40 protein-coding genes, 1 tRNA gene and 3 pseudogenes (1 of these 44 running past the window's edge) are annotated in these 57,671 nt (G+C 50.2%); 25 read left to right on the forward strand and 19 right to left on the reverse strand.

The features are described 5' to 3' along the window. Positions 1-126 precede the first annotated feature (126 nt). Positions 127-414: a transposase gene (locus J7438_RS17185; protein WP_209277518.1), complete on the forward strand. Its 288-nt coding sequence runs from the start codon at positions 127-129 to the stop codon at positions 412-414. A 315-nt stretch (positions 415-729) separates the two neighbouring features. On the opposite strand, the gene J7438_RS17190 is transcribed toward J7438_RS17185, so the two are convergent. The 3 genes from J7438_RS17190 to J7438_RS17200 all read right to left on the reverse strand — a co-directional run bounded on the left by J7438_RS17190 (position 730) and on the right by J7438_RS17200 (position 4,958). Then, entirely contained in the window at positions 730-2,931 is a 2,202-nt protein-coding gene (locus J7438_RS17190; RefSeq protein ID WP_209203133.1) for a GumC family protein, read from the reverse strand. A 61-nt stretch (positions 2,932-2,992) separates the two neighbouring features. Further along, positions 2,993-3,559 (reverse strand): polysaccharide biosynthesis/export family protein, encoded by a 567-nt coding sequence (locus J7438_RS17195; RefSeq protein ID WP_209203132.1) that lies wholly within the window; start codon positions 3,557-3,559, stop codon positions 2,993-2,995. Positions 3,560-3,725: 166 nt separating this feature from the next. Then, positions 3,726-4,958, reverse strand: a complete 1,233-nt coding sequence (locus J7438_RS17200; RefSeq protein ID WP_209277519.1) for an outer membrane beta-barrel protein — start codon at positions 4,956-4,958, stop codon at positions 3,726-3,728. Positions 4,959-5,274: 316 nt separating this feature from the next. On the opposite strand from J7438_RS17200, the gene J7438_RS17205 reads away from it, so the two are divergent. Next, positions 5,275-5,835 (forward strand): hypothetical protein, encoded by a 561-nt coding sequence (locus tag J7438_RS17205; RefSeq protein WP_209277520.1) that lies wholly within the window; start codon positions 5,275-5,277, stop codon positions 5,833-5,835. 132 nt (positions 5,836-5,967) lie between these two features. Further along, positions 5,968-6,684: a polyprenyl diphosphate synthase gene (gene uppS / locus J7438_RS17210; RefSeq protein ID WP_209277521.1), complete on the forward strand. Its 717-nt coding sequence runs from the start codon at positions 5,968-5,970 to the stop codon at positions 6,682-6,684. A 66-nt stretch (positions 6,685-6,750) separates the two neighbouring features. On the opposite strand, the pseudogene J7438_RS27840 reads toward uppS, so the two are convergent. Beyond that, a pseudogene (locus tag J7438_RS27840) lies at positions 6,751-7,085 on the reverse strand (hypothetical protein). Between the two features lie 40 nt (positions 7,086-7,125). Further along, entirely contained in the window at positions 7,126-7,263 is a 138-nt protein-coding gene (locus tag J7438_RS27850) for a hypothetical protein (protein ID WP_286196664.1), read from the reverse strand. 65 nt (positions 7,264-7,328) lie between these two features. Between J7438_RS27850 and J7438_RS17220 the strand changes: the two genes are divergently transcribed. The 3 genes from J7438_RS17220 (at position 7,329) to J7438_RS17230 (ending at position 8,925) form a co-directional block, all read left to right on the forward strand. Next, positions 7,329-7,613 (forward strand): BrnT family toxin, encoded by a 285-nt coding sequence (locus tag J7438_RS17220; RefSeq protein ID WP_286196665.1) that lies wholly within the window; start codon positions 7,329-7,331, stop codon positions 7,611-7,613. After that, positions 7,594-7,827 (forward strand): type II toxin-antitoxin system BrnA family antitoxin, encoded by a 234-nt coding sequence (brnA, locus tag J7438_RS17225; RefSeq protein ID WP_209202811.1) that lies wholly within the window; start codon positions 7,594-7,596, stop codon positions 7,825-7,827. Before J7438_RS17220 ends, brnA begins: the two co-directional genes overlap by 20 nt. Positions 7,828-8,676: 849 nt before the next feature. Next, a complete protein-coding gene (locus J7438_RS17230) occupies positions 8,677-8,925 on the forward strand; it encodes a hypothetical protein (RefSeq protein WP_209277522.1) in 249 nt (82 codons plus the stop codon). A 19-nt stretch (positions 8,926-8,944) separates the two neighbouring features. On the opposite strand, the gene J7438_RS17235 is transcribed toward J7438_RS17230, so the two are convergent. Beyond that, positions 8,945-9,223: a hypothetical protein gene (locus J7438_RS17235; RefSeq protein WP_209277523.1), complete on the reverse strand. Its 279-nt coding sequence runs from the start codon at positions 9,221-9,223 to the stop codon at positions 8,945-8,947. Positions 9,224-9,424: 201 nt separating this feature from the next. Here J7438_RS17235 and J7438_RS27855 point away from each other — a divergent pair. After that, positions 9,425-10,183 (forward strand): annotated as a pseudogene (locus tag J7438_RS27855) (DUF1186 domain-containing protein); the annotation flags it as partial. A gap of 219 nt (positions 10,184-10,402) precedes the next feature. Continuing rightward, positions 10,403-10,480, forward strand: a pseudogene (locus J7438_RS28670) (SEC-C metal-binding domain-containing protein); the annotation flags it as partial. A gap of 117 nt (positions 10,481-10,597) precedes the next feature. On the opposite strand, the gene J7438_RS17245 reads toward J7438_RS28670, so the two are convergent. From J7438_RS17245 to J7438_RS17255, 3 genes are all read right to left on the reverse strand, one after another. Further along, a complete protein-coding gene (locus tag J7438_RS17245) occupies positions 10,598-11,845 on the reverse strand; it encodes a glycosyltransferase (RefSeq protein WP_209277524.1) in 1,248 nt (415 codons plus the stop codon). 52 nt (positions 11,846-11,897) lie between these two features. Further along, on the reverse strand, positions 11,898-13,151 hold the full coding sequence (locus J7438_RS17250; RefSeq protein WP_209277525.1) for a glycosyltransferase: 1,254 nt from the start codon (positions 13,149-13,151) through the stop codon (positions 11,898-11,900). Positions 13,152-13,341: 190 nt separating this feature from the next. Beyond that, a complete protein-coding gene (locus tag J7438_RS17255; RefSeq protein ID WP_209277526.1) occupies positions 13,342-16,257 on the reverse strand; it encodes a UvrD-helicase domain-containing protein in 2,916 nt (971 codons plus the stop codon). A 106-nt stretch (positions 16,258-16,363) separates the two neighbouring features. Between J7438_RS17255 and J7438_RS17260 the strand changes: the two genes are divergently transcribed. The 11 genes from J7438_RS17260 to J7438_RS17310 all read left to right on the forward strand — a co-directional run bounded on the left by J7438_RS17260 (position 16,364) and on the right by J7438_RS17310 (position 31,760). Beyond that, positions 16,364-17,440: a hypothetical protein gene (locus J7438_RS17260; RefSeq protein WP_209277527.1), complete on the forward strand. Its 1,077-nt coding sequence runs from the start codon at positions 16,364-16,366 to the stop codon at positions 17,438-17,440. Positions 17,441-17,645: 205 nt separating this feature from the next. Beyond that, on the forward strand, positions 17,646-18,602 hold the full coding sequence (locus J7438_RS17265; protein ID WP_209277528.1) for a CARD domain-containing protein: 957 nt from the start codon (positions 17,646-17,648) through the stop codon (positions 18,600-18,602). A 259-nt stretch (positions 18,603-18,861) separates the two neighbouring features. Next, positions 18,862-18,938, forward strand: a tRNA-Met gene (locus J7438_RS17270). A gap of 133 nt (positions 18,939-19,071) precedes the next feature. Continuing rightward, on the forward strand, positions 19,072-19,530 hold the full coding sequence (gene rimP / locus J7438_RS17275; RefSeq protein WP_209202820.1) for a ribosome maturation factor RimP: 459 nt from the start codon (positions 19,072-19,074) through the stop codon (positions 19,528-19,530). 253 nt (positions 19,531-19,783) lie between these two features. Then, complete coding sequence (gene nusA, locus J7438_RS17280) at positions 19,784-21,277, forward strand: transcription termination factor NusA (RefSeq protein WP_209277529.1); 1,494 nt, start codon at positions 19,784-19,786, stop codon at positions 21,275-21,277. A gap of 26 nt (positions 21,278-21,303) precedes the next feature. Then, positions 21,304-23,886 carry a translation initiation factor IF-2 gene (gene infB / locus J7438_RS17285; protein ID WP_209202822.1) on the forward strand — a complete coding sequence of 861 codons (2,583 nt, stop codon included), beginning with the start codon at positions 21,304-21,306 and terminating at the stop codon, positions 23,884-23,886. 153 nt (positions 23,887-24,039) lie between these two features. Further along, positions 24,040-24,438, forward strand: coding sequence for a 30S ribosome-binding factor RbfA (gene rbfA, locus J7438_RS17290; protein WP_101746600.1), 399 nt, complete (start codon positions 24,040-24,042; stop codon positions 24,436-24,438). A 3-nt stretch (positions 24,439-24,441) separates the two neighbouring features. Continuing rightward, a complete protein-coding gene (gene truB / locus J7438_RS17295) occupies positions 24,442-25,518 on the forward strand; it encodes a tRNA pseudouridine(55) synthase TruB (protein WP_209277530.1) in 1,077 nt (358 codons plus the stop codon). 150 nt (positions 25,519-25,668) lie between these two features. Continuing rightward, on the forward strand, positions 25,669-25,938 hold the full coding sequence (gene rpsO, locus J7438_RS17300; RefSeq protein WP_209202824.1) for a 30S ribosomal protein S15: 270 nt from the start codon (positions 25,669-25,671) through the stop codon (positions 25,936-25,938). Between the two features lie 331 nt (positions 25,939-26,269). Beyond that, the gene (gene pnp / locus J7438_RS17305; protein WP_209277557.1) at positions 26,270-28,393 is read left to right on the forward strand and encodes a polyribonucleotide nucleotidyltransferase; all 2,124 of its coding nucleotides are present in this window, start codon (positions 26,270-26,272) and stop codon (positions 28,391-28,393) included. 658 nt (positions 28,394-29,051) lie between these two features. Continuing rightward, positions 29,052-31,760, forward strand: coding sequence for a hypothetical protein (locus J7438_RS17310; RefSeq protein ID WP_209277531.1), 2,709 nt, complete (start codon positions 29,052-29,054; stop codon positions 31,758-31,760). 91 nt (positions 31,761-31,851) lie between these two features. Here the strand turns inward: J7438_RS17310 and rpoD are convergent, their stop codons facing one another. From rpoD to rpsU, 4 genes are all read right to left on the reverse strand, one after another. After that, complete coding sequence (rpoD, locus tag J7438_RS17315; RefSeq protein ID WP_209277532.1) at positions 31,852-33,681, reverse strand: RNA polymerase sigma factor RpoD; 1,830 nt, start codon at positions 33,679-33,681, stop codon at positions 31,852-31,854. Between the two features lie 316 nt (positions 33,682-33,997). Then, positions 33,998-35,998, reverse strand: coding sequence for a DNA primase (gene dnaG, locus J7438_RS17320; RefSeq protein ID WP_209277533.1), 2,001 nt, complete (start codon positions 35,996-35,998; stop codon positions 33,998-34,000). 231 nt (positions 35,999-36,229) lie between these two features. Then, on the reverse strand, positions 36,230-36,679 hold the full coding sequence (locus J7438_RS17325) for a GatB/YqeY domain-containing protein (RefSeq protein ID WP_163370461.1): 450 nt from the start codon (positions 36,677-36,679) through the stop codon (positions 36,230-36,232). A gap of 104 nt (positions 36,680-36,783) precedes the next feature. Beyond that, positions 36,784-36,999 (reverse strand): 30S ribosomal protein S21, encoded by a 216-nt coding sequence (gene rpsU / locus J7438_RS17330; RefSeq protein ID WP_020582360.1) that lies wholly within the window; start codon positions 36,997-36,999, stop codon positions 36,784-36,786. 570 nt (positions 37,000-37,569) lie between these two features. Here rpsU and tsaD point away from each other — a divergent pair. From tsaD to J7438_RS17345, 3 genes are all read left to right on the forward strand, one after another. Next, on the forward strand, positions 37,570-38,607 hold the full coding sequence (gene tsaD / locus J7438_RS17335; RefSeq protein ID WP_209277534.1) for a tRNA (adenosine(37)-N6)-threonylcarbamoyltransferase complex transferase subunit TsaD: 1,038 nt from the start codon (positions 37,570-37,572) through the stop codon (positions 38,605-38,607). A gap of 217 nt (positions 38,608-38,824) precedes the next feature. Then, positions 38,825-39,193 (forward strand): dihydroneopterin aldolase, encoded by a 369-nt coding sequence (folB, locus tag J7438_RS17340; protein WP_209277535.1) that lies wholly within the window; start codon positions 38,825-38,827, stop codon positions 39,191-39,193. Positions 39,194-39,199: 6 nt separating this feature from the next. Further along, positions 39,200-39,598 (forward strand): 2-amino-4-hydroxy-6-hydroxymethyldihydropteridine diphosphokinase, encoded by a 399-nt coding sequence (locus J7438_RS17345; RefSeq protein WP_209277536.1) that lies wholly within the window; start codon positions 39,200-39,202, stop codon positions 39,596-39,598. Positions 39,599-39,681: 83 nt separating this feature from the next. Here J7438_RS17345 and J7438_RS17350 read toward each other — a convergent pair whose 3' ends face one another. Together J7438_RS17350 and J7438_RS17355 are read right to left on the reverse strand one after the other, a co-directional pair. Then, positions 39,682-42,756, reverse strand: a complete 3,075-nt coding sequence (locus tag J7438_RS17350) for a hypothetical protein (protein ID WP_209277537.1) — start codon at positions 42,754-42,756, stop codon at positions 39,682-39,684. A gap of 213 nt (positions 42,757-42,969) precedes the next feature. Further along, positions 42,970-44,109 carry a multifunctional CCA addition/repair protein gene (locus J7438_RS17355; protein ID WP_209277538.1) on the reverse strand — a complete coding sequence of 380 codons (1,140 nt, stop codon included), beginning with the start codon at positions 44,107-44,109 and terminating at the stop codon, positions 42,970-42,972. Between the two features lie 288 nt (positions 44,110-44,397). Here J7438_RS17355 and J7438_RS17360 point away from each other — a divergent pair, with 288 nt between their 5' ends. After that, positions 44,398-45,450 carry a PLP-dependent cysteine synthase family protein gene (locus J7438_RS17360; protein ID WP_286196668.1) on the forward strand — a complete coding sequence of 351 codons (1,053 nt, stop codon included), beginning with the start codon at positions 44,398-44,400 and terminating at the stop codon, positions 45,448-45,450. A gap of 73 nt (positions 45,451-45,523) precedes the next feature. On the opposite strand, the gene J7438_RS17365 is transcribed toward J7438_RS17360, so the two are convergent. Then, complete coding sequence (locus J7438_RS17365; RefSeq protein ID WP_209277540.1) at positions 45,524-46,888, reverse strand: hypothetical protein; 1,365 nt, start codon at positions 46,886-46,888, stop codon at positions 45,524-45,526. A gap of 576 nt (positions 46,889-47,464) precedes the next feature. On the opposite strand from J7438_RS17365, the gene putA reads away from it, so the two are divergent. Continuing rightward, a complete protein-coding gene (putA, locus tag J7438_RS17370; protein ID WP_286196669.1) occupies positions 47,465-50,644 on the forward strand; it encodes a bifunctional proline dehydrogenase/L-glutamate gamma-semialdehyde dehydrogenase PutA in 3,180 nt (1,059 codons plus the stop codon). 225 nt (positions 50,645-50,869) lie between these two features. Here putA and pilB read toward each other — a convergent pair whose 3' ends face one another. From pilB to J7438_RS17385, 3 genes are all read right to left on the reverse strand, one after another. Then, positions 50,870-52,582 (reverse strand): type IV-A pilus assembly ATPase PilB, encoded by a 1,713-nt coding sequence (gene pilB, locus J7438_RS17375; protein WP_209277542.1) that lies wholly within the window; start codon positions 52,580-52,582, stop codon positions 50,870-50,872. 271 nt (positions 52,583-52,853) lie between these two features. After that, the gene (locus tag J7438_RS17380) at positions 52,854-54,803 is read right to left on the reverse strand and encodes a DUF1302 domain-containing protein (RefSeq protein WP_209277543.1); all 1,950 of its coding nucleotides are present in this window, start codon (positions 54,801-54,803) and stop codon (positions 52,854-52,856) included. Positions 54,804-55,278: 475 nt separating this feature from the next. After that, entirely contained in the window at positions 55,279-56,634 is a 1,356-nt protein-coding gene (locus tag J7438_RS17385; RefSeq protein ID WP_209277544.1) for an ankyrin repeat domain-containing protein, read from the reverse strand. A 185-nt stretch (positions 56,635-56,819) separates the two neighbouring features. Between J7438_RS17385 and J7438_RS17390 the strand changes: the two genes are divergently transcribed. Beyond that, positions 56,820-57,671, forward strand: partial view of a hypothetical protein gene (locus J7438_RS17390; protein WP_209277545.1) — the 5' portion only. Its footprint extends 477 nt past the window's final position; the window shows 852 of its 1,329 coding nt (coding positions 1-852); its start codon is at positions 56,820-56,822; its stop codon lies beyond the right edge, outside the window.

Genomic DNA, 57,671 nt, shown 5'->3' on the forward strand with positions numbered 1-57,671 from the left:
AAATTGGGCTTGTTTCATTGAAAGACTTATGGATCAGGTTTCACCATCATTGTTGAACCGCCCGGTGCGGACCCGCATGCCGGGTGCTGTGGGGAGGGTTGGAGAAAGACCAGCCCTTACCCGATTTTGACGCCAGCGAATACCGATGATCGTAAGCCAGTACCCGATCTCGTTGGAGAGCTGGCAGGCTGGCTTTATGGCGATAAAGGCTATATCTCAGAGAAGTTAGTTGCCTGGCTAAAAGAAAAAGGGCTGAACCTGGTAACGAAGGTCCGGAAGAATATGAAGCCAAAGGCGCTAAAAGCCTTTGATAAAGCGATGCTGCGAAAACGAGCAGTGATTGAAAGTGTGAATGATCAATTGAAAAATATTTCTCAGATAGAGCACACTCGGCACCATTCAACTTTGCGGTAAATCTGATAGCAGGGCTGATTGCTTATACCCGTCAACCCAAGAAGCCCCATATTGATATAACAGTGCTGACTGAAGGGGTTTCTATGGCTTTATGAGCGACGAACTCACGTTATCTATTGTCATGCCCGTTTGCCCTGAATCTTATTGATATCAACTGCATTTATTCTATCAGCATATATCAACTGACGGCTCGGCTCTCTCTGAAGATCGCCGCCCGCTTACCTGAAAAGGTCGCGACCCGCTTCCCGCCGCCCGCTACCCGTAAAAGCACAAGCAAATCTTTTTCGGGGAGCGGGCAGCGCCTTAAGGTAGGCCTTAAGAAGCTCCTGAATAATAACCGGTGGAGTCGTAATACCCCTGGTTGTATCCGTAAGTATCTTTGGCTTTCGGGTTGATCTTGTTCAACACCGCGCCAGTAACAGGTGCCCGGGCCTGCAGCAGTCGGCCAACGGCAGTGCTGACGGCGCTGGATTGCATACGACCGGCTTCCACCACATAGACCAGTCCGTCGCAGTGGCGGGAGACCATCAGCACATCGCTGACGTTCTGTACCGGTGGGCAGTCCAGCACCACATAGTCATAATGCTCCCGCAGTTTTTTCAGCAGGGCAGAGAACCGTTCGGACGACAGCAGCTCCTGTGGGTTGGGTGGCACCAGGCCACAGGGGATTACATCAATGCCTTCCAGCTTATGCACGGCATCATTGACGTTTGCAGTACCGGCCAGCAGGTTGGCCAGCCCAACAGAGCCTCCTTTAATGTGGAAGTTCTTACCCACCACCGGGCGGCGCAGGTCACAGTCCACCAGCAGGGTTTTGCCCAGCTGCCCCAGTGCCAGCGCCAGGTTCGATGCAGTCGAAGATTTGCCCTCGCCGGGTACCGTGGAGGTAACCGCAAACAGCCGGTGCTGCTGATCCATGGCGGTCAGGTTAATGCTGGTCCGGATGGTGCGTACCGCTTCTCCAAAGGCGTGCTGGCTTTTGTCGTTAAACAGGCTAAAGACATGGTCATGCAGGCTTTTATCCGTGAGCTTCGGCAGTACACCAAGTACCGGCAGGTTGAGCTTCTCTTCCACATCTTTGGTGGTGCGGATGGTGTTGTTGAGCATTTCCAGCAGGAAGGCGATACCGCAGGAGATCATCAACCCAAGCAGCGCTGCGATGGCAATAATCAGCTTCTTCTTGGGCTTGACCGGAATCTCTGGAACAAACGCTTTATCCACAATACGGGCATTGGCGGTTTGCAGGTCACTGGTGGCCGAGGTTTCCTGGATACGTTTAAAGAAAGCATCGTACAGGTCTTTGTTGGTCTGTACTTCACGCTCTAAAGCCCGCAGACGGAATTGCTTGCGGTTGATCTCCTGCACTTTGGCTTTCACCACGTTCACGGCAGCCTGCAGGCTCTTTTCGTTGGCCTTGTCGATTTCGTACTCCCGCTCAACCCCTTCCACAATATTGCGGATTTGCATATTGAGGTTTTCACCAATACTTTCCAGCTCGGAGCGGGCAGAGATCATCTTTGGGTGTTTCGGTCCGTAGCGGCGGGACAGTTCCAATACCTGTCGTTCGAGTTTGGACTCATCGCTTTTCAGATCCTGAATCAGCGGGTGCTGTAACACGGCCTGCAAGGTCTGGTTGTCGCCTTTTCGCAGATGACCGGAGCGGATTTGCTTATAGATGTTTTCAGAGACAGTGAGCTTGTTGCGCACCTGCACCAGGGACTCGGTCAGGGCTTTCAGTTCGTTGCTGGAGACGGTAAGCACCCCTTCAATATCGATCAGCTGCTCTTCTTCCCGATAGTCCTGAAGTTCTTGCTCGGCTACTTTCAGTTTTTCAGACAGTTCGCCCAGTCGACCCTGCATCCAGTCGGTGGCGTTCAGCGTCAACGACAGTTTCGACTCCATATAGGATTCGATATAAGCATTGGCAATGGCGTTGGCGATTTTTGCAGCCAGTTGCGGGTTTTCTGATTCCGCGTGAATTTTCACGATCTGGGTTTTACGCACCGGCTCAATGCTGACGTGGCTGCTCAACACATTGATGGTGTCCCGCATAATAATCGCCGCATCATCCCCTTCCTGCGGTGTTTCCAGACCAAACCAGCCCCGCCAGTTCAATAGCCCGGCGTACCATGGCGCTTCTCGCAGCGTGGTGTTGAATTCCGGGTTGTTCAGCAGGTTCAGTTTGTTGACCACTTTTTCCAGCACACCACGGGATTTCAGCACCTCAAACTGGGTGTTCAGATAGCTGTCGTTACCCCCTTCGATGCCATAGATCTCTTCAATGGAGACCACCTTGGCCTGTTCCTGCTCAATCTGCAGGGTGGCCGTAGCCTGGTAGATGGGCGTCATGGAGAACACCACCAGTATGGCCACCAGAGTGACAGCAGCGGTAAAACCGGCAATGGCCCAGCGATGGCTGTTCAGTACATGAAAGATCTGTCGCAGATCGATGATGTCGTCACCCGGCAAGGCAGGAGCCCGAGTGGGTGGCGATATGGGTTTGGTTTCTGTATTCATGGGGTTGTATAACCATTTAAAGCGGCTGTTCAGGAGCAGCACTAAAAACCAGGGTGATAAATCAGAAGAAGCTCTCGCTGATCACGATAATATCGCCGGGGAAGACGGAGTCGTTCAGAGACAGTTCCCGCTCCTTTGGCTGGCCATTTTCTTCACGGGTGACCGTAATGCCGCGCTTAGAGGCACGCTGGGTAAAGCCTCCCGCCAGCGCCACCGCCTTTTCCAGGGTAAGGCCAGGCTCAAACTGGAAACCGCCGGGAGATTTAACCTCTCCGCTGACGAAAAATTTTCGATACTCGACGATGCCAACACTGACTCTCGGGTCAATAAAATAGCCTTGCTTCAGCCGTTTGGTGATCATCTGCTCCAGCTGGCCTACTGTTAAGCCTTTGGCTTTAAACTCACCCAGAAACGGATAGGAGACGGTACCGGCATCGCTGAGGATCAGTTGCTTGTCCATATCCTCCTCGCCGTAGACCGAGATATTGATTTTATCACCGGACCCCAGCTCGTAGCGGGAGAGGCTCATGGGTTCGGCGGCGGACAAATAGCCACTGAAGATAAGCAGCGCAAGCAGCAGGCCTTTCTTCAGGCTTGAAAATGGGTTGAGCAAAACGGATTTCATCATTAAGACCTGGTTGATGTTGCGTCTCGGAGTAATCTTCAATGGCCCTGAACGTCTTCTACTCGCAGGGGTTTCCGGAAATGGATAAAAAAACAGGCCGGATTTTACACCAGCCTGTGGAAGATAAAAAACCTTTGACGTCTTTTATGCCTGTGGGTTTGCAGCCCTGTTAGAGTGCAATAGTGCCTGTCAGCATGTACGCACCGCGCTTATAGCTGTCGGCACCACCGTTAACCACTTTGTTGCTTTCGTCACGATCCGTGTGGTCGTAAGCCAGAGAAACAGTGGCGTTTCGCATCACGTTCCAGTCAACAGACAGGCCAAACCGGTTGATGGTACGGTCTTTCTGTACCACACCGGAAGCGTTTTCAATGTCTTCTTTAGTGAAGCTGTAGTTGGCATTCGTGGCAATTTTAGCGGTCCACTTGTGATTCCAGTTCAGGGAATAAGTCGAGCCGTCGGTAAACAGTGGATTGGTTGCACTTGGGTCTTCAGAGTCAAAACCGTAGTCGCGGCTGGTGCTCAGCTGGACTACTGAGTGCTCTAATGGCATATAGCTCACACCCACTTCCCAGCCGGTTGAGCTGTCTTTATCGACATTGGCGGCTTTGCTGTCGCGCTCACGTCTACCCAGTTTGGCATATCCGGTGGTTTTGCCGGTGGCTTCCCAGTTCAGACCGACCAGGTAGCTGATGACATCATAGCCATCCTGACCGGTTGCCGTGTAATCCAGTTCACGATTTTTGATTTCAATCAGGGCGTCGGTCTTTGGCATGAAACGGTAGTAAGCCGTGGCACCGTATTCAGTGGTTTTACGGTTGTTGCCTTCGGCGGAGCCATTGGTTTCCTGGTACTTCTGCTTGTTGTAATTACCAAACAGATCCACACGGAACATCGCTTCCATACTGCCGAAACCGTATTTCAGGCCACCTTTAGTGCGGGTGTATTCTGGTGCTTCTTTATCAATTGCCCCATTGATGGTGGAGCCAGCATCGTGATAACGACCAAAATCGAAGTCTGCATCTAAACGGTTGCGGCTGTTGATGTCTTCGTGAATCTTTCCAGTCAGGCCGTAGTCGATGTAGTTGGCATCAGACTCGCTGGAGAACGAGGTGTTTTTGGCGGCCAGCGTGGCCTCATAGGTGCTCATGCCTTTTTGCGCTTTGAAAGCAGCAGAGGCATCCAGCTTATAGACCGCAGAGCCTTTGTTGGCCAGTTCACCGTTGCCTTCACGGTATACGTTGTCATCGTAGCCCAGACCAAGGGTTGCCATCGGGGTCATTTCGACGGGGCCGAGGTTAATGTGACCAGCGTCTTCTACCCCGGTTCCTGCTGTGGCACTTACCGCATAACCAGCCAATGCTACCGCTAATGCCAGTCGATTAAAATTCAAGCCCTTCATTAATTCTATTACCCTGTAGTCCAGTGATGACTGCCGATAGTGGCATATATAATGTCTGGTAAGGTCACACAGTGTGGCACCAACGGCCAAACCGTACTTTTACTAAGGAACAGGTTATATAGCGAACCCTGCCCACTATGCGACACGGATTGTATTATAAAGATCATGTCAATATAATTTCCAGCTGGTATTGTACGACGTTACAAGTTTTTGAAAACTCGTCAAACCAGCATCATTTATAGAAAGGCAATACTGGCAATTAGGTAACCCCTTGGTATGGCCTGCTCCTGGCTCGATTGAAATCGGAAGGACCTTCATGAAAAAACAATTTATTGCAGCCGCCGTTCTGGCAATGTCTGCAATGACAGGGGTGGCCCAGGCGGACCTGGCCACCGATCTCACCCTTATGCCTGCCGGCGAGGCACTGGCCAAGGCGGTTCAGACTCAGGGTGTATCTGTCGAATCCCTGATTGCTGATGCAGCAGCACAGCTGGCCAATAACCCTCAACTGCTGAATGCCCTGGTGAGCGAAGCCGTTAGAGCCTACCCGGACCAGGCACCTCAGATCGTCTATGCTGCGGTACAGGCGGCACCGGCTCAGAAAGCTACCATTACCCGCGCTGCTACGGCACAGCTGGCTAATGATCCGGTTGCGCAGCAGGCCGTTCAGCAGGCAGCAGACGTTGCCGAACAGCAGGTTGTCCAGGGTGGCGATACTGGCAGTAGTACAGAGACTGTCGCCGAACAGGGCGAGTTTGAAGCGGAAAATACCGAAGTTGAGGCTCCGGCTCCTGAGGCATCAACACCTCCACCGCCTCCCCCACCAGCATCTGGTGGTTCTAACGATAAACCGACCTCTCCAGTCAGCCCGAGCTGATCAGTGGCAGGCTTCCGGCCTTCATCGGAAGCCTTCTGCAACTCCCCCTCTTTTATTACTTCTCGTCAATTTTGATTCCTGTTCAGATAACGCCTTTACTCTTCAAACTGTCTTCCGTTGTCTTTTATTGTTATGACTGATACCGAACCGAAACTGCCTGAGCACGTTGCCATTATTATGGACGGCAATAACCGGTGGGCGCGGCGCAAGTTGTTGCCAAGCCTTTCCGGCCATCGGGCTGCACTGAAAACGGTCAGGGCGGTGATCAAACGTTGTCGTGAACGGGGCATTTCCCACCTGACACTGTTCGCCTTCTCCAGTGAAAACTGGCGACGGCCTGCCGATGAAGTAAGCGGCCTGATGCAGCTGTTTCTGCACGCCCTGGAAAGGGAAGCCAATAAGCTGGCGGAGCATGACATCCGGCTGAAGATCATTGGGGATGTTTCGGCATTGAGCCCGCCGATTCAGAACGCCATCAACCAGTGTGAAACGGCCACCGCTAATTGCCGGGCCATGACGCTGTTGGTGGCGGTCAACTATGGCGGCCAGTGGGACATTACCCAGGCATTCCGGCACCTTGCAACCATCGTCAAGTCACAGGGCCTTGACCCTTTGTCAATTCAGGCGGAACAGATAGAAGAGTGCCTCGCCACAGCATCGACCCCACCGGTGGACCTGCTGATCCGCACCAGCGGTGAACAGCGGATCAGTAACTTTCTGTTGTGGCAGTGCGCATATGCGGAGTTCTATTTCTGCGATACACTCTGGCCTGATTTTACCCCGGCTGATCTCGATCTTGCGATTGCGGATTATCAGCAACGTCATCGCCGGTTTGGCCGCAGTGAATAAACCCATTTTTTCGCTGCCCGCCGCCCGCTTCCCGCTACCCGTAAAAGATAGAACGCATTCTTTTGCTTAAAGCGGGAAGCGGGAGACAGCTTGCACTGATATGGCAGTTATACACCGTGCTAAATCCTTTAAAAGCTTTTTTGCCACGGAGGCACGGAGGAAAAGCTTTTTAAAAGAAAAACTCCGTGTCTCCGTGGCAAAAAAATCACCAGCCAAAGACTCAATCTCCCGCAACCCGGTATCGCCAGAAATCGGCTTGCTCGACTCCCGAACCAGCTTCATCCCGTTATAGTCTTTCGGATTATGGCTGGCGGTCACCATAATGCCCCATCCGCCTTCAAGTACGAAGTAGCAAAATAAACCTCTTCAGTGCCACAAAGGCCAATATCAATCACCTCCACACCACCGGCCCTCAACCCATCACTCAGAGCGGTTTTCAGTTCAGGAGTAGAAAGACATCATCTTGGGCTTAAGGTATTCAGCAGTCGCCCGGCCAATCCGCCAGGCAATATCTTCATTCAATTCATCGGGCATACGGCCACGGATATCATAGGCCTTAAAACAATTAAGAGTGCTCATCCAAGACACCTGGAGTGAAAAAAGGTATATATTGGCCTATATTTAAGGTGGCCTGTAGATATATATTGGATACCAGAACAATCATGTTTGAGTATGATCCGGCAAAAAGTTTTAGCAATCTGGAAAAACATGGCATCGATTTCGATCAGGCTCAGAGCCTCTGGCTGGATGAAAACCGAGTGGTCATCAAGACCTTGATTTCTGACGAGCCTCGTTTCCTGCTGATTGCCAAATACGCCGGAAAACACTGGACTGCCGTATTTACGCCACGTAATGATAAAGCCCGAATTATTTCGGTACGTCGCTCAAGACCCAAAGAGATAGCCGCCTATGAAAGCCAAAGAATTTGACCAGGCCTTTGATGAAGGCCACGACAGCATTGATGAACATATTGACTGGTCCAGCGCTCAACGCCCCGGCCTGGAAACCCGTCGAATCAATATCGACTTTCCTGAGTGGATGATCACCGCCCTTGATCGCGAGGCCGCCAGGCTTGGTATTGCCCGGCAAGCGGTGGTTAAAACCTGGCTGGCCGAAAGGCTGGATCAGGGAAGGCGGAGTTAGCAACACTGTCCTGAAATAACTGACACATTGCTGATGTTATCCAGTAAAGAAAATACTTGCCACGGAGGCACAGGTGTGACAAGAGCAGAGTCGGTCTGCTCGCAACTGCAATTGAGATGGAGGTAGGCCCTCCGGTGGCGGCTTCTGGATGCAGCCACCAAACCACCGTAAGCTGCGCTGGTAAAGAGCCGACGTGGTGAGCGCTACGGAAAAGGCGCAGCTTGACTGCGTCAGGTGTGAGATCAGGAGATGAACGCAAGTGAACCACTGATGACGTCTCGAAACGTGGTCTGATGACATCAAAAATGGAGAGCTGTGTTACACCATGATGAGCTCAGGGGATAGCCAGTTGCTGCCTGAGCAGTGTCCGGGATATAGGTGGCATGAACTGATTTCAGGCTCTTTTGTGGAACGTGGGAATCTGTCGTTCTGGTGTTAAGGGAGCCAGCCAGGCAGCTGAACTGCACAGGCTGTGAGTACCGATACAGAGCACAGAGGAGGACCAGTCCGGTTCTGTGAGCGCCTGAGGGGGAGGTTCCCTTGGGTGACTCGACAGGAAAAGCTTTTTTGTCTTTTCTCTGTGTCTCCGTGGCAAAGTGCTGTACTTGATCGGATCTCATCGGAAATGCGGGCCTGATTGCTGACGGTGCGCGATTATTAATCATAGGCACTTTGCAAATATTGATACGTGTCATTACTTATCATCATCCCAAACGCTTAGGCAAGGCCAATGCCAGTTTTCCCGCATTGGAGGATGGGATACGGATTCTTAACTTAGTACTATTGTCTTCTATTCAATCGTCTGCTGCGTTCCGGTTCAGCAGAAGCGATATCAAAGGAGACGTTGCTATGGATCGTATTCATCTGGCACAGGTACCCCGAAACAACCAGGGGAAGATCAGTTATTCCTCTATTCCTTCCATGGTGGTGCGGGTGATGGTGGCGGAGGAAGAGCTGTCGGTTCTGCAGCGGCGGGTGAAACGGAACTATGATGTTCGGGACCGGTTGCATATTTCTGAAGAGGAGCTGGTTGGGCTTGAGGAGCATATTGCGGATTTGGAAGAGAAGCTGGGGGAGTGGCGGACGTTGGTGGAGTAGTCATGAGCCCATATTTGCCTTACCTTTTTAGTTCCCAAAAAACAGGCTGAAATAACAAGAAGAAATCAATGCTTTCTTCCGTTTTACCCAAAAAATAACTTGCTAAACTGTTGGAAAACAAGAGTGCCAAGCGTTTTTGAGGGGGCAGCGCCTGTATGGGCGTACGAGTTCGAGTCTCGCCTTCGGCACCAATAATATTTTGGTTCATGACTATTGTTTGGCAATAGTCACATAAAAAAGGCCTGAGATGGCTTTTTTTTGTATCTTCGTTTTCTTCTTCTCGTTCCTTATGTTTCACTTTTTAAAAAAATCTACTATCAAAAAAATGTAAGGCAATGAATATCTCAACAGCAACTGTCACCGGCAATCCGCTCGGCAATATCCTGAGATAGGTATTAGAAACAGTGGAAATAAGTAAGTTCTTCCGGGACAAACCCTCTCAGCCTGTTTAAACGCTATCCTTATACAAAAATAGCGACAAGAGACAGGATAAGTGCCCGTGAATATTGACGATGTTATCAACCGGTTATCAAACCATGTGATGGGTGAGCTGCCCAGGGAAACCCTGCTGGCGGCCAGTGAGCAGCGGACGGAATTGATTCCGCGCCTGCTTGACTATCTGGAAGGCGTTGCCGGGCAGGGGGATGAGATACCCGAAAGCCAGCGTGTGGATCTGGTCTTTTTTGCCTTTTATCTGCTGGCTCAGTTTCGGGAATCGAAGGCATTGCCGGTGATGCTTCGGATAGTGTCTGCCAAACCCCGGACGGTCAATCGACTGCTTGGTTATGTGGTCAGTGAGAGCCTGGCGCGAATACTGGCATCGGTGATGGCCGGTGAAGAAAATGGCGAAAGTGACACCGTTAACGGATGTAACGTGGAGCCACTGAAGCAGTTGATTGAAAACACAGCGGTCCATCCTTGCGTTCGATCTTCCTGTTTGACCTGCCTGACGATTCTGGTTTCCCATGGGTTTCTGCCCCGTGAAGTGCTGGTCAGCTACTTCCAACAGCTGTTTAGTGGTGGGCTTGAGCAGGAGCGGAGTCCGGTCTGGGACGGGTTGGTCTCTAACTGCATCATTGCCGGAGCCGCCGAGCTGGAAACTTCTGTTCTGGACGTGTTTGACCGGGGACTGCTGACCGATTCATTTATGGGCAGGGAGCGGTTAAGTACGATGTTACAGGAGCATTCCGGCGAGGTAAGCTTTCCATCCTATGAAAGCTCTGCCCTGATTGATGATTGTGTGGCTGAGTTGCAAGGTTGGGCCAGCTTTAACAGTACGCGGCCGCAGGAGAAGCCCGCTGAAAGAGCACCTGTCGGAAGCAACGCGGAGCCAGAGGGCGCTCAGCGTGTGATGCGGCCCTGGCCAGCCAGAAAGCCCAAGCCACCGGTTCGCACGCGAGCCGGGGCTCAGCGGTTGCCGGGTCAGCAACGGCCCTTTCCATCTTCCTCTCCCGGGAAGCCTGCACAGCCGCTGGTCAGACAACACCCGAAGGTGGGAAGAAATGACCCCTGTCCCTGTGGTAGCGGGCGCAAGTATAAGAAGTGTTGCGGCTGATGGGTGAGAAAAGGTCGTTTCCCACGGGGTGAGAGGGTGTTGGTATAAAGCTTTTGCGACAGTAACGGTGAGCCGTGGGAATTGCAATAGTTATTGCTTTAGAACGGAGTTCAATATTTAGAGGTTGTTATCATCGACATAATGGGGGTTTGGTTTGCCATACCAGCTGCCAAGTCCCAGAAAGGTAGATGCATCACGTACTGGTTTAATATTTGCGTATGATGGCTGATTATTGGGTAGTGGAAAGCCTGAATATTCAATAAAGTCTTCTGGTCCTTTATATTGTCTTTGAAGCAATGAAGTTAGTGCGTTAGTACCACCGGCAAAAATTTTCGTGACAACACAATGCCTGGCAGTTAATAGGCCTTGCGGTTTAAGTTCTGCATAACCTTGTCTTTTTCTGATTTTCAAAGCTGGAATTATATGATCTTTTAAATTATCTATCGTGGAGTTTACAGATTCTTCAGATATAGTAGACCTTGCAGTTTTTACAGCAGCCCTGTCAATTTCATATATGGTTTTCAGATGTTCAAGATGTGCTTTGACAAAATATTCTTCCTTACATTGCCATAATCGCATGGCATCATGTAAGGTTAGGGTCTTTTTAAAATCATTTTCATCTGAGGCTTCTATTAATATTCCTTTCAGCTTATTTTCAGTCTTAAGCATATTTTTAATCATGGAAAGTATAATCTGGTTGTTTTTTAGAGAAGCGATGAGGCTATTAGTTGGAATAGAAACAGTGGGGCCATATCCATCAGAGTAATCAAGCGTTTGCATTAGTAGACCATTTTTTCCCTTAAGCGGTATCAGTGGGGGCTGTATTGCGCTTGCCGAAGAGTCCAGCTCCTTTAAAGGTATATTTATATCGCTATGAATCCCACCGTACGTATAGAGGAGTGCCAACCGATAATAATGGCTTCGTAACGCTTGATTTTCCAGTCCTGCGTTGTGTAGTCGCGTACTATTAACAAAGTCTTTATGGAGTTTATCGCAGTCGGGTATCTTTGAATTTTTCAATGCTTTATAAAAGTCTTCATTCAGTTGGTCGACAGTAATGACGTCCACCGCCCCTGATATTCCATCACAACTTGATTCTGCAGCAATAAATTTCATTGGTTTATCAGTCAGAACGTAAACATGAAAATCATTGAACTTTGCAAGGCTCTTGAAATGGTGAACTATTTGCACTTGTCGCTCAGGGAGCGTTTTATTACCAACCCATTCAAAAAAATGATTTCTTGGAATTAATTCTCCATATATCTGACTTTTAAATTCTTGATATGTACTCTTTATTTCAGAATCTTTTTGTATCAACTCCTGGAAAAGATTGTTTGCAGGGAGGGCTCGAGGGGAGATGTGCATAAATGCTCCAATTAATTATCGATATTCAGTGCTATTGAACTGAATCCACCATTCACATGTTACTATCATCGACATAATCAGGATTTGATTGACCATACCAGCTGCGTAGTCCCCGGTGGTTGCGCCCATCGTGTAATGGCTTAATACTTGCGTAAGATGGCTGGTCATCTGGCAATGGAAATCTTAAAGATTTTGTGAAGTCTTCTATTGCTTTATATTGTTCTCTACTTAATTGTTTTCTATTTAATTGTTCCCTGATTATAGGAGCTAGTGCGTCAGTACCACCTCCTAGCATTCTTGTGACAATAAAATGCCTGGCAGTTACAAGTCCCTGTTGTTTAGCTACTGCATATTCTGTGGATTTCAAAGCTGGAACTAAATTATCTTTTACTTGAGATGCTATAGAGTTTAAATATTCTTCAGATGAATCAGGATATGCATTTCTCATTGCATTTTTAGTAAATTCAATAAATGCTTTGATATAATATTCTTCCTTGCATCGCCATAATCGCATTGCATCGTGTAGGGTCAGGGTCTTTTTAATCTCACTATTATCTGAGTTTTCTATTAGTGTTTCTTTCAGCTTATTCTCTAGATTAAGCATATGTTTAATCATGGAAAGAACAATCTGATTGTTTTTTTGGGAAGCGATGAGGGAGTTATCCCAATGGGGAACTGTCCCGCCAGATCCAGGAACGGGAATATCAATAGTGCGTATTAGTAGACCATTCTTTCCCCTAAGTGGTATTAATGGGTGTTGTAATGCACTTGCCGATGAATCAAGTTCCTTTAAAGGTATATTTATATCACTATGAATGCCACCGTATGTATAGAGGAGCGCCAGCCGATAATAATCACTTCGTAATGCTTGGTTTTCCAGCCCTACGTTGTGTAGTTGCGTAATGTTAACAAAGTCTTTATAGAGCTTATCGCAGTCAGGCTCATTAGAATCTTTTAATGCTTTATAAAAGTCTTCATTCAGTTTGTCGACAGTAATGATTTCCATCGTCCCGGATATGCCATCACACTTGGATTCTGCGGCAATAACTTTCATTGGTTTATCAGTCAGAACGCAAACATGAAAATCATTGAACTTTCCAAGGTTCTTAAAATGGTGAACTATTTGTACCTGCCTCTCAGGGAGAGTTTTCTTACCAACCCATTCAAAAAAATGGTTTCTCGGTATTAATTCTCCATGTGTTTGACCTGTGAATTCTTGATATGCATTCTTTATTTCAGAATCTTTTCGTATTAACTCTTTAAAAAGATTGTTTGTATGTGAAACTTGAGTAGAAGAGATGTTCATAAAAACTTTGTTTAACTATTGATATCCTTTGATCGCAAAGAGTTAAATTTGTTAAATTTGATCTGGTCATAAGCTTAAGAGTGTGTAGTAAAGAAAAAGTTCCATAGATTCGAATGAGAAAAGAGCACCACCCGCAATAACTGTTCAGGTTGCACGGGTAGCGTACAGCAGATCACCGGCAATAAAACACCTATCCGATGGTAACTTCCTCGCTTTGGATGTCCAGTCGGGACTTCACCCGGCGTTCTTCCAGTTCTTTTTCTGCCTGTTCTTGCAGTTTTCCAATGTACTCACAATAGGCCGTCAGGTTTTTCCTGCGGTTCTGGTCGAATTGTTCAAAACGATCTTTAAAGATCAGCTGATCCTTTTTATCCAGGTTCATCCAGCCTGGTCTGAAACCCAGGTCTTCCGGGTTTAACAGGTCGTGCACAGCGACCCATTCCTCGCTTTGGCGAAGTTTCATGCCGGGGTTGATAATGTAATGGCCTCGACGGATGCGCTTGAATAACTTGCGGTTGTAAGGCGCATCCCGATCGACCTCATTGCCGGAGAGAATACTGCTGATGTAGCTCTGCTTTTTCCGGCGTTCCGGTAAGACCTCGTCTGGCAGGGGTTGCACCCATTCGGTAATGTCTTTGGCCGTGAAACCCTCGCCTCTGCCTGCCAGTTCGCCCAGTTTGCGATAAAACATGGCAAACATCAGGTTCAGTACAAACAGTCCCATCAGGCGCTTGTCCAGCTTGATCAACCGGCCCTGGGCCTGGATGGACAGGCTGTCCGGTTCCAGATTGTTGTAGACCGGTGCCAGTTTATGGCGGGCATAGCGCTCATCCATCAGTGCCTGTTCCAGTGCCATCTGCAGGGCGTTGAGACCATGGCTGCCAGACAGATCCGGATTGGCACCGCGTTCCATCAGTTCCCTGACCAGGGCAGCATTGCCAAGACGGGCGGCGACCATCAACGGGGTCAGGTTGAAGATGGTGCGGTGGTCGATGCCGTATTTCTCCGTGTCGCGCAGTACACTGCCGGGATTATTGAGGTCGTAGGTCATGTAGTGCTTTTGATGCAGTTGTTTGACCGCTTTTTCTTCCGTCTGTGTGGCGGGTTTAAAGCCACTGGTGAGCAACTGGTTGAGCATGGGGCGATGCCAGTGGATCAGGGCGTATTCCAAAGCCAGCAGCTGCTTTTTCTTGTTATTGCCGCTTGTGGCTTCTTTCTGCAGTTCCGTGAAGGCGGTGCGATCGAGTACCGGCCAGGGCACCGGCTTTTGCTGCAGTATCCGGCTGCGGATCTCATCAGCCTGTTCCTGTTTGCCCTGCAGTTCCAGCTTGCGGGCCTCTTTCTGCCACTCATCCAGGCTGGAGTCCTGCTTATCCATCTGCAGGTCACCGGTAAATCGTTCCAGGTCCAGTAGCCGCATTAACGGATGCTTCTGGTTGGCTTCGATAATGTAGAGGTTGCTCACCGCCCGGGTAATGGCAACGTAGAGGGCGTTGATATAGAACTTGTAGACCTCCAGGGATTTGTCCTGTTTGTTTTTCGCCCTGGCGTATTCCAGCGTCTCTTTTTCCAGCGCGGCCGGGTCTACACCTGCGGCAATATCCCGGAAGCTCTTTTCTTCATCGCTAATAAAGTTGTAAAGAATGATATTGTCGTATTCCAGCCCCTTGGCCTCCTGGATGGAGAAGACCAGCGGCGTATTAAACCACTGACGGGCGGCGGCTTTCTGGTCCGGGTGCATCACCAGCACGGCAAAGCGGGTGGAGCGGGCGGTTTTGCTGTCCAGGTCCTGTTTGACCTTTTGGCTGTTGGCCAGCAACTGCAACTGCCCCCGGTGTTCGCCAATGCTGTCGACCAGGTAGTTGCTCTCTTTGTCGATGGAGCCAAAGCGTGCGTGCTTCAGTTTCAGAATCCGGTTGGCAATATGGGTGATCACCGGTGCATTGCGGTAATTGGATTGGAGTATCCGGATTATCTCACCCTCGCCGGTCAGGCCCTGCTGCTCGAAAAACAGGGTCTTGACCTTGGACCAGGAGAAAAAGTTCGGGTGAACAATCTGGTTGGAGTCACCACAGAGAATAAAGTGGCCCGGATGTCTGAGGGTCTTCAGTATCAAGTAGAGCTGAATGTTGGTAATGTCCTGCACCTCATCCACCACGATAAAGTCGTACTGGGGTTCGGCACTGGCCAGGTAACTGTGGCTGATAATATTAGTGTCGTATAACTGTTCCTTTTCCAGGAACTGCCGGTATTTATCGAACAGATCGTAAACACCCGAACGCTCTTCTTCACTGAAGATGGATTGTTTCACCCCCAGCTTCAGGTACTCAGCACGGGAAAGCCAGGGTGATTCGGTGGAAGGGCCGGTTAGCACGCCCCGGAACTCCTCAAAGAGTTTATGGGGGTCTTTCTGTTTGCTGTTGCCCTTATGGCGCTGGAACCAGCCTTCAAAGTCTTTCAGCGTTACTTCCCGACCGGCGGGTACCCGAATGCTTTCCAGGAACTCCCGAAAGGAGAGAAATTCCACATTCTGTTCTTCATTATCGTAGTGGTGAGCGTAGTAAAGATTACGGGCGCTTTGTACCAGAAAGGGGGAGTGACTGACATAGAGTACGTCGCCCGTCGTTTTTTTCATTTTCTCCAGGGTCAGAGCGGTTTTGCCGCTACCAGCGCTGCCGATAATCACCAGGGGTGGCGGTAGCTGATAAACGGACTGCTGTTCACCGTCGAAGGAGATTATCTTGTCCAGCAGGTTAAAGCGGTCGTGGTCGGTATTGAGATAAGTCAGTTCTGGTGAGGACTCGGTTTCCGAAGCGTCAAACGCCGGAATTTTTTCCTCATCAATGGTCACCCCTCGTTCCAGGAAACGGGACTTTTCATAGGCATGATTGCGGATATACTCCAGAATCAGGCAATAGGACTCGCCATTGTAGCGGTGCAGGGAGAATAACAGCCGGTCGTTGCGGTTCAGCCGTGCGCGGTAAAGGTTATCCCCGATCTTGCGCACATCCGCTTGCTGGAAATTATTGTTCTCAAGAGCTTTGCGAACTTTGGCAAAGCCGGGTATCTGGTCTGCGTTGAGATCGTTGTATAAAAGTATATTCATGGGCTACAAAGTAGAAAACCTGATGTGTTTTTGCGAGCTCCGAATGCTCTCATGAGTAGATACCAGTATTATGAATGGGTGGCCGTTGGCCAGCAAATGTTCAGAGATGTCTAATTCGATTGGTGTTGGTGGTAAATCGGAAATCCTGTCAGGGCTTTATGCGGTTGACGGAATTGACCGTTCAGGGCAGGGGCATTCTTTCGGGTTTCCCGTTATTGGCAAACGGGGTGGCTTTACCGGGTTTACAATTGCGCGTTATAAAGGGCGTGGCCGGTCTCTGGCGTTTCCTGCCGGGCAGGGTGAGCAGAATCACAATAAAGATCTGCTCAGGCAGAATGAGATTGTTCACCGGTCATTAAGGTCTCGTCGTATATATCCTCTGCTGAGTTTTATTCGCCCTTTTTTATTTCATCCTTTTTTATTCCGTCCTCATAAGCTTCGGAGGCGCTACTGGCCCAACAGTTACCCTGCTCATCGACCACCATTCAGCAGCCACTATCCTCAAACGATGGGTGGTCTGGTTGTTTTTGGGCAGACTGGCGGGATCATGCAACGGTTCCTGCCGGTTGCCAGAAAAAGGCAGCCTTGGAAAGCCACAAAAAAAACAGTCAGGAAAGAGAGTGCCTGGCAAGTTGGTCACGGTAAGATTGTCGGTGGTAAAGCCATTTTTCCGGACAGTGATCTGGTCTTTTTTCAGTTGTGTCTTGACTATTATGCCAACTACACCAAAAACGCCAATCACCCAGCCCGGCATGGGGCACATTCCCAATATGATCCGCGACACCGACCATACTGTGATCTGTCCTGTGGTGATCCTGCATATGGTCAGGTAATGGACTGCCCTGAGGAATGCTCTGGTCGATGCTTGCCAGAGGGGCCGGGAAGGCAATGCGAGAGCCCGGGGAAGCATCCCTGCTTTTTCAATGGCACTTGCTTTTGTGGCAAAGGCAGTGATTCCGGTGTTGTTATGTTCAGAAAGTTCCGGATCGGACTTTGGAGCATCAAGCTGTTAACCGCTTTGTTTTTATTCTTTCTTCTTATTTCGGTACTGGAAGCCTTTACAGGTCTTCGTGGCTCGGTCTCTTTCGCCAGCCCTTCTGCTTCGGAACTTTTGTCCGGATTAATCGTTGCCCTGGGGATGATGGCAATGGCCCTATTGGTTTTGTGTGTACTGATAAAGTAATACCAACTCCGCCTTCTGAAGAGCGTTTTGAGCAAGCTGTTTTGGATTGTCGCTATTGGTTTCTGATCATTTGGTCATTTTATATGTTTACCGTCGGGAACTTTATGTAGCAATTGTTGACTAATGCTTTATTCGCTAATTCGAAGATGGCTCCTGTGGACAGGTTATTCGCAGGAATATCTTTGATCTGTCCAACCTCCTCCTTTTGCTGGCAATCACCCGGTTAAAGAAGTTGTTTATATGTGTAGTAGTTAAAACGATGGATTCAGTAAAAGTGTATGCCGGTTTCAATTTGAACGATTTGAATAACCCGGAAAGACCTCAGCGCCCCAATAGTTCTGATGAAAACAACGCCTCTGGCACATTCTCCCGGATGTGCAGGCAGGTGGCTTCTCTCCAGCCAGAAGCGGTTGGCCCTGCTGTGCAACCCCGGGAGACTGATAGTGAGTCATTTATCCCCAATATACCTGGCCCTGCTGCTCATCCTTCAGACTCCGGCACTTTTGATTGTGTTTCTCAAACCAGCCTTGCTTCGGCAGGTAAAGTTACCTCGGAGCGGGATAAACCGTCAATTGAAGATCACTGGTATCAAAATGGTAAATTTGAGTATCTCATAGATAATCTTTTGCCAGACAAATACCGGAACTATTTATTGCAGGAGGATGTTATTACGGACGATGAAATGAATGAATTAAGAGCAAAAATTTCGTACAAGCGTAAAGCCGAGAAATTAGTTCTGATGATACAAAAAAAATACCAAAACCCTGGCAGTTTTGGTTTGACTAAGGAAAAAATTCTGGGAACAATGTTTACAGCCCTCGGTCAACACCAGTCATTCTTGCAGAATTGTATCAACAAGGAATATCTGGAAACCCATCCCGGCAGTCTTAAATCCATTACTTCATCTGGTAATCAACAATCAGTGCCTGAGGACAGGCGTAATGCACAGTATGCAGCCGCAGGACAAGAGTGTGGTGCGTACAGAGGTGAAACAAAACAATGCTGTGAGCATGATGATCAAGGGTTAATGAAGAAAGGCGGTAAAGGTCCAAAAGATGATACAAACAACAAATTTTCCAATGTGAAAGACAGGTTTCCTGTTCAGGAAAGTTCAGTACTACAACAACCATCATTGCAGGCACCGCTCCGGTTTTACCCATGATCAGTGTAATCTGATGAATCGGTAAAATTCTCCATCCATGGCAGGGAGTGCCTCGGGCAAGTTGACAGCTCTGGGAAAAGGGAGATAATAGAGCGGTTTTTTGTGGTGTAGAGTTTTACCATTACTGTTTTGTAGCCAGCTTTTGTAACGATTAGTGAGTCAAATTCAGAGCTGATTCCTCGCTTAAGGGTCAGTGTATTTGATATTGGGAAGAGGTTGTCAGCTGGCTCTTGCCGAAGTATACTGATCAACAATTTGATGCGGGGTGGAGCAGCCTGGTAGCTCGTCGGGCTCATAACCCGAAGGTCGTTGGTTCGAATCCAGCCCCCGCTACCAAATCCTGGAAAACCCCCTTTGTGGGGTTTTTTATTAGGTAGCGAGTAATTGATGTGTGATGGCCGTTCTGGTCATTGTGCGAATATATGGGGCTTTATAGCCCTTTTTTTGTTTTTTTGGCAGGTATTCAGTCGTGGCAGGTAAGCAGTCGCAGCTGGAGACACTTATCGAGCCGATCGTGGAGTCGCTTGATTACCGTCTCTGGGGTATTGAGTTTGTTTCCCGTGGGCGGAATTCAGTGCTTCGGGTCTATATCGACGCAGAAGATGGCATCACCCTGGAAGATTGCGAAAAGGTCAGCCGTCAGGTGAGCGCCGTTATGGATGTAGAAGACCCAATTGCGGACGAATATACCCTGGAAGTATCTTCTCCGGGATTAGACAGGCCGCTGTTCCGGCTTGAGCAGTACGAGATGATGACTGGCCATACGGTCAGTATACGCCTGAGGGTGCCTTTTGAAGGGCGCAGAAAGTATCGGGGCATCATCAAGGGAATTGAAGATCAGGATGTCGTTATAGAGGCCGATGGCCATGAGCTTCTGTTGCCAATCGAAAGCATCGATAAGGCGCAGGTGATACCACAGTTCGACTGAATTATCCTTCAGGCCGGGCGGATATCCCGGTTTAGCAGCCAGGGATGTGTTGGCAGGAGCCTGTCGGACTTGGCCGACCGTAGCGAGAAAAGCCTGATTTGAGAAATTTTTCATGCTGATTTGAGGAGAATAGCAGGGCTATTTGACGAAAAGCGGCATGGATAGTGACCAGATCAGGCTTTTCGCCGCAGGTCAGAAGTGAGTCCGGCAGGCTCCATAGGCATGGACTGGTTCAGCATAGGCGAGGCAGAGCATGAGTAAAGAGATTCTGTTGGTCGTAGAGTCCGTATCCAATGAGAAGGGAGTACCGCCCGAGGTCATCTTTGAGGCGTTGGAAACCGCTCTGGCGACAGCGACCAAAAAACGGTACGAAACCGAAGTGGATATCCGGGTAGCGATCAACCGGGCTAATGGGGAATACGATACATTCCGTCGCTGGACTGTGGTCGCTGACGAGGATTTTGAGTTTCCCGGCATGCATCTGACTCTGGATGAAGGCAAGGAGCACGACGAGTCTCTTGAAATTGGTGGTATCTGGGAAGAACCGGTTGAGTCGGTAGGCTTTGGCCGTATTGCCGCTCAGACAGCCAAGCAGGTGATTGTCCAGAAGGTGCGTGAAGCCGAGCGCCTGCAGATGGTTGAGCAGTACCGTGACAAAATGGGCACCCTGATTTCCGGTACCGTCAAGAAGACAACCCGTGACAGCATTATTGTTGATCTTGGCAATAACGCTGAGGCGGTTTTAAAGAAAGATCAGGTATTGCCCCGCGAGAACTTCAGAATGAGTGCCCATGTTCGGGCCCTGCTCCATGAAGTGTCCACCGAGGGGCGTGGTCCTCAGTTGATGCTGTCAAGAACAGCGCCAGCGATGCTGGTTGAGCTGTTCCGTATTGAAGTTCCTGAAATTTCAGAAGAAGTGATTGAGATTAAAGGTGCTGCCAGAGATCCGGGTTCACGGGCCAAGATTGCCGTGAAAACCAATGATGGCCGGATTGATCCGGTCGGTGCCTGTGTTGGTATGCGTGGTGCCCGTGTTCAGGCGGTCTCCGGTGAACTGGGCAATGAGCGTGTTGATATCGTGCTTTACGATGACAACCCGGTGCAGTACGTGATTAATGCCATGCAGCCGGCCGAAGTGGCTTCAATCGTTGTCGATGAAGACAAAGGCACGATGGATATTGCGGTCAGTGAAGATAATCTGGCTCAGGCTATTGGCCGTGGTGGCCAGAATGTCCGCCTTGCCAGTGAACTGACGGGCTGGATCCTGAATGTCATGACCGAAGAGGATGCCGTCGCCAAACAGCAGCAGGAAGCCGGTCGCGTGGTTCAGGCCTTCAGGGAAAGACTGGATGTTGATGATGATCTGGCGGAACTGCTGGTGGCAGAAGGTTTTACCTCCATGGAAGAGATTGCATACGTCCCCCTTGAGGAGATGTTGGCCATTGAAGGCTTTGATGAAGATATCGTTGAACAGTTGCGCTCAAGGGCCAAGGATCAGTTATTGACTCAGGCCATTGCCCAGGAAGAAAAGCTCGATGGTACCCAGCCTGCTGATGACCTTCTGAATATGGAAGGTATGGAGCAGCCACTGGCCTATGAGCTGGCCAGTCGCGGTGTCGTTACGATGGAAGACCTGGCTGAACAATCGATCGATGACCTTCTGGATATTGACGGAATGGATGAAGATCGGGCTGGTGAGCTGATCATGACGGCGCGGAAACCGTGGTTTGAAGAAGCGGGTAACTGAGCGGGCCACTGAGAGGAGAAGTGTGAATGGCAGATGTAACCGTAGAGCAACTCGCAGCAGTGGTCGGCGCTCCAGTGGAGCGGTTGTTGCAGCAGATGAAAGACGCTGGTCTCACCAAAAGCAGCGCCAAAGAGTCTGTGTCCGATGCAGAAAAACAGCAGCTGCTGGCCCACCTGAAGCGAACTCATGGTGATGCCGGTACCGGTTCTGAACCGACCAGGATTACGCTGAAGCGTAAGACGGTCAGCCGCATGAAAGTGTCTGGTGGCAGTTCAGGCAAAAACAAAGTCGTTAACGTGGAAGTGCGTAAAAAGCGCACTTACGTCAAGCGCGAAGCCGCTGAAGAAACACCAAAAGCTGATGAAGCGGCGGCTCGTCCCGAAAAGCAGGAAGAGCGTGGCCAGCGTCGGGATGACCGTGGTCAGCGTAAAGATGATCGCGGCCCACGCCGGGATGATCGTGGCCAGAAAGATGAGCGCGGCGCGCGCAGCGGTGATGACCGTGGCTCCCGTTCCGGTGAACGCGGTGCTCGTCAGGGCGGTGAGCGTTCTGGTGGTGACCGTGGCCCACGTCCGGGTGGTGATCGTGGTCAGCGCACCGGTGGCGCTCCGGCACCTTCGGCAGCACCTTCTTTCGGTGATGCACCGCCGCCGGCAGATGACCGCAAGTCCCGCAACAAGCGTGGCAGCAAGGGTAAGGATCGTCGTAATGACAATGACGATCTGCCGCGCCGTGGTAAAGGTGGTCGCAACGAGCGTGATGATCGCCGTGGCGGCAGTCGCAAATTTGCTCGTACCATGGCACCTGAGTCCATGGCCGCTCACGGCTTTACCAAGCCAACAGCGCCGGTTGTTCGTGAAGTTTCCATCCCGGAAACCATCACGGTTGCAGAGCTGGCCAGCAAGATGGCCATCAAAGCGGCGGACGTTATCAAGGCCATGTTCAAAATGGGCTCCATGGTAACCATCAACCAGGTTATCGATCAGGATACTGCCAGTATCGTGGTTGAAGAAATGGGCCACAAATACAAGCTGACCAAGGCGGACGCCATCGAAGATACCCTGGTGGATGATCAGCTGGAAGATGTTGCTTACGAAGCCAAGCCCCGTGCGCCGGTCGTGACCGTCATGGGTCACGTTGACCACGGTAAGACCTCGCTGCTGGACTACATTCGTAAGAGTCGCGTTCAGGCTGGCGAAGCCGGTGGTATTACCCAGCACATTGGTGCCTACCACGTAGAAACGGATCGTGGCATGGTGTCCTTCCTGGATACGCCCGGACACGCGGCGTTTACCGCCATGCGTGCCCGTGGTGCCAAGGCGACGGATATCGTTATTCTGGTTGTTGCAGCAGACGACGGTGTCATGCCGCAGACCGAAGAAGCGGTGCAACACGCGAAAGCGGCTGGCGTACCTATCGTGGTGGCCGTGAACAAGATGGATAAGCCGGAAGCGGATCCGGATCGGGTGAAAAACGAGCTGTCTGCCCGTGATGTTATTCCTGAGGAGTGGGGTGGCGATACGCAGTTTATGCCAGTATCTGCCCTGACCGGTGAAGGTGTTGAAGATCTGCTGGAAGCGGTTATTCTTCAGGCCGAAGTACTTGAGCTGACCGCTCCGGATGAAGGGCCTGCCCGTGGTGTCGTTGTTGAGTCCCGACTGGATAAAGGTCGTGGTCCTGTGGCCACCGTTCTGGTTCAGGGCGGTAAGCTGAATCAGGGTGATAATATCCTGGTAGGACAGCAGTACGGTCGCGTACGTGCGATGCTGGATGAGAACGGTCAGCCCATCAAAGAAGCGGGTCCTTCTATCCCGGTAGAGATTCTGGGTCTGGATGGTACGCCGGATGCTGGTGACGAAATGCTGGTGGTTCGCGATGAGCGTAAAGCCCGCGAAATCGCCCTGTTCCGTCAGGGTAAGTTCCGTGAAGTCAAGCTGGCTCGTCAGCAGGCTTCCAAGCTGGAGAATATGTTCTCCAGAATGGGTACTGAAGATAAGAAGACGCTCAACATCGTCCTCAAGGCGGATGTACGAGGCTCCCTGGAGGCGCTGACCGCTTCTCTGGAAGAGCAGGGTAACGATGAGGTCGAAGTAAGGGTAATCTCTGGCGGTGTTGGTGGTATTACCGAAACCGACGCCAACCTGGCCCTGGCTTCCAACGCGGTTATCGTCGGCTTTAACGTTCGTGCCGATGCTTCTGCCCGTAAAGTGGTAGAGACCGAAGAGCTGGATCTGCGTTACTACAGCGTTATCTACGACATCATTGATGACGTTAAGAAAGCGCTGACCGGTATGCTGGGCTCCGATACCCGTGAACAGATCGTGGGTACCGCCGAAGTTCGTGAAGTATTCCGTTCACCGAAGTTTGGCGCTGTAGCTGGCTGTATGGTTATTGAAGGTACCGTGTACCGCAACGACCGTATCCGCGTGCTGCGTGATAACGTGGTGATCTACGAAGGTGAGCTGGAGTCTCTGCGTCGTTACAAGGATGATGTCAACGAAGTGCGTAACGGTATGGAGTGTGGTATCGCCGTTAAGAGCTACAACGACGTTAAGCCTGGTGACAAGATCGAGGTTTACAAGACGATTGAAGTACAGCGTACGCTTTAATTCGTTATGCGTGTGAAATAGACGCCAAAGCCTGCGGTTTCCTCTGCAGGCTTTTTTAACCACAAAGGCACAAAGTCACAAAGGGAAGGATTGCTTTGTGTCTCTGTGCCTTTTGTGCCTTTTGGGTATTGTGGTTTACGGAGTGAGTATTCAATGGCTAAAGAGTACAGTCGTACCCAGCGAGTAGCCGACCAGATTCAGAAAGAACTGGCTCAGCTGATTCAGCTGGAAATGAAAGATCCTCGTCTTGGCATGGTCACGGTCAGTGTGGTCGAAGTGAGCCGGGATCTCGCCTTTGCGGATGTTTATGTCTCTTTTCTTGGGGTGGATGACCAGGAAAAAATTGATCAATCCCTGGAGATATTGAGTCAGGCGGCGGGGTTCCTGCGTTCTCAGCTGGCCAGGGCCATCAAGCTGAGGTTTACCCCGCGGCTCCGCTTTTACTATGACAACAGTCTGCGGCGCGGGGCTTACCTGTCCTCGCTGATCGATCAGGCGGTTGCCAAAGACGCTAAAGCGGATAAAGGCTCAGAAGAAGGTACCGAGGAGTAAGTCATGGCCAGAAGAGGTCGACGCGCTAATCGTGGCCGTCCGGTGGACGGCATTATTGTGGTTGATAAAGTGTATGGCGCTTCTTCCAACGAGGTGCTCCAGCGAGTGAAACGGCTGTTTAATGCCGCCAAGGCGGGCCATACCGGCAGTCTTGATCCGCTGGCGACGGGCGTTTTACCCATCTGTCTGGGGGAGGCCACCAAGTTTTCCCAGTATTTGCTGGATTCTGATAAATCCTACCGCACCACCATGAAAATGGGGGTGAGAACCACCACGGGTGATCGTGAGGGGGAGATTGTCGAAGAGCGCCCGGTGACGGTCGCCCGTTCTGATGTGGAGGCCATTCTGCATCAGTTCCGGGGTGATGTTGAGCAGGTGCCCAGCATGTTCTCTGCGCTTAAGCACAACGGCAGGCCGTTGTACGAATATGCCCGGGAAGGGATTGAAGTTGAGCGCCCTTCGCGCACCATTACCGTTCATCGTCTGGAGCTGCTGGACTTTGACGGGGATGAGTGTGTGTTCGAGGTGGATTGTACCAAGGGAACCTATATCCGCACGTTGGTTGAAGATATTGGTGAGGCCCTGGGCTGCCTTGGTCATGTTGCTGAGCTGAAGCGCCTCAAGGCAGGCCCTTACACTGAGCATCAGGCGCACTCCCTGGATGAGCTGGCGGCCATGCGGGATGAAGCCCGTGAGTCGGCCCTGGATGTCGACCAGCGTATTGAGTTTGCCGAGCTGTCCGCTCTGGCGGATGTGCTGGGTCGTGACAAGCTGGAACAAGCGCAGTCAGAGCGCCTGAGGGAGTTGTCGAAAATCCGCAATAAGGCTGGTGATTGTGTTATTGATGATCTGTTGTTGCCTCAGGATAGTGCTGTCAGTGACTGGCCGCAGGTCAAACTGGGTGCAACCAGCAGTTATTATGTTTCCCAGGGGAATCCGGTCCAGGTACCTCAGGCACCGACATCCGGCAATGTCCGCATCTATGGCGTTGCTGAAGGTGTTGAAGGCGTGGTGTTCCTGGGTATCGGCGAAATTACCGATGATGGCCTGGTAGCACCCAAGCGTCTGGTCAAAGGCTGATTCAGCCAGAAATATGCGATTCCATTTATGTAGTTTTTTTGGACGCGTTCACAACATAGTGATAGAATTCGTCGCTTGTTTAAATGGCTGGCTGTAAATATGCACGGTCATGCCGGTTATCTGTATTGCATATTATCTGGAGATTGAACAATGGCTTTGACTGCTGAACAGAAAGCTGAAATCCTGAAGAAATTCGCTCGCACTGAGGGCGACACCGGCTCCCCTGAAGTTCAGGTGGCTCTGCTGACCGCTAACATTGAAGGTCTGCAGGGACACTTCAAGGTGAATCACAAGGATCATCACTCTCGTCGTGGTCTGATTCGCATGGTAAACCAGCGTCGTAACCTGCTGGACTACCTGAAGCGTAAGGATGTTGAACGTTACCGCAGCCTGATCCAGCTTCTGGGTCTGCGTCGCTAATCGTTTGATACAGTTATTTGGGATGGTGGTGTCTTGATATCACCTCCCACAGTCAAGGCACCGCGAGCTGCACTACATGTGGCTGGCGGTGTTTTGTTATTTGCGGGTTGAGAATGTTGTCAGCCCGGGCATTAACTCTCTGCTGGTTGCGACTGCCGGGCTCTGTTTTCTCTGGTAGTCTTGGACAAGAATTACCCATGCCTGCACTCTGTCTGCATGGGGTGCAATTCAGAGACTTCGATGCAGAGGTCTCTGAATTGCATCCATCTCTATGACAGTGTGGATGCAGGTGGGGTGATATCGTTTGGTAATAAAGGAAAATAACGTGAGTATTGCTCCAAAAGCATTGATAAAGACTTTCCGGTTCGGTGAGCACACCGTGACCCTGGAAACTGGACGGATTGCCCGTCAGGCCACCGGTGCCGTGCTGGCAACCATGGGTGAGCTGCAGGTTCTGGCGACGGTAGTGGGTGCTAAAAGTGCCCGTGATGGTCAGGACTTTTTCCCGTTATCCGTTCACTACCAGGAAAAGGTGTACGCGGCGGGTAAAATTCCCGGTGGCTTCCTGAAACGTGAAGGCAAGGCCAGCGAAAAAGAGACGCTGACTTCCCGTCTGATTGACCGTCCTATCCGTCCGCTGTTCCCGAAAGGGTTCATGAACGAAGTTCAGGTCATCATCACAGTGATGTCGGTGGATAAGAAGAACGATCCTGACATTCTGGGCATGATTGCCACTTCTGCGGCCCTGGCTATTTCCGGTATTCCCTTTGCCGGTCCTGTGGGTGCTGCCCGTGTTGGTTTCACTGAAGACGACGGTTACATTCTCAACCCATCTTTCGAGCAGATGAAAAAGTCTGAGCTGGACATGGTGGTTGCCGGTACCAGTGACGCTGTGCTGATGGTTGAGTCTGAAGCGCAGGAACTGACAGAAGATGAAATGCTGGGTGCAGTTCTGTTTGCTCAGCAGGAGTACCAGGCGGTTATTGCTGCCATTAAAGAGTTTGCGGCAGAAGCCGGCAAGTCAACCTGGGACTGGCAGCCAGAGCCAGAAAAAACGGCAGTGAAAGAAGCCGTTGCTGCTGGCTTTGAGCAGAAAATTCGTGAGGCCTATGGCATCACCATCAAGCAGGAGCGCAGCAACAAGCTGGCGGAACTGCGCGCTGAAGCTGAAGCTGAGCTGGTTGGCGAAGACGAAGGCAAGTTCAGTACGGATGATGTTCAGACCTACTTCAGCAAGCTGGAGAAGTCCGTCGTCCGTGGCAACATCATTAACGGTCAGCCACGTATCGATGGTCGTGATACCAAAACCGTTCGCCCGATCACGGTAGAAGTGGGCGTTCTGAAAAAGACCCACGGTTCTGCCCTGTTCACCCGTGGTGAAACTCAGGCTATCGTTACCACCACGCTGGGTACAGCCCGTGATGCGCAGTTTGTCGATGCCCTGGAAGGTGAAAGCCGTGACCCGTTCATGCTGCATTACAACTTCCCTCCCTACTCTGTAGGTGAGGCTGGTCGTATGGGGCCTCCGGGACGCCGTGAAATCGGCCATGGTCGCCTTGCCCGTCGTGGTATTCAGGCGGTACTGCCCGGTGAAGAAGAGTTCCCTTATACCATCCGTGTGGTGTCTGAAATTACCGAATCCAATGGTTCCAGCTCCATGGCTTCCGTCTGTGGCTCTTCCCTGGCGCTGATGGATGCCGGTGTACCTCTGAAAGCACCGGTTGCCGGTATCGCCATGGGTCTGGTTAAGGAAGGCGAGCAGTTTGCAGTCCTGACCGATATTCTGGGGGATGAAGATCACCTGGGTGATATGGACTTTAAAGTGGCCGGAACTGCCCACGGTGTTACGGCGCTGCAGATGGACATCAAGATTGCCGGTATCACTGAAGAGATCATGGATATCGCCCTTGACCAGGCTCTGCATGCGCGTCTGCATATCCTGGCCGAGATGAATAAAGTCATCGCCCGTTCCCGCAGTGAACTGTCGCCAAACGCACCAATGACCATGACCCTGAAGATTGATCAGGACAAGATTCGTGATGTTATTGGTAAAGGTGGTGCCACTATCCGTTCTATCTGTGAAGATACCGGTGCATCGGTTGATATTGCTGACGACGGCACCGTTAAAATTTATGGTGAGACCCGGGAAGTCTGTCAGGCCGCTTATGATCGTGTCTACGGCGTCACTGCTGAAGCGGAAATCGGCAAGATTTACAACGGTACGGTCACTCGCATTGTTGAGTTTGGTGCTTTTGTTAATATCCTGCCAGGTCAGGATGGTCTGGTGCATATTTCCCAGATTGCTGATCATCGGGTTGAGAACGTTGCTGACTACGTCAAGATGGGACAGACGCTTGAAGTGGTTGTGATGGATCTGGACAACCGTGGTCGTATTAAGCTGAGCATGAAAGAAGTTGCTCGTATTAAAGAGCAGCAGGCTGCAGCGGCTGAGTAATCAGCGTTTCAAAGAGGCTGGCCTCAGTGCCAGTCTCTCTCAATATCTGGTTGTGCATTGGAATTTTCTGCTACTCCCTGATGGAGTTATTCTGTGACCCGCAAGAAAAATGAGAGTCACTTTTTTCACGAATTAAGGTTAGTCTGACTGTGTTTAACCCACATGGCGGTGGAACCTAATAATCTTCTTGAGGTCAAACTTCGATATTTATAGTCCAGGCGTGCAGGGCTTTATTCTGAAGGCATCATCAACCCACTCTCATCCAAAACCAGCTAGAGTTGACCGGAAAGTCAGCTCAAGCGGTATTCCTGACAGCTCCAGAAACAGATTTAACGGCAAAAGAGTCTATCAGACTCATAAAGATACAGCTTCAGCGCTGAATGATGCCAAGGATATTGAGGATGCCTTTTGGCAAAAAAAACTATTGCAAGGACGTCACATCACCCCGGCTGATGTGCTCACAGCATATAGAAATGATACAACGTCTCTCAGGGGTGGTTTATTCCTTGAGAGGCTTTGCTTAAAGAACCTTCTTTATAACAATCAAAAAGTTTTCCCGGATCAGGTCATTCAGGAATTCAACCGGAAGCCAAATCTAAATAAGTACAAATTAGCGATAGCGCGCTTCAAATCGCAATGTTGTATAAGGGGACGGCTGTTGCATGGCCAGCGGGTCACGCCGGATGTGGTGGTAAAAGAATATCAGGCAGCCAAAGCATCAATGGAGCTGGCCCGTTTCAAGCAACTCTGTTGTCTGAGGGGGCTGCTATTGAATGGTAACCCGGTCAGACCGGATGCAGTGGTTAAGGATTTTCCGGATAGTCCCGAAGGCAAGATGGGACTGGCGCGCTTTAAAGCGGAATGTTGCCTGAGGGGCCTGTTATTGAATGGCCAGCGAGTCACTCCCGATGCGGTGATTAAGGCTTATCAGGCAGTCAGTGCAACACTTGAGTTGGCGCGCTTTAAGGCGGAATGTTGCTTTAGGGGGCTACCGTTGAATGGCCAGCAAGTCACACCGGATGAAGTGATTAAGGCTTTCCCGTGTAGCCCGCAAGGCAAGCTGGGAATAGGGCGCTTTAAAGTGGAATGTTGCCTGAGGGGGTTGTCATTGAATGGCCGACCGGTCACGCCAGAGGCGGTGGTTAAGGATTATCAGGCAATCAAGGCGACACTGGAGCTGGCCCGCTTTAAATCGGAGTGTTGCCTGAGAGGCTTTCAATTGAATGGCAAGCGGATCTCACCGGATGTGGTGTTTAAGGGTTATCAGGCTGCCAGTGCAACATTGGAACAGGCGCGCTTCAAAGAGGCATGTTGCCTGAAGGGCCTGCTGTTGAAAGGCCAGCAGGTCAAACCTGAGGCGGTCGTTAAGGGTTATCAGGCAGCCAAGGCAGCATTGGATTTGGCGCGCTTCAAAGAACGATGTTGCTTGAACGGCGTGCCGTTAATGGGGCAGCCGGTCACACCCGATGAGGTGGTTAAGGGTTTTGAGGAGGCCAAAGCAACACTGGAGCTGCCGCGCTTCAAACAGGAATGTTGTCTGAGAGGGCTGTCGTTGAATGGCCAGCCGGTTACACCGGATACGGTGATTAAGGATTTCCCGGACAATTCGAAAGGCAGGCTGGGGATGGCGCGCTTCAAACAGGCATGTTGCCTCAGGGGAGTGGCGTTGAATGGTCGGCTGGTCGAAGCGGATGCAGTGGTTAAGGATTATGAAGACGGTGGCTGGTTAATGGAAAGGGCTTTTTTTTATGTACAGCTGGCATTAACGGCAAGAGAATTGAATGGTGCCTATCTGGATAACCGGCAAGTGTTAGAAGCATTTAATGAAGTACCCGGCGATCATGCTGTAAAGCAAGCCGGGTATCTGATTCAAAAGCTGAAACAACCCAGGCATTATGATGAAAACAATGCAGCTCAGGAGATACTTCAAGCGGCTTGGCAAATCTTAAACAACGCATCCCATAAAGACGACGAGCAACAACGACTGCAATGTCAATTGCAATTCATGGCTATGCACTGTGGGTTGTCAATTGATCATCAGAGAGTGTCAGCAGAGCAGGTATTGCAATCCATCAAAGGACTGAGAAACTCGTTTCAGAGTTCACGTATCCATTTCTTCTTCCTGGCGCATTGCTGTATCACAAGACAGTTGGTTAATGGACGACACGTTCATAAGAGTCAGGTTCTGGAGTGTCTTCAGCGCTTTTCTGAAGGAAGCAAGATGCGCCATGCTCTGGGCTTCTGGTTTGAACAATGCAGCTGTGAAGCCAATATAATGGATAATATGCTGTTTAAACGAGAAAATACCGTTGTTCGTGGTAGTGATAGTCATCAAAAATGCTCAGCCTGTGACAGTCAAGCTGAGGCTTCTTTTGCGGTCAGTAGAGAGCACCCAGGATCACCTGAACAGTGTACTGACAACGTTTGGTTTGACTGGTTTTCCACAGATGGAAACGGGTGTTCAGCCAATCTTGACAAAGGAGGCCCACTTCCTTGTCAGGATACTTATTTCAATTCAATAACGCTGAAAACACTGGAGATTATTCAGGAAATCAATAATTCTTATACCGACCCTCCCATTCTGGTTACCGGTTCATACGCACGCTTTTTACAGAACCTCCACTCATCATTTGATGATATTGATATTATCTGCACGAAAGAAGCATCTGTCAGAACCCTTTTTGACAAGCTGCAGGCACTGAATACCGACAGTGAGTCAGACATCCCCCAAAGCGTCATCATCTGGCCTGTCCCGGGATGTCAGGCGATGAAACTGCCAAAGGCCTGGAGTATTCATCTTAAAGACGGTGATCTGGGTATAAAGACAATGGGGTTTAAGGTTCATGTTGACACCAGAGTAACCGACGGAAATGCATCACGACTGCCCGTTCTCGTTCCTGGCGTTGAGAGGCCGGTATGGTGTTTGTTGTTTGCTGAAGAAACCAGATTGTTGAACGATACGCTGCAATATCTCACGGATAACCTTGATCAGCTGACAGAGCAATTGCACAAAGGCGCAGCATTCGACCTGCCTCAAACCATTCTGTTTCACAACCCCCAAAACACCGGGGAGCGTATTTATGGTTTGCTGATAGGCTGTCTGCTTATCCTGAATAAAGCCAAACAGTTTATCGCCCTGCACTCTGAAGGAAAACCTGGTTGCCGACCTAACCCGCTTCAGGAAGAATATCAACGTCTTCATGCGCTGACTGAGAATCTTCAAATGAAATTGACTCACCATGTTTGCCGCCACGATTTTGAGCACAGAGTTAACGACTGGTTATCAACAACCCGGCCTGTGAATGAGTGTGAGGTCAAGAGGAAGGAGGCTGTCGAGGAACTGCTTACGCTGATGAAGCCTGCATAAGATCGGGTAGATTCAACTCATTGAGCATTTGGTTACACTGGATGCAAGCCATAAAAAAAGCACCGTGTGGTGCTTTTTTTATGGTTGATGATTACTCATCAAGGAAGCTGCGGAGGTGATCCGAGCGCGTTGGATGGCGCAGTTTTCTCAGGGCCTTCGCTTCAATCTGACGGATACGCTCACGGGTAACGTCAAACTGCTTGCCCACTTCTTCCAGTGTGTGGTCGGTGTTCATATCGATACCGAAGCGCATTCTCAGTACCTTGGCTTCACGAGCGGTGAGGCCAGCCAGAACCATACGGGTAGATTCCTTCAGACCTTCACCGGTTGCCCGGTCGATAGGCGACTGCATGGTAGCATCTTCAATAAAGTCACCCAGGTGCGAATCTTCATCATCACCAATGGGTGTCTCCATGGAGATAGGCTCTTTGGAGATCTTCAGTACCTTACGAATCTTGTCTTCTGGCATATCCATGCGCACAGCCAGTTCGTCCGGTGTGGGTTCCCGGCCCATCTCCTGCAACATCTGTCGTGAGATCCGGTTCAGCTTGTTGATGGTTTCAATCATGTGAACCGGAATACGGATGGTGCGAGCCTGGTCTGCGATCGATCGGGTAATCGCCTGGCGAATCCACCAGGTGGCATAGGTCGAAAATTTATAACCACGGCGATATTCGAACTTGTCCACCGCCTTCATCAGACCGATGTTGCCTTCCTGAATCAGGTCAAGGAACTGCAGGCCGCGGTTGGTGTATTTCTTGGCAATAGAAATAACCAGACGAAGGTTGGCCTCAACCATCTCTTTTTTGGCACGGCGGGCACGGGCTTCGCCAAGGGACATTTTACGGTTGATGTCTTTTATCTGGACCAGGGAAAGATCAAACTCTTTCTCGATATTGGCCAGCTTTTTCTGGGCACGAACAATCTCTTCGCGATAGTTCTGCAAAGCTTCTATGTAACCGCCGCTGCCAGCGGCCAGTTCATCGATCCAGCCAAGGTTGGTTTCGTTGCCCGGAAATACCTTAAGGAAGATCTTGCGGGGCATTTTGGATTTGCGAACACACAGCTGCATGACCGCGCGTTCGTTATCACGGATGCGCTCCACGGCATTGCGGATTCGGAACACCAGCATGTCGAAGATGCGTGGAACCAGCTTCAGCGGCATGAAAGCCTCGGCCAGTTCTTCAAGTGCCGCCTGGCTGTTATCACGGCCATGAGTGGCAATAGCCCTGGTGGCTTTTTCCAGGGCATCTCTCAGAAGGGTGAAGCGCTCTCTGGCCTCTTCCGGGTCAAGTCCGCTATCGCCCTCTTCTTCGCTGTCTTCATCATCACCATCGTCGTCATCGTCATCAAGTGAATCGTCGATTTCGATATCGTTAACATCGGTATTGGTGATCTCAGTATCATCGTCGGGATCTATATAGCCACTGATAACGTCAGTGAGGCGACCTTCTTCTTCGGTAAGGCGGTCATACTCGTCGAGGACAATCTGGGCAGAACCGGGGAATTGAGCCAGTGCCGACATGACTTCACGCCAGCCTTCCTCGATGCGTTTGGCAATCTGGATTTCGCCCTCACGGGTTAACAGCTCTACGGTACCCATTTCCCGCATGTACATGCGGACAGGATCAGTGGTTCTTCCTGCTTCCTGTTCGACGGCGGCAAGCGCTGCGGCTGCTTCTTCGGCGGCAGCTTCATCGGTGTCGGCTTCAGCCATGAGCAGGGTATCGGCGTCGGGAGCGGTCTCGTAGACGCTGATACCCATGTCATTGATCATGCGGATAATATCTTCCACCTGATCAGGATCGGAAATATCTTCCGGAAGATGGTCATTAACCTCCGCGTAAGTCAGGTACCCCTGTTCCTTACCACGGGCGATAAGCTCTTTTAATCTGGATTGTTGTTGCGAATTTGCTGACATATCAACCCTTTAACAGCGGATATTGACGAACCGGACAAAAAAACGTAAGCAGGCAATTATAGCTCATAAACTGGGTATAGTACCACAGGGCAGCGGCCCGACTTGGTTGGACGAGGTACCGGAATGCATTCCATGACGCGGGTTACCTTTCCTTGGTGTTTTCAGACCGGGTTTGAATTAGAAATGTGGCCAATAATGCAGTTCCACGGGACACAGTGACATTCAAGTATACCTAATATTTTTTGTTGTGCAGTTATTTTTTTATGCATCGATTCGAAGAATCGGTTGCGTTTGCCTGACACTACCAAAAAAAAGATTAACTTTCTCCTTTTTTTTCGTGGTTTTTGCCGGGTGTTATGTCGGTTGCCTGCTGTTGCGTCATCTGCTCTCTGAGCGCTTCCTGATGTTGGCGGAACTGCTGGCGAAGTTCTTCGTTAATTTGTCCCGGCTTTTTGTTCTGGAAGCTCTGGATAAGTGATTTGTACAGGTTCTTCTGATGGTTTAATCCTGCTTTCCGGCGAATGCTGGCCAGGGTTTCCAGAAACTCATCCCGGTGAGCGGTGGTGCCGTGGTCCAGGGCTGCCAGGGCGTGCAGGCGTTGTCCTTTTTCTGTGCCGTACCATTGGGCAATAAGCGTGCTGGCTGTCAGTGACGGCTCTTTTTTCAGGATGGTTAACAGGTCGATCAGTAATTGACTGTCACTGTCGTTTTCCAGTTTCAGGTGGTCAAATGGCTCGGAAACTTCCCGGGCAAACTCCGGATTACATAATAACTGTCGTATGGCATAACCACAGGTCACCAGTCTGGCTGAGTTGGCCAGATGGCCGGTGGAAGGCCTGCGTGAAATCTCAGGAGTGTTATAGATCGGGTGTTCTTCTGGTGCGTACTGTCTTTCTTCGTAGTCTGCATCGATGAAAGGCGCTGGCTCATAATGACCATGATGAACCTGTGCTTCCTGGCTTATGTTGCGGGTTTCCGGCTCTGGCCGGCTTGTGGATAACTCTCTGGTGCGTGCACTTTCCTGAAAGTGAGCTTCCAGGTAGTGTGTGTCGAGTCCTGTCCGGTCTGAGAGCTTTTTCACCAGCAACTGGCGAAACAAGCCTTCGGGCAGTTTATCAAGATAAGGTTGAGCCAGTTTGGCCAAACGGGCACGACCATCCATGGTGGTCAGATCCAGCTCTGACTCCAGTTCCCGGAACAGTAAGTTGTCCAGGCTGATGGCCTGGCTTTTGATTCGCTCAATAAAGCTTTCGGAGCCTTCCTTGCGAACCATGCTATCCGGGTCTTCGCCCTGTGGCAGGAACAGGAAGCGGGCCTGACGACCATCCTGCATGTTGGACAGTGTCGACTCCAGTGCACGCCATGCCGCCCGTCGGCCGGCATCATCGCCATCGAAGCAGAAAATGACTTCAGGCACCACTTTGAACAGTCGCTGCATATGGTCAGGGGTGGTGGCTGTGCCAAGGGTTGCCACCGCGTTGGTGATTCCCTGTTGAGCCAGTGCCACCACGTCCATATACCCTTCAACCACCAGGATGCGGCTCAGCTTGCGGTTGGCCTGCCGGGCTTCAAACAGTCCGTAAAGCTCTTTGCCTTTGTGAAAAACCGGGGATTCGGGAGAGTTCAGATACTTGGGTTTTTCATCGCCCAGAACACGGCCACCAAACGCAATGTAGCGACCCCGGCTATCCCGGATAGGGAAAATGATGCGTTCCCGGAAGCGATCGTACACCGTATTGCGGTCTTCATTGTTGACCAGCATGCCGGTGGTGATCAGCTGTTGCTCTTTTTCTGGTGAGGTAGCCAGCTCTTTTTTCAGGTTGTCCCAGCCCGGCGGTGCAAAGCCGATGGCAAAGTGCTGGCAGGTCTGCGGATCAAGTCCCCGGTTTTTCAGGTAGTGGGATGCCCTTGGGGATTGCTCATGCTGTTTCAGCTGGCGGCTATAGAAGTCCACTGCGCGATCCAGCAGATTGTAGAGTTCGCTGTGGTCCGGGCCCCGTTGCCGGTGCGGGTTTTCTTCCCTGGGGACTTCCAGGCCCAGCTGTCCTGCCAGTGTGTCAACCGCTTCAGGAAAGTCCAGGTGGTCGTGGTCCATAACAAAGCCAACGGCGTTGCCACTGGCTCCGCAGCCAAAGCAGTAGTAGAACTGCTTGTCAGGGCTCACCGTAAAGGAAGGGGTCTTTTCTTTATGGAAAGGGCAGCAGGCAGAGTAGTTGCGACCGGTTTTTTTCAGCTTAACCCGGTGATCGATAACATCGACGATATCAATGCGGGTCAATAGGTCATCAATAAAATACTGGGGAATCCGTCCGGCCATGGTGGAGTGTTCGTAAACAAGGAAAGAATGTGATTTGAAGACTCATTCTATCATTTACCTGGGCGAATGTCGGTATTTATAAGATATTGTTAAAACTTTTGTCTAAGCTGCTGGCTATTTATTGGAGGTTGGGATTGAGTTGGGAGCAAAACAAATGCTGCCGGTTTTGCAATCAGGAATCAACAGCTATCGTGGGTGTAGTCAGGTGCCGCTATCTACCAGCGGTTAATACTAACTCAGGCGCGACTTAACAATTTTGCTGATGGATGACATGTCCGCCCGACCCTGCGCCTGTGGTTTGACAATGCCCATCACCTTGCCCATGTCGGCCATGCCGGAGGCACCGGTGCTGTTAATGGCGAGGTCAACCAGTTCGGTGATTTCAGTTTCCGATAGCGGGGTGGGGAGAAAGTCAGCAAGAACCTCAAGTTCCAGCTTTTCCTGTTCAGCAAGATCCGTGCGCCCGGCAGACTCGAACTGTTCAATGGCATCGCGACGCTGCTTTACCATTTTGTCCAGGACTGCCAGGGCACGTTGATCGTCTAATGATTTTTCATCGACTTCAATTCGCTTCAGTTCGGCCAGGGCCAAACGGATTGTACCCAGTCGTGGCTTGTCGCGATTGCGCATGGCATCCTTCATGGCTTCTGTCAGTTGATCCCTGACAATGCAATCACTCATGACACGTTCCTTTTTACCTGATGTTAAGGTTGGAGGGTTCAAAGCTCAATGGTAGTCAACGCGTAAATCACAGGATTGAAGCAACCGACGTTAAGGTCAGTTGATCAATACAGACGCTCACGACGACGCTGCTCGCGCTGCAGTTTTTTAAGATGACGCTTAACAGCAGCAGCGGCCTTGCGCTTGCGAACGGTAGTTGGCTTCTCGTAGTGCTCACGACGACGAACTTCAGCCAGGATACCAGCTTTTTCACAAGAGCGCTTGAAACGGCGCAGGGCTACGTCAAACGGTTCATTCTCTTTAACTTTAACAGCAGGCATGCAGAGATCACCTTCCTTTTAATAACAAATGTTGACCATGAATCCGCCCCGGTCAGTGCGACTGAGGGCTAAAAAACTCACGGCTGGATTACAGCCAATGCTGCGCGAATGCGATAAATCGCCTCTGTGATTACCAGTATCGTGCTTTGAAAAGACGGGTCTTTACCCAAAGCAGGACGTTAATACTCACACTAACAGGACAGATTAGTCGCAGTTTTTCAAGGGCGCGAATTTTAAAGCTTATTCAACAAAAATGCAAAAAACGCCCACTTAAGTAGTTAACCAAATGAAATCATATATTTCTGGCTAAGTGGACAGTCACTCTCGGCAACTGCTCCTGCGTTGCTCTAGCTCCTGCATCCATGCAGTCGTGCGGCGTTACAACTCCGGTCACATAGCTACGGTTATGCTCCCTGCGTTGTGCCTTGCATAGTAACTGCCCACTTAGCCAGAAATATACGATTCCATTTGGCCAACTACTTAACGTATGATTCTTTCCTTTTATGAAATATCCGGATTCGGGAATTTCATTGGCTCTTTTTTGCACACATTGTTTCACAGGTTGGTTGAATGATTGTTCTCGGGATAGAAACTTCCTGCGATGAGACCGGCATTGCCCTCTATGACAGCGGGAAAGGTCTGCTGAGCGATGCCCTGTTCAGTCAGATTGATATGCACATCGATTACGGTGGTGTGGTACCTGAACTGGCTTCCAGAGACCATATCCAGAGAGTATTGCCCCTGATTAACCAGGTGCTTGAGCAGGCAGGCATCTGTAAAGATCAGATCGATGCCATAGCCTACACCCGTGGCCCCGGGCTGGTGGGGGCCCTGATGGTGGGAGCCTGTATTGGCAAGGCACTGGCCTGGGCCTGGGGCATTCCATCGGTGGGGGTTCACCATATGGAAGGTCATCTGCTGGCCCCCATGCTGGAAGAAACACCCGTAGCGTTTCCATTTGTGGCGCTGCTGGTATCCGGTGGCCACACTCAGCTGGTGCAGGTAGCTGGTATTGGTCGTTACACCCTGCTGGGTGAGTCGGTTGACGATGCCGCCGGAGAAGCTTTTGATAAAGTAGCTGCGATGCTGGGTCTGGATTACCCCGGTGGTCCTGCCATTGCCCGGCTGGCAGAACAGGGGCAGGAAGGGCGTTTTCGTTTCCCACGGCCCATGACCGATCGCCCGGGACTGGATTTCAGCTTCAGTGGCTTGAAAACCTACACCCTGAATACCGTGGCAAAATGCCGTGAAGAAGCAATAGCCAAAGAGCCTATGGTTCAGGATCGTGCGGATATTGCCCGTGCCTTTGAACAGGCGGTGGTGGCAACCCTGACCATCAAATGTCGCCGTGCCCTGCAGCAGACCGGTATGAAGCAGCTGATTATTGCTGGAGGCGTCAGTGCCAATCAGTCACTGCGGGCTGCCCTGGAATCCATGGTGGAAAAAGAAGGTGCGGTACTGCGTTATGCCCGTCCTCAGTTCTGCACGGATAATGGTGCCATGATCGCTTATGCTGGCTGTCAGCGGCTGCTTGCTGGTCAGAGCGATGGGCCTGAAGTGGTGCCTGTGCCTCGCTGGCCTATGGAAGAGCTGGAGCCTGTCGGCTAGTCACAGAAGCCTTTTAAAGATGGGAACCACAAAGGCACGGAGACACAAAGTTTTTTGTTCTGATGTTACCTGTCGAGCAGGTCGTGCCCATCTTTACCTTTGTGCCTCTGTGTCTTTGTGGTTTGATGTTTATTTCCTTTTTTTTAGCGACAGCTTCTTTAGATTTCGTTTTCTGCGCCACTATTTTCATGATTAAAAGAGCGTGAGTTTGACTCCCATGGATAAAGTACGAATAGAAGCCATTGAAACCCGGGCGGTTATCGGTGTTTATGAGTTCGAGCACGAAGCACCACAGCCATTGGTGCTGGACCTGGAACTGACGACTGATTTTACCCGCGCTTTTACCAGTGACGACTTACAGGATGCGCTGGATTACGACGCCATTACCCGACATGTCAGGGCATTTTGTGAGGCCTCCCGGTATCAGCTGATTGAGGCATTGGCTGGCGGTATCATCACTCAGGTGATGAAGCATTATCCGGTGGATAAAGTGGCTGTCACCATTCGCAAGCCGAAGGCTTTGACCAATGCGCTTGCTACTGTCTGGTGTGAGCGAACCCGTACACAGATGATGGGACAGGAATAGCTGACAGTGACTGTCTATGTGCTTGGTATTGGTTCCAATATTAACGCTGAGTATCAGTGTCGTCAGATGATCGCTGCACTGGAGCAGCGATTTGGTAAGGTTAGGGTCAGTGAACTGGTGACCACGAAAGCGGTTGGTGTTGAGGCTCCCGACTACATTAACGGGGTGGTTTGCCTTGAGTCAGATATGAGTGCTGAGGCATTGCAGCAATGGTGCAAGAGGCTTGAAGGGCAACTGGGAAGGGATCGCGAACAGCGCCTTTGTGCTGCGGATATTGATCTTTTACTGGCGTTGGACTGTTCTGGTGCCCTTGTAGTGGAAAAGTTGATCAATCAGGTTAAAGAACCCTGGTTTCGGCCCCTGGTAACAGAGCTGTTAAACAGGAGTATGAGGGAATTGGTATAATTACCATAAAAAAAGGCCGTCTTGAAAAGACGGCCAGAGTATTCAGGGGTTAGCCTGAAAAAACATGGCAAAATAGCCTGCGCTTATGTGCTAGCGTTGTTTTCATTCATCTTCGCCAGCTCATTGTTCAAACGGTCCAAACGCTCCAATAGAGGTGAGGGATCAGTGAACAGCGAGGGTATTGGGCCTTGAGGTAAAGAGATTGGATTAATCAAGAGGGCTCTTTCGTCACTGTATTCAGAACTATTGTCACTGTATTCAGAATCATCGTCAGGATTTAATTTACTATCAATGACGGGGTGGTGGCTATGGAGCTCATCTTTTGCGTCTGCAACGAACCTACTGCCGGAGAGAAATCTCTCTACCTCTTCTGGCGAGCCATCGCAAATCTTTTCCAGCAATTCCATGCGACCGGAATGATGGTGCCTTACAGGCTTCAATGTTGGCATTTGCTCAATTAATTCACGGATCGCCATTTCTCGCTCCTCACGCTCAAACAAATGCTTGGGCATGGCAGCAACGCTCTCGCCATCGTCATTCGCCTCTGAACTGTTCTCAGAGAAACAGAAATCACCATCGACTGTACGAACTCTTGGTTGGCTGCTTTTTGCGCTCAGTAGCTCATTGTGAGCATGCACATTTTCCTCGGTCAGAGCGAAGAGTTTTTCTCCAATCTCGGCTGCCAGGGCTTCTGGGCTGTCTAATTGTTCCGGTGTTTGTTGTTCTACAGAAACTCCGGGTCTAATGACAACAGGAACTTCGGGTTCAACAACAGGAACTTTGGGTTCAACAACAGCAACTATAGGTTCAACAGCTACAGGAGTTTCGGGTTCAGTGACAACAGAAGCTTCAGGTTTGCTGGCCAGCGCACTGTTTTTGACAATGGTTTGGGACTTATCGTAGCCCTCATGCCTGCCATCAACGTCACTGTACTTAACCATCCAGTGGTTGCTGAGTCGGCCAGGTGCCTCTTCCCATTTTACCTTGCCATCAAGGTCTTTCAGGACTTTGCCATTTTCATCTCTCTGGGCAACATAGCCTTGATATGGAGCCTGGCGCATCTTGCTCCACTTCATGCCTTCCTGATTCTGGTAATCCGGGGCAGACACTCTTCCGTTGTAAGCCGGGGTTAGCTTCCTGTCAGGCGTGGGGATGATCACATCGTTCACCTGGGCATACATGGTTTTGTCGACACCAGTGACATTGCCGCCGGCATCTTTGGTGAAGATATCCAGGGCGTTACCCTTCGCATCTTTGTAAACCCAGTTTTTCAAACGCCCAATGTCCAGCCTGTCGCGTTTGTCTGATACCCTTTTATCGAAATCAGGATCTTGAGGGTCACGAACAAGTGCACCGTTTTTCCAGTCATCAATGTCTTGTGTACGGTGTTCCTGAAGGTTCGGGCACATCTGGTTCAGGTAATCAAGCTCTTGTTGGATCGAGGTCTTCTCGCACTCTTTGGCATAGATTGCCAGGTGGCGCTTGTTGATATCGATATACCTTTGCTGATCGCTGATGAGCTTATTTAATGACTCAATCGCAGACTTGTTTCCACCTTTTTCTGCCTGCTTCAGCTCTTTCTGCATTTCTCCAAGCCTGGATTCTAACTTTTTAGCCCATGCCTGAACTTCTTCTTTATAGGCTTCAGGATTCGGCGCTCTATTGATGAAGTTTTTGGTATCCTCGTTGTTCGGGTAGGCCGCATCAAAATCAGCCATCATTGTCGCCACGTCTTTGCCAAGGGTTTGTACTGCTGCGTGAAGCTTGGCGTGATATTGTTCTCTGACCAGCTTGAATGCTGCGATCACGTTCTCATCAGTGCATTTAAATACAGGACGTTTGGGAGGCTCGCCGGGGTGAACAGGCGCTTTTTGATCAAGTGCTTTACCTTTCTTCGCCGCTTTCTGTTTGGCATTCTGGTATTTTGCATTGTCCTTGATGAATGCTGCCAATAACTGTTCGTAAGCTGCCATTTCTTTGTTGTAATTATACATAGCGGTGGCCAGCGCAGGGTCGTTACCCAGTCTCATGGCTACTGATGCATGGTCAGCATCCAGTAAATGATCTACAACCTTACCGCCCGGGGTCTTCTCTTTAACCGTCACGGTTGCCCGATTATTTTCGTTAGCTACCGCCAGGGTACGGGTCGGGGTGTAGTAGTATTTTTCACCGGTTTTTGGATCTTCGTGGAGTACTTTTTCTTTGTGCAGCTTCAGCTTGTTAGCCGCCAGTTGCTCATTGAACAGGTGGTTGGCTTCAGCGCGAGCTTTTTGATTCTTTACCTTGTCTTTAACTTCCATGTCGGTAACACCGAAGTGGTTGGCCAGCCTTGCGCAATTCAAGTCCTCGTGAAGCTGGTTATGCCGTTGCTTGGCCTCTGTCATGCAGAGCTTGTCAAATGCCTGACTTTTTTCCTGCTTGAGAGCATCCTCAGCCTGCTGTGCAGCGGTTTTCTGCTCCAGCTTTCTGGCATTATACTTGGCCGGATGGAATACATAGAGTAACCCTTCGTAAGCAGGGGTAATCACGTAATCTTGCAGAGGTTTGGTAACAAATTTAACAGCGTTAAAGATGAGCTTTAAGGGGGCAACAAGGAATGAGCCCACGACTTTCAACTTACCAATTACACGCTCGCCCAGGCTGAGCTTGTGAATGACAGTAATTGGCTGTTCTTTTGTCTCAGAAGTTTTCTCAGCAGTTTTGCCTTCAGCAGTTTTGCCTTCAGCAGTTTTGCCTTCAGCAGTTTTGCCTTCAGCAGTTTTGCCTTCAGCAGTTTTGCCTTCAGCAGTTTTGCCTTCAGCAGTTTTGCCTTCAGCAGTTTTTTCTGGCTTTTCAGCAGTTTTGCCTTCTGCGGTTTTTTCTACCGGAGTCGTCTTGGCAGGTTTCACCGGAGCAGGCTCTGTCTGGACAGATTTTTGCGCAGACCCTGCCGGTGTGCCACCTATAGCAGCGATGCCTTGTTTAATTCTGTCAGACAGCTTTAAAGGTCGTGGCTGCCGCTGCGACGTTTGGGTTTGCTTGTCTACCCGGGTTGTTGTGGATGTTGCCACAGGCTGGGCATTAATAACCGGAGACGGTTTGACGCCCGGTGGAGGCGGCGGTACCGGTGGGATGTGAGCCGGAGTTACCTGTGTTACAACTGGACCTGTGTTTGCCATGGTTTATGTCCTTATTCAGTTTGTATGATTAATTACATCAATAAAGTATTGACTGAACATTTGGACACTTTATTTGGAGTTTTGTTCCAGTTTAATACTAATTAATGAAGTGTCAGTAATTAGAATGTGTTTTGGAATGCGTTAAGAGCTTGAAATTACTATCAATAGCTCTTAACGCTGTATCATAGATAGTTGTGGCTCTAATCACTGATTTTATTCGTTAAGATGCATTTTTGATTGAATTTGCTGAAGCCGCTTCTGTCTTAATGCTTCACCCAGGGCTTTTCCTGTGATGTTTTCAGTCATCAAATCTCTGGCTTTAATGGATAAACAGCCAGCCAATAGTTCAATGATCTGGCTTTTTTTCAATTTAACCGTTGCCAAGCTATAGGAAAGAGTCGTAATCAGGCTGATAAAGCGTTCAGGGCGGCGCAGGGCATCGGTGGCTTCAAACAGGGTCATCAGGGACTCTGCATCGTTGCTGTGAATAACCGACGCAACACTTTGGGCGTGCTCTGTGACCAGAAGGGCCATATCGGCATATTCTGAGGGTAATCGCAATCTGGATGAAACACCCTGAACCGTCAGTATGCCATTGGTTTTTTCCGCTTCGGCCTGAGGCAGTAAAGGCGAGAACAGGCAGCCAAACCGGATCAGTGCTGTGTTGTTGTCCCGGGCGGCCATGTTGAGGTGCAATAAGGTCTGGTTATGGATCAGGGATCGGAACTCGGGCAATACGGCTTGAAGAGCGCCGCAGCTTTCCAGGGTTTGAAAGTAGACCGAAGGGCTTGGTTCCATCAAGGCCCTTGATGTTTCCTGCCATACTCTTTCGGGTACCAGATGGGATGCTTCGCCGTTATTCACCATGTTGCCCATTAATTCCAGCGTCTCTTCTGCAACCTGAAAGCCAAGGGGGGCAAGTCTCGCGGCGAACCGGGCAACCCTGAGGATTCTAAGAGGATCTTCCTGAAAAGCAGGCGATATGTGGCGAAGTCGGCGGTTTTTCAGGTCTTCCTGACCTCCGTATGGGTCAATAATGTTCCCGTGCTGGTCCTCTGCCATGGCATTAATGGTTAAATCCCGTCTCAGTAAGTCTTCCTCCAGGGATATGTCAACGGATGTGTAAAAGCTGAAACCCGCATAACCATGCCCGGTTTTGCGTTCCGTTCGGGCCAGTGCGTATTCCTCTTTGGTTTGCGGGTGAAGGAAAACCGGGAAATCCCGGCCAACCGGCTGATAGCCCAGATCCTTCATCTGCCCGGGTGTTGCACCAACGACAACCCAGTCATTGTCCTTAACAGGCAAACCCAGTAATTGATCTCTGACCGCACCACCTACCCGATAGACTTGCATAAATGAGGACTATTCCAGATATAAAAGTAAGAACTGTTTATAGCAAAATGGTGTATTTTTTTCCCTGTTTAAAATTTTATTTTAATATTTTTATCTCTGGGAGATGATTATTTTATAAAAATGGTTCTTTGGGTGTTTTTTGAAATACTTTTCTCTGTTCAAAGCCATAAAATATCTTTAACAATGTGTTGGGTATAGAGGAAGGTACGAAAGCATTCATATCAATAGCGCCTGATGAAGCGTTTTTCCCACCCGATAAATTCATATGGACGTACTTGGGGGAAGGTTATGAGTGGTCATCAATGGGTTAATGAAGCCATCAGCAAAATTGAGGCGGACTTTCAACGCAGTGCAGATACACATCTGATACGGCTTGAATTACCGGGAATCAACGGTGTCGAGGTGTATCTGAAAGATGAAAGCACGCACCCGACGGGCAGCCTTAAGCACCGTCTGGCCAGGTCTTTATTTCTTTATGCCATCTGTAATGGTTGGGTTGATGAGAATACCACCATTATTGAGTCCTCTTCAGGAAGTACAGCCGTTTCTGAAGCCTACTTTGCCCGACTGCTGGGCTTGCCATTTATCGCCGTAATGCCCAGATCGACCTCCATGCAGAAGATACAACAGATCAGGTTTTACGGTGGTCAGTGTCACCTGGTCAATTGCTCCAGTGAGATTTATGCCGAATCCCAGCGGTTGGCCAGGGAGCTGAATGGACACTATATGGACCAGTTTACTTATGCAGAGAGGGCAACAGACTGGCGGGGTAACAACAATATTGCTGATTCCATTTTTCGGCAGATGCGGGCTGAGAAATACCCGGTGCCCAGCTGGATTGTCATGAGCCCGGGAACCGGAGGAACATCGGCCACCATTGGACGCTACATTCGATACCAAAAGCTGAATACCCGGTTATGTGTTGTGGACCCCGATCACTCTGTTTTCATGGACTACTACACCAGTGGTGACTCAAGCCTGACGATTGACCAGGGCTCTCTTATCGAGGGTATTGGGCGGCCGAGAGTCGAACCATCATTTATTCCCGGTGTGATTGATGACATGCGTAGAGTGCCTGATGTAGCCGCTATTGCAACCATTCACTGGCTGGAAAGGATACTGGGTCGCAAGGCTGGCCCGAGTACCGGGACTAATTTATATGGAGCCTTGCAAATTGCTGCACAGATGAAATCCGATGGTCAGGAAGGATCTATCGTTACCCTGTTGTGTGATCCGGGTGATCGTTATCTGGATACCTGTTATAACCCTGACTGGTTTGCTGCCCAGGTTGGGGATATACAGCCATGGATAGACGATTTATGTCGCTTGTACGGCAAATAATACCAACCTTCACAGACTGCCTTCAAAAGAGAACGGCCGCAGATGCGACCGTTGAGGGTTAAACGTCAGAAGATTAAACGTCGGTACCTCGCTGCCCGAGTGGCCCGTATTTATTCTCCAATCCCCTGGCTTGAGCATTTAAGGCTTCACGAGCACCTTCAATAGCACCTTGTTTGGCCATTTTAAATACCTCCTGGCCCAGGGCATCCTGAAGTGAGGGAGACAGTCCGGATTGTTGGCCCATTTGTTGAGTTCTGGATTGCTCATCAGTCCTGACCTCATTTGTTTGTTGGCTGGCCAGTTCTTCAGTTAACTGCTTCTGTATTCCTGGTTTTGAAGAAGATTCAAGGAACGATTCGCATTTAGTTGCTTGCTCATTATGCATAGCTGCTTGCTCGCGATGGAAACTAAGATCCCGGAGGGCATCGGCGTTCAGCCGCTCCCTTGTAGGTCCCTGCTGGCCATAATGAGAAACACCTTCACCCACTAAGCTACGCATTTGTTGAATGTCGCTGTCGACTCTCTGCTCAAGAACTGTACGTTGCGGTGTTGGAGCAGTCTCTTTGCTGTCAGGAGGAACGGAGCGGCTATCAAATTGAGCATGCTGGGTTGACCCGGTTACCGAGGCCTGAGGATGTGCCCCATAAGCTGGAGTCTGCGCATGCCCGGGGGTTGCAGGAGTATGTGTGGGAGCCGGGGTATATGGCGGCATTGCTGAACGGTGTGGGTCTTGTTGATGGCCTGTATGGGGTGATTGACTGCTTACTGGCTGATGGGCAGCGGGTGCAGGCGCGGGCGCAGGCGCGGGCGGTGCTGCGGATTGTTTCGCTCCCTGGTCAGGGGCCTTTTCCGGCGCTTTCTGCTCAGCACTCTTTCCCGAGTCAGCCGTTTTTTCCTTTTCAGCAGTTTTTCCTTTTTCAGCAGCTTGCTCTGATGATTTTGATTCAGGTGCCCCCCCTGCATGCCTCGTATTGCTAAAGAATTTCCCCAGATTCAAGCGTTCAAGTAAGGTTTTATCGCCAGCTGATTTCTGTTCACCTTCAGCGGCTTTCTTTTCACCTTCAGCAGCTTTCTTTTCGCCTTCAGCAGCTTTTTTTTCGCCTTCAGCAGCTTTCTGCTCGCCGTTAGTCTTAGCCTCTTCCGGAGTTGCAGGGGCAGTTTCTGCGGCAGTTGCTCCCGCTGGAGATTGAGGCGTCATGTAACTGGTAGCGGGGTGCTGTGCAACGGAGCCGAAAGGGGGCTCACCGCCCTGTTGCTGATAGGGCAAGGCTGCAGCCTCTGGTCCGGAACCACGCAATTGAAGTGCCGGATCACGTGTGCTGACATTATGCCCACCATAGTAGCCAGTCGGCCCAGATGACTGTCCGGTCTGAAGCCCACCCGCTGCCGGTGGAGTGTAGATTTGTTGTGTGCCCGATGCTGGTAATGGGTTCGCCATTATTTAATCCTTGTTAAATTGATGGAGAAATTGGGGGTTAAAAATTATGCAGATCTCATTTTGCCAAGATGGCAACAACATTCGACAGGTGGGAGTGTCATTGGTTCTATATCAATTAGTAATTATTGTTTTATAAAGATATATTGTTTTAATTGTTTTTGCCTGCCGGTGTTTTTAAGTGATCTGGTTATTTACAGGACAATTGACTTATGGGGGGCTGTATTTGTCAAAGGTAATAAAAAGAGAATCTGAACAATATTTTGATGATCTTGCCTTGTGGTTATTGCTTGTTTTCTCTTTATTCAGGAAAAATATAAACTTTTTGATGAACTATCGTTGGGTTTTATCAGTCTACAAAATGAGAATACATTCATGATTGGTTCAGGGTGATCAGTTAAGGAGTGCGATTTCTGATGCCGGTGTAGTTAACCTGGCATTGATGTGCAGAACCGGGGAGTAATATTAAATACTCAGGAAGAGCGATAGATATTCTAAATACAACGGTCAGGATCATTGGCAGCAGTCTGGTTATTCATCCTGCACGCCACAAATTGGAGAAAGGAAATGGAGAAGGGTATGTTCCAGGCAAAAGATGCATTCAACGCAGGTATTGTCCGGCAAAAGCCAGCCGAACTCTGGTCGATGATCTCTCCTCATTACTCCGTGGATGAGGCTTCATGGTTACAGGAACTGGTGCAGATCCTGGATGAACAGTCCGGAGATTACCCTGAGACAGCCAGTCAAGCCACCAGAATGATTGAGCAGGTCAGGAGCAGTGATAATGGCATTCATATGATTGATGCATTGTTATTGCAGTACAGCCTGGACACTCGGGAAGGTATTTTGCTGATGTGCCTGGCTGAAGCCCTGATGCGCATTCCCGATGATCGGACTGCCGACGCCCTGATCCGCGACAAGCTCAGTGTGGCTGACTGGAAAAAACACCTGAGCCAAAGTGACTCTCTGCTGGTCAATGCCTCCACCTGGGGGTTGCTGCTTACCGGCAAGGTGGTCAACCTTGACGCCGGGGAGGATGGTTCTGCCGGAGGGGTTATTGGCAAACTGGTGAACCGGATGGGGGAACCGGTCATTCGCCAGGCGGTTAACCAGGCCATGAAGATTATGGGGCGTCATTTTGTCCTGGGGCGTAATATTTCAGAAGCGTTAAAGAATGGCCTGAAACAACGGGAAAAGGGGTATACCTACTCTTTTGATATGTTGGGAGAGTCTGCCCTGACCATGGAGGATGCCCGGCGTTATCACGATGAATACCTGGCGGCGATCAGAGCAGTGGCCGCTGAGCCCGACCACGGAAACTCCCCCCGTGCCGGAATTTCCATCAAGCTCTCTGCACTTCATCCACGCTATGAAGTGGCACAGAAAGCGCGTGTGTTCCGTGAACTGGTGCCTGCGCTGGTGGATCTGGTTCGTGAAGCCAGGGCGGGCAATGTAGCTATCAATATGGACGCTGAGGAACAGGATCGTCATGAGCTGTTTCTGGAAGTGTTTGAGCGGGTTTACCGGCACCCGGATTGTCGTGGCTGGGGTGGGCTCGGCTTGGTGATCCAGGCTTACGGCAAACGGGCACTGCCGTCGTTGTGCTGGCTTTCTGCCCTGGCCCATGAGCAGGGAGACCGCATTCCGGTTCGTCTGGTAAAGGGAGCTTACTGGGACAGTGAAGTAAAGCTTTGCCAGCAACAGGGGCTGACCGGGTATCCGGTTTATACCCGCAAGGAAGCGACAGATGTTGCATACCTGGTGTGTGCCAGATTTCTGTTATCCGAGCCTGTCAGGTCGGCGCTCTATCCACAGTTTGCCAGCCATAATGCCCACACTGTCGCCAGCATTCTTACCATGGCAGAGCTTGAAGGTGCCGCTGATTTTGAGTTCCAGCGCCTCCACGGTATGGGGGATGCGCTCTATAATTTCATCCTGACTGATCATCGTCGTCCGGTGCGTATCTATGCGCCTGTTGGCAGTCATAAGGATCTGCTGCCTTACCTGGTTCGTCGTTTACTTGAGAATGGTGCCAATTCCTCCTTTGTTCATCGCCTGGTGGATGCGAAAACCCCGGTTGCTGCTCTGGTTCAGCATCCGGTGGAGACGTTAACAGGCCGGGTTTGTTTGCAGAACGACCAAATCCCGTTGCCACCTGCTATTTACGGCCAGTCACGGAAAAACTCACTGGGTGTGAATGTGGATATTGACAGTCAGTGGCAGCCATTTCAGCAAAAAGTACAGAGCTTTATGGGGCATAAATGGACTCAGGGGCCGTGGATTGATGGTCAGCTTGTACCGTCAACAGAGACCTCTGAAATAACGTGCCCCTATGACCGCTCTCAGATTGCAGGCCATTTGGGATGGAGTGATAAAACTCAGGCCGATGAAGCCATTGGCATTGCTGAAGCGGCCTTTGAGCGCTGGAATTCCACACCCGCAGAACAGCGGGCAGACTGTCTGGAGAAACTGGCAGACTTACTGGAGGAAAACCATGAGGAGCTGGTGGCCCTGTGCCATCAGGAAGCTGGCAAAACCGTGCACGATGCCATTGATGAAGTGCGGGAGGCGGTGGATTTTTGCCGCTATTACGGGAGTCAGGCACGGGAGCGGTTTTCATCAACCATCATGATGCCGGGGCCGACGGGTGAATCTAACGAGCTGCGGCTTTGTGGGCGAGGGGTTTTTCTCTGTATCAGCCCCTGGAACTTTCCCCTGGCCATTTTCCTCGGGCAGATTACCGCAGCGCTTGCCGCCGGGAATACGGTGATAGCCAAACCTGCTGAGCAGACCGGCCTGATTGCGGGCAGGGCAGTTGAGCTGATGCTGGCAGCGGGAATTCCAGGGGATGTGATTCAATTATTGCCCGGCGATGGTGCGACGGTGGGTCGTCAGCTGGTGGCCGATGCCCGGATTGCCGGTGTCGCTTTCACCGGCTCCACGGAAACCGCCCGGTTGATTAATCAGACGCTGGCGAATCGCCCGGGCGCGATGATACCGCTGATTGCTGAAACCGGTGGTCAGAATGCCATGATTGTCGATTCCACCGCACTGCCTGAGCAGGTGGTGAATGATGTTCTCTTGTCCGCCTTTGGCAGTGCCGGGCAGCGCTGTTCAGCGCTCAGGGTACTTTATGTGCAGAAAGATATTGCTGACCGGGTGATCACTCTGTTGCAGGGGGCAATGGAGGAGTTGTCTATCGGCAATCCGAGTCTTCATTCTACCGATATTGGCCCGGTTATTGATGAGAAAGCCCGCCAGTCACTACAGACACATATCCAACGAATGAAACAAGAAGCCAGGCTGCTGTTTGAATGCCAACTGCCAGCGAATTGCGCTAACGGCAGTTTTGTTGCGCCGGTTGCCTTTGAAATTGACCATATTGGCCAACTGGAGAAGGAGCACTTCGGCCCTGTACTCCATGTGATTCGTTATGATGCGAAAGCCTTACCTGAGGTGATTAAGCAGATCAACAGTACCGGGTATGGCCTTACCCTGGGAATTCACAGTAGAAACGAAGTGACGGCGACGTTTATTGAGCAGCGGGTCAGGGTAGGTAATATCTATATCAACAGGAACCAGACTGGCGCTGTCGTCGGTGTTCAGCCATTTGGTGGCCAGGGACTGTCAGGCACCGGTCCAAAAGCGGGTGGGCCAAACTACCTGCAGAGGTTTGCCACCGAACAGACGTTGTCGATCAATACCACGGCTGTTGGCGGAAACGCCACGTTGCTGTCTTTGGGGAGTGAGTCTGTGTAAGCGGCAAAACCCTCGTTCACATGCGATGAGGGTGTTGCGAAAAGCCTCAAAAAGCCTTGAACCACAAAGGCACAAAGACACAAAGACACAAAGTTATTTTGGGTTTGCCTGAGCTACGCTCAAGAAACAAAAAAGGCTTCCTTTGTGCCTTAGTGTCTTTGTGGTTCAAGGCTTTTATACCTACCGCTTCACCTCATGGAGCAGCGGGAAAACAGCAGTGTCTGGTTAATCCTGTGTTACCCGGTTAACCTCTTCAAGGCTGGTAACCCCCTGCAGCGCTTTCAATAGCCCCGATTGGCGAAGGTTGTTAAAGCCTTCTTTCTGGGCCTGCTCCGAGATTTCCAGAGAGTTACCTTCGGCCATAATGATCTGCTGCATACCTGGAGTGATCGACACTACCTCATAAATACCCACACGACCTTTGTAGCCGCCCTTGCAGCTGTCACAGCCTTTAGGGCCAAAAATCTCGGCGGAATCCGCCTGCTCTTCGGTAAAGCCCTCTTCCAGCAGTGTTTCTTTCGGGATTTCAACCTTTACCTTGCACTGGTTGCACAGTCTTCGTGCCAGACGCTGGGCAATAATCAGACTGACCGAGGTTGCGATGTTAAATGATGGAACCCCCATGTTCTGCAAACGGGTCAGGGTCTCTGCCGCACTGTTGGTGTGCAGGGTGGACATCACCATATGGCCGGTCTGGGCCGCCTTGATGGCAATATTGGCGGTTTCCAGGTCCCGTATCTCACCCACCATGATGATATCCGGATCCTGACGCAGGAAAGCCCGCAACGCCTGGCTGAAGTCCATACCCTGCTTGGGGTTAACGTTCACCTGGTTAATACCTTCCAGGTTAATTTCCACCGGGTCCTCTGCGGTGGAAATGTTTCGCTCATTGGTATTGAGAATGTTCAAACCGGTATAGAGCGATACCGTTTTTCCTGAACCAGTGGGTCCGGTAACCAGAATCATGCCCTGTGGCTGGTGCAGGGCGGTCATATACATCTCTTTCTGCTCTTCTTCGTAGCCCAGGGCATCAATCCCCATTTTGGCACTGGAAGGATCGAGGATACGAAGTACGATTTTCTCGCCCCAGAGCGTGGGCAGCGTGTTGACCCGAAAGTCGATGGCCTTGCTTTTCGACAGCTTCATTTTTATCCGGCCATCCTGCGGCTTTCTGCGCTCGGAAATATCCATGGCCGACATGATCTTCAGTCGTGAAGCAATCCTGGACCCGAGGGAGACCGGGGGGCGATTGACTTCATGGAGCACACCGTCGGTTCTAAAACGAACCCGATAGGTTCTTTCATAGGGCTCAAAGTGCAGGTCCGATGCACCGCCTTTGATGGCAGACAGCAGCATCTTATTGACGAACTTCACCACCGGCGTGTCATCCTCTCCGTCGCCGCCGGAGGTTCCCAGGCCATCATCTCCTGAATCATCAACCGCACTGACTTCAAGGTCTTCAAGACCGACCATCCCATCGTCGTCGGCAAACATGCCACCGGTATCATCCAGGGCAGTATCAATCATTTTCTCCAGAATTTCGGGCTCCGACAGGACCGTATGAATGGTCAGGCCGGTATTAAAACGGATTTCATCCAGACCCTGAAGGTTGGACGGATCAGAAACGGCGGCAAACAGGTGTGAGCCCCGCTTGATCAGCGGCAGCACATTGTGCTTTCGCATCAGTTTTTCTTCGACGACGTCTTTGACGAAATGCTCTTTGTCAAAGGCTCTGAGATCGATCACTGGCAGGCCAAACTCTTCGGCAGTGGCGAGAGTCAGGGCATTACCGTTGACCAGTTTTTTTTCCAGCAGATATCGGGCGAGCGGCTTGTTGGCCTTGGCAGCAGCGGCTTCAGCGTCGTGAATGTCGGCCTCTTCCATCAATTGATCGGCCAGCAGGCGGGCAGCCAGCCCGGTCAGAGGTTTGTTTGCCATAACCTGTTTCTGTCCCTGGAGATTGAATTCATTGTCAGGGCCTGATGATGTTTCGCTGAACTGGCAACGGGGCATCAACAGGCTCTTTGTAATATATCAGCATAAATGGCGGATGGTTAAGGGTGGTTTTGTGCGGGGGGATTTTATCGGCCTGGGTTTTTGTCGGGAATCTTCCGGCTTTAATGGGGGATTTTGCATGGGCTGCGAGTTTGGATAGGCCCTCCCGGGGTACCGAGGGTTTCGCAACACCCTCAGTACCCTGGGAACCAGGTTAGAAGGTATAACCAACCGTTCCGGTAATGGTGCCTTTACGCAGAACGTTGTCGGCATCGCCACCCCAGGTCACTTTGGCCATCATATCGTCGTATTTGGCGGTCAGGCCCATGTTGATCCTTTTCTCGCCTTCTTCAAAGCGACCAGAAAAATGGGAGTTGCCATTAACGTCATGAGTAAAGCGGAAAGTGGACTCAAGGTTCAGTCCCTGCATTGCGACATCGTTCCAGTTGGCACCAACCATTACGTTGTAGCCCCAGCTGTTTCGGTCGAGGCGTTCTTCCGCATCGATTCCTGATTCAGCGCCCTTTCCTAAGATGCGGCCATAATATTTATCATTCAGGCCAGCTACTTGTTCAAACGCCGCTTCAGCAACAACGTACATCAGATCTGTGCCAAGAACGGCCCCAAATGGCTGGATGACAGATAAAGAGGCATCCCACATTGGCACTCTTTCAATGTTTTGATACCACTGATCTGTGCCAGTTTTAGTCTCGGTTGCCTCAGAAACAACAAAGTCCAGACCGTTAGCAATATTTCCAAGAGCTGCTGAAGCACTGCCAAGGATATCGTCTGGATGGTCAAGCCAGATTGGTGCATTTTCTCTATAGGTGATTTCACCGGCAATTTGTGTGTAGCCCCAGACTTTGGTATTGAAGCTGGCACCCCAGAGTTTAATGTCTTCTGGGTAAATCACTCGGGCATCAACTCCATTGGCAAGCATATTAAGAGTTGCAATACCACCCGCAAGTCCTTGGGCTTGTGGTGAAAGGTTATTTGGTGCTGCAGCGCCGCTAGCGGCGGACAAAAGTTCCCTTATTGCGCCAGCTGAAGTGCTTGCAATATCAAATGCACCTGTCGTTGGGTCGATGCCGCCAACTAACCCAATGCCTCGTGCTGCTTCGCTTTGAGAAACTCTGGCTTCAAAGAACGGAAGGCTTGAATGGTAGTTTGCGTAATATAAAGCAAATTCGGTATCAGGTAATGCCTCTGGTGTGAATGTAAACTTCACTCCCCACTGGCCAGAATCCTTGGCCGCTTCGACACCACCTACATTGGCAACCTTTCCGTAGTCGGCAGCTTGCAGAATACCAGCTTGCTCCAATACAGCATCCTGGCCTTTCAGTCCGAAATCCGATAGTTCATAGTAGGCAAAGTCAGAGCCCGGAACAAAGAGATCTGAGCCAGAACCGTAAGTACCACGCCCCAGCATAATTGAACGTTCCCAGTCGTATTGGGCAAAGGCTGACAGTTTCATTTCATCATTGAACTGGAGGTCTGCCATCAGCATGCCCTGGGCAATGTTCAGATCACCATCAGAGCCAGGGAGGGAAGAGAGTGCAACATCATAGGCGTTCAGATCTCTCAAACCACCGGCGTAGAAAATGGATTCGCCCCAGTTATGGGTCTGATCACCCAGTTTAAGGCTGAGTTTCTGGCCGCCTTCAAATGTCCAGTCACCGTATAAATAAGCGCTTTGTAACTTGGCCCCCCGGCCTTGATTATCTTTTACTTCATCAGACCAGCCGTTAAATGTTCCAGTCTCATCGTCAAAGCCTTTTGCAACATCCTTAGCGTTATTGGACTCCCACTTATTGCTGCCATTCATCAGTACATGGTCGTAAAAAGCCGTAGCACGACCATAGAAACCGTAGTTATCTTTTTTCAGGTCCAGCTCAGAAGTCAGTTTGAGAGCCTTGCTAACAAAGCCTTTATCAAAAGAACGATCGCCGTCGTTCTCATTTTTCTCAGAGCCATCCGGTGTTTCATAACCTTCCAGATCATACTTGGCCCCCAAAGTAATGGTAGTATTGAGAGTCCCCTGCACTTCACCATCCATTGCCTCAAACTCATAAGCTTGGGTAGAAGCAGCGAAAAGCAGTGTACCGGATAAGACAAAACCAGCGGTTGCAGGTGCGAGCTGCAGTCGTTTTTGTGGTGTCAACATGAGATGGTGTGTCCTTGCCGTTTATTATTAGAGTTATTTTTCCACCAATGGAGCATTCTAACGACGCTGTAGCGCGGGTAAGCCGGATTCCTTTACAGCCCCGGAATTCCTGAAAGATAGTCCCCACTATCACCGGTTACCTGACTACATTTTGAACCACAGTTGGCTATATATACGACGATGTTTAGAAAGTGCTCTTGGTATTATTTTTATTGTTTTGTGTTTCGGCCCGTCTATTTGTACTAAAGAGCATAGTGGTATGCAAGAAATTTATACCCTGTCTGGTTATTTCCTTCTTGATCTTTTTCCCCTTGTTTTACAGGGCTTTTCTTCCTGTCAGAGCGAGCTGTCTGGTGGTTACCTGTGATGGGACAACCAGTTTAACCTGTGTCTTTAATGTGAGCTGGTGCTCTTTGTGGGATAGCAAATCAACAGCTATAACCCTCGTAGACACAATGGTTTTCATTAGAATTCATCATCTGTCAGAGATGAATTTTTCGAATTTTCCGGGAAGATTGAGGTCCTTGATGCTTCTGCGGATTGGGAAATTCAGTTCGGGACGAATGACGGCACGGCATACGTTCTGAAGTGTTGGCACTGTTTCTGCCTTGCTGACCAGCTTATCCAGTAAGCCCAATAGATTCTCCAACGATGCCCGCTCCTTACGCGTGCAACCGGAGGCCAGTTTTTTTTGAGTATTTGAACGATCGATTGCTAATTTTTCCAGATATTGTTGGTATTTTTGCCGGAGTCTGGTGTGTTTTATTGAGTTTGTTGGGGCAACCAGGAAGGTCTCTAACATTAATTCTAACGGTTCAATGAATTCAGCTAACTCTGTCGTGTCGATGGTCATTGGGTCGGCACCGCTTTCTAGCAGTGTTTGAATCATTGATTTTCTGACGTTTGCGCTCTCTTCTTTATCTTTGCCTTTATAAAGCAGGGTAAACCTTAATGCCGTCATCCTCTTGCACTCGCCCTTGTAGGACCAGGGCCCGGTAGTCATGTTGGGGTTGGCTTTATGAAGCAACAGGGCTTCCAGCAGATCGGATTGTCCCGCTTTTGCCGCCATATGAAGCGGCGTCATGCTATCACCGTGATGACCGGCATCGGGAGTGGCCCCCAATTCAAGTAGCTTGAAGCAAGCATCCCACTGCTGGCGGTTTGAGACGATGGTCAGTAATGTTTGCTGCCCGGAATCGCTGTTAAATAATTTATCCTTACAGCGGTAGGCTTTATCAAAAAAATAAATCAGTTCCCTGGTACTGATGGGCAGCATGGTAGGGATGAATGCTGTATCTCTGGGCTTTAAAACATGTTTTTCAACCAGAGACTTAAGGTATTCAATTTCGGTCGTGTTAGCCGGTTCTTCTGAACCAAGAACAGCTATCCCTGTTACTTCTTTCTTTGGTGAATGATCGGCTTCAGCAATCTGATATTTGTAGTTCATTGTTTTGGTGCTGATTACCAGTCTGTCCCCATCTTTCATTTCACTTCTGAACATGGGGAAAACGCTTGAGGGAATGATTATCCTGGCGTCTTTAGCTAAGTGGTAATCATAGGGATTATTGCTCCTGGCACCGTCATAAATGGCTGAATCAAAAGTACCCGTTTTAGTCATATACAGGTGAGGGGGGTGATAGATCGCCCGAACGGATACACCGTTGAGAGTGGTTTTAAGGCCTGTTATATCCGGGATAAATTCACTGTCGTCGGATGCAAATCGTTTATGGTCATGATGTTTTTGATGAGCGCCATAAACCCTGTCGACAGAGTCAGAGAGGAATATGGTTTTGGTTAAATACATACTGGTAACTGGGGATTTTTCGACCATTCAGTAATTGATCAGATAATGCCATATATATCCAATCACCCAATATCTCAGGCCATAAAACTGTTTTAAAGTTCCGTCATTTTTTCCTATTGTGTTGTTGATAGCTGATTGCCATCAACCCGTCATTATCGTTATGGTATACGCGCAATAAATTTAATAAAAACGTTACTTTACCGAGCCTGCCTATGCGTACCTTATGTTTTCTGCTGTCTTTGCTGATCTCTGCCCAGGCGTTTTCCTGGTCCAACCACACTCTGGTCACTCACCAGATGCTGGCGACACTGCCGCCGGTTCGGGATGCTGCGCCGGTGACAGTGGAAAGTCTGGAAAGCTTTCTGCTGGCTAATGAAGAGGCGCTGGAAGCGTTTCTGGATCAGCAGGAGCAGTGGATGCAGGAAAATTTATGGCACTATGCGCCCCGTCCGCAAGATCTGGCCTTCACGGCGACGGGCAGCAAAGAGGATATTCGTACCCGCTTTGCCCATGCCATTCGTGTTAACCCGAATACCAAATGGCCTCTGTATTTACAGCTTCTTCCCGGGGAAAAACGATTGTCGCCACCCATTAAGCCCCAGTCAGTGAGCACACTGAACAGTTTTGATCATCTGGGGTCTGTGCAGTTGGTTCAGCTACAACCGGGGGATAAGGCCTCAGCCATCGATATCGTCACAACGGCCACGGACGAACCGGATCACGGGCTGGATATAGGCCTGTTTACCGACAGCAATACCGACTACGGCAAGATCTATGGGTTTGGTAAGCAGCCGTTTGGTAATCCAAACCTGGAATATGGTACACAGGCACCTTTCCACATGGGCTTTTACCATGAGTCATCGGTGCTTTATGCTCTGGGTGGTTTTTTAAAGCAGACGTATCCGGAGTATCGCATCCAGTCCTTTAAGCAGCTTTCCGAGTTTGCCTTCAGTCAGGGGCATGATTACTGGGGATGGCGTTTTATGGGATGGGGGCTCCACTATCTCAGTGATTTTTCCAACCCGTATCATGTGATGCCGGTACCGGGCAATAATACCATGGCA

The sequence above is a fragment of the Thalassotalea sp. G20_0 genome (genome assembly GCF_017744175.1).
Lineage (GTDB): Bacteria > Pseudomonadota > Gammaproteobacteria > Pseudomonadales > Endozoicomonadaceae > Endozoicomonas.

What these genes read in the sequence shown, in the direction of transcription:
- J7438_RS17200 (WP_209277519.1), bottom strand. Translation starts at nt 4,958, where the DNA reads ATGAAGGGCTTGAATTTTAATCGACTGGCATTAGCGGTAGCATTGGCT.
- J7438_RS17245 (WP_209277524.1), bottom strand. Translation starts at nt 11,845, where the DNA reads ATGCACATCTCCCCTCGAGCCCTCCCTGCAAACAATCTTTTCCAGGAG.
- J7438_RS17380 (WP_209277543.1), bottom strand. Translation starts at nt 54,803, where the DNA reads ATGTTGACACCACAAAAACGACTGCAGCTCGCACCTGCAACCGCTGGT.
- tsaD (WP_209277534.1), top strand. Translation starts at nt 37,570, where the DNA reads ATGATTGTTCTCGGGATAGAAACTTCCTGCGATGAGACCGGCATTGCC.
- J7438_RS17385 (WP_209277544.1), bottom strand. Translation starts at nt 56,634, where the DNA reads ATGGTCGAAAAATCCCCAGTTACCAGTATGTATTTAACCAAAACCATA.
- J7438_RS17360 (WP_286196668.1), top strand. Translation starts at nt 44,398, where the DNA reads ATGAGTGGTCATCAATGGGTTAATGAAGCCATCAGCAAAATTGAGGCG.
- rbfA (WP_101746600.1), top strand. Translation starts at nt 24,040, where the DNA reads ATGGCTAAAGAGTACAGTCGTACCCAGCGAGTAGCCGACCAGATTCAG.
- dnaG (WP_209277533.1), bottom strand. Translation starts at nt 35,998, where the DNA reads ATGGCCGGACGGATTCCCCAGTATTTTATTGATGACCTATTGACCCGC.
- J7438_RS27850 (WP_286196664.1), bottom strand. Translation starts at nt 7,263, where the DNA reads ATGAGCACTCTTAATTGTTTTAAGGCCTATGATATCCGTGGCCGTATG.
- J7438_RS17195 (WP_209203132.1), bottom strand. Translation starts at nt 3,559, where the DNA reads ATGATGAAATCCGTTTTGCTCAACCCATTTTCAAGCCTGAAGAAAGGC.
- J7438_RS17350 (WP_209277537.1), bottom strand. Translation starts at nt 42,756, where the DNA reads ATGGCAAACACAGGTCCAGTTGTAACACAGGTAACTCCGGCTCACATC.
- J7438_RS17190 (WP_209203133.1), bottom strand. Translation starts at nt 2,931, where the DNA reads ATGAATACAGAAACCAAACCCATATCGCCACCCACTCGGGCTCCTGCC.
- rpsU (WP_020582360.1), bottom strand. Translation starts at nt 36,999, where the DNA reads ATGCCTGCTGTTAAAGTTAAAGAGAATGAACCGTTTGACGTAGCCCTG.
- J7438_RS17355 (WP_209277538.1), bottom strand. Translation starts at nt 44,109, where the DNA reads ATGCAAGTCTATCGGGTAGGTGGTGCGGTCAGAGATCAATTACTGGGT.
- J7438_RS17250 (WP_209277525.1), bottom strand. Translation starts at nt 13,151, where the DNA reads ATGAACATCTCTTCTACTCAAGTTTCACATACAAACAATCTTTTTAAA.
- putA (WP_286196669.1), top strand. Translation starts at nt 47,465, where the DNA reads ATGTTCCAGGCAAAAGATGCATTCAACGCAGGTATTGTCCGGCAAAAG.
- folB (WP_209277535.1), top strand. Translation starts at nt 38,825, where the DNA reads ATGGATAAAGTACGAATAGAAGCCATTGAAACCCGGGCGGTTATCGGT.
- brnA (WP_209202811.1), top strand. Translation starts at nt 7,594, where the DNA reads ATGAAAGCCAAAGAATTTGACCAGGCCTTTGATGAAGGCCACGACAGC.
- rpsO (WP_209202824.1), top strand. Translation starts at nt 25,669, where the DNA reads ATGGCTTTGACTGCTGAACAGAAAGCTGAAATCCTGAAGAAATTCGCT.
- rpoD (WP_209277532.1), bottom strand. Translation starts at nt 33,681, where the DNA reads ATGTCAGCAAATTCGCAACAACAATCCAGATTAAAAGAGCTTATCGCC.
- J7438_RS17230 (WP_209277522.1), top strand. Translation starts at nt 8,677, where the DNA reads ATGGATCGTATTCATCTGGCACAGGTACCCCGAAACAACCAGGGGAAG.
- J7438_RS17325 (WP_163370461.1), bottom strand. Translation starts at nt 36,679, where the DNA reads ATGAGTGATTGCATTGTCAGGGATCAACTGACAGAAGCCATGAAGGAT.
- infB (WP_209202822.1), top strand. Translation starts at nt 21,304, where the DNA reads ATGGCAGATGTAACCGTAGAGCAACTCGCAGCAGTGGTCGGCGCTCCA.
- J7438_RS17255 (WP_209277526.1), bottom strand. Translation starts at nt 16,257, where the DNA reads ATGAATATACTTTTATACAACGATCTCAACGCAGACCAGATACCCGGC.
- J7438_RS17205 (WP_209277520.1), top strand. Translation starts at nt 5,275, where the DNA reads ATGAAAAAACAATTTATTGCAGCCGCCGTTCTGGCAATGTCTGCAATG.
- pilB (WP_209277542.1), bottom strand. Translation starts at nt 52,582, where the DNA reads ATGGCAAACAAACCTCTGACCGGGCTGGCTGCCCGCCTGCTGGCCGAT.
- nusA (WP_209277529.1), top strand. Translation starts at nt 19,784, where the DNA reads ATGAGTAAAGAGATTCTGTTGGTCGTAGAGTCCGTATCCAATGAGAAG.
- uppS (WP_209277521.1), top strand. Translation starts at nt 5,968, where the DNA reads ATGACTGATACCGAACCGAAACTGCCTGAGCACGTTGCCATTATTATG.
- truB (WP_209277530.1), top strand. Translation starts at nt 24,442, where the DNA reads ATGGCCAGAAGAGGTCGACGCGCTAATCGTGGCCGTCCGGTGGACGGC.
- J7438_RS17365 (WP_209277540.1), bottom strand. Translation starts at nt 46,888, where the DNA reads ATGGCGAACCCATTACCAGCATCGGGCACACAACAAATCTACACTCCA.
- J7438_RS17260 (WP_209277527.1), top strand. Translation starts at nt 16,364, where the DNA reads ATGTCTAATTCGATTGGTGTTGGTGGTAAATCGGAAATCCTGTCAGGG.